General features: G+C 40.1%; 49 protein-coding genes, 1 tRNA gene and 1 pseudogene (2 of these 51 cut by a window edge). 23 read left to right on the top strand and 28 right to left on the bottom strand.

Annotated features, from left to right (window positions below; genetic code table 11):
• A protein-coding gene (locus ACL9RF_RS13325) for an START-like domain-containing protein (protein WP_422801125.1) crosses the window boundary here: on the bottom strand, window positions 1-321 show its 5' portion. Its footprint begins 57 nt before the window's first position; the window shows 321 of its 378 coding nt (coding positions 1-321); the start codon lies at window positions 319-321; its stop codon lies off the left edge, out of view.
• Window positions 322-567: 246 nt separating this feature from the next.
• Here ACL9RF_RS13325 and ACL9RF_RS13320 point away from each other — a divergent pair.
• The 4 genes from ACL9RF_RS13320 to ACL9RF_RS13305 all read left to right on the top strand — a co-directional run bounded on the left by ACL9RF_RS13320 (window position 568) and on the right by ACL9RF_RS13305 (window position 6054).
• Window positions 568-641, top strand: a tRNA-Met gene (locus ACL9RF_RS13320).
• 1082 nt (window positions 642-1723) lie between these two features.
• Complete coding sequence (locus ACL9RF_RS13315) at window positions 1724-2353, top strand: outer membrane beta-barrel protein (RefSeq protein WP_422801124.1); 630 nt, start codon at window positions 1724-1726, stop codon at window positions 2351-2353.
• Between the two features lie 182 nt (window positions 2354-2535).
• Entirely contained in the window at window positions 2536-4908 is a 2373-nt protein-coding gene (locus ACL9RF_RS13310) for a TonB-dependent receptor (protein WP_422801123.1), read from the top strand.
• 3 nt (window positions 4909-4911) lie between these two features.
• Window positions 4912-6054: a PepSY-associated TM helix domain-containing protein gene (locus tag ACL9RF_RS13305; protein ID WP_422801122.1), complete on the top strand. Its 1143-nt coding sequence runs from the start codon at window positions 4912-4914 to the stop codon at window positions 6052-6054.
• A 187-nt stretch (window positions 6055-6241) separates the two neighbouring features.
• Here the strand turns inward: ACL9RF_RS13305 and ACL9RF_RS13300 are convergent, their stop codons facing one another.
• The 8 genes from ACL9RF_RS13300 to fsa all read right to left on the bottom strand — a co-directional run bounded on the left by ACL9RF_RS13300 (window position 6242) and on the right by fsa (window position 14470).
• The gene (locus tag ACL9RF_RS13300; protein WP_422801121.1) at window positions 6242-6958 is read right to left on the bottom strand and encodes a 3-ketoacyl-ACP reductase; all 717 of its coding nucleotides are present in this window, start codon (window positions 6956-6958) and stop codon (window positions 6242-6244) included.
• Window positions 6959-7144: 186 nt separating this feature from the next.
• Entirely contained in the window at window positions 7145-7450 is a 306-nt protein-coding gene (rpsJ, locus tag ACL9RF_RS13295) for a 30S ribosomal protein S10 (RefSeq protein ID WP_013667229.1), read from the bottom strand.
• A gap of 78 nt (window positions 7451-7528) precedes the next feature.
• Window positions 7529-9652: an elongation factor G gene (gene fusA, locus ACL9RF_RS13290; RefSeq protein WP_422801120.1), complete on the bottom strand. Its 2124-nt coding sequence runs from the start codon at window positions 9650-9652 to the stop codon at window positions 7529-7531.
• 128 nt (window positions 9653-9780) lie between these two features.
• A complete protein-coding gene (gene rpsG, locus ACL9RF_RS13285; RefSeq protein WP_160367377.1) occupies window positions 9781-10248 on the bottom strand; it encodes a 30S ribosomal protein S7 in 468 nt (155 codons plus the stop codon).
• Between the two features lie 19 nt (window positions 10249-10267).
• Window positions 10268-10681: a 30S ribosomal protein S12 gene (gene rpsL, locus ACL9RF_RS13280; RefSeq protein WP_002993550.1), complete on the bottom strand. Its 414-nt coding sequence runs from the start codon at window positions 10679-10681 to the stop codon at window positions 10268-10270.
• Window positions 10682-10856: 175 nt separating this feature from the next.
• Complete coding sequence (gene rnr, locus ACL9RF_RS13275; RefSeq protein ID WP_422801119.1) at window positions 10857-12986, bottom strand: ribonuclease R; 2130 nt, start codon at window positions 12984-12986, stop codon at window positions 10857-10859.
• Between the two features lie 262 nt (window positions 12987-13248).
• A complete protein-coding gene (locus tag ACL9RF_RS13270; RefSeq protein ID WP_422801118.1) occupies window positions 13249-13704 on the bottom strand; it encodes a Fur family transcriptional regulator in 456 nt (151 codons plus the stop codon).
• A gap of 106 nt (window positions 13705-13810) precedes the next feature.
• Window positions 13811-14470, bottom strand: a complete 660-nt coding sequence (gene fsa / locus ACL9RF_RS13265) for a fructose-6-phosphate aldolase (protein ID WP_422801117.1) — start codon at window positions 14468-14470, stop codon at window positions 13811-13813.
• Window positions 14471-14592: 122 nt separating this feature from the next.
• Between fsa and ACL9RF_RS13260 the strand changes: the two genes are divergently transcribed.
• Window positions 14593-15813 carry an MFS transporter gene (locus ACL9RF_RS13260; RefSeq protein ID WP_422801116.1) on the top strand — a complete coding sequence of 407 codons (1221 nt, stop codon included), beginning with the start codon at window positions 14593-14595 and terminating at the stop codon, window positions 15811-15813.
• Between the two features lie 38 nt (window positions 15814-15851).
• On the opposite strand, the gene ispG is transcribed toward ACL9RF_RS13260, so the two are convergent.
• Together ispG and ACL9RF_RS13250 are read right to left on the bottom strand one after the other, a co-directional pair.
• Window positions 15852-17855, bottom strand: a complete 2004-nt coding sequence (gene ispG, locus ACL9RF_RS13255; protein WP_422801115.1) for a (E)-4-hydroxy-3-methylbut-2-enyl-diphosphate synthase — start codon at window positions 17853-17855, stop codon at window positions 15852-15854.
• Between the two features lie 30 nt (window positions 17856-17885).
• Window positions 17886-18794, bottom strand: coding sequence for a LiaF transmembrane domain-containing protein (locus ACL9RF_RS13250; protein WP_422801114.1), 909 nt, complete (start codon window positions 18792-18794; stop codon window positions 17886-17888).
• 228 nt (window positions 18795-19022) lie between these two features.
• Here ACL9RF_RS13250 and ACL9RF_RS13245 point away from each other — a divergent pair, with 228 nt between their 5' ends.
• The 3 genes from ACL9RF_RS13245 to ACL9RF_RS13235 all read left to right on the top strand — a co-directional run bounded on the left by ACL9RF_RS13245 (window position 19023) and on the right by ACL9RF_RS13235 (window position 21518).
• Window positions 19023-19757, top strand: coding sequence for an MlaE family ABC transporter permease (locus ACL9RF_RS13245; RefSeq protein ID WP_422801113.1), 735 nt, complete (start codon window positions 19023-19025; stop codon window positions 19755-19757).
• A 12-nt stretch (window positions 19758-19769) separates the two neighbouring features.
• Window positions 19770-20525 carry an ABC transporter ATP-binding protein gene (locus ACL9RF_RS13240; RefSeq protein ID WP_422801112.1) on the top strand — a complete coding sequence of 252 codons (756 nt, stop codon included), beginning with the start codon at window positions 19770-19772 and terminating at the stop codon, window positions 20523-20525.
• A 93-nt stretch (window positions 20526-20618) separates the two neighbouring features.
• Window positions 20619-21518, top strand: a complete 900-nt coding sequence (locus ACL9RF_RS13235) for a class I SAM-dependent methyltransferase (RefSeq protein WP_422801111.1) — start codon at window positions 20619-20621, stop codon at window positions 21516-21518.
• Window positions 21519-21616: 98 nt separating this feature from the next.
• Here the strand turns inward: ACL9RF_RS13235 and ACL9RF_RS13230 are convergent, their stop codons facing one another.
• From ACL9RF_RS13230 to ACL9RF_RS13215, 4 genes are all read right to left on the bottom strand, one after another.
• On the bottom strand, window positions 21617-23407 hold the full coding sequence (locus tag ACL9RF_RS13230; RefSeq protein WP_422801110.1) for a hypothetical protein: 1791 nt from the start codon (window positions 23405-23407) through the stop codon (window positions 21617-21619).
• Between the two features lie 85 nt (window positions 23408-23492).
• Complete coding sequence (gene purU, locus ACL9RF_RS13225) at window positions 23493-24338, bottom strand: formyltetrahydrofolate deformylase (protein WP_422801109.1); 846 nt, start codon at window positions 24336-24338, stop codon at window positions 23493-23495.
• A 91-nt stretch (window positions 24339-24429) separates the two neighbouring features.
• Window positions 24430-26283, bottom strand: a complete 1854-nt coding sequence (locus ACL9RF_RS13220; RefSeq protein WP_422801108.1) for a DNA topoisomerase IV subunit B — start codon at window positions 26281-26283, stop codon at window positions 24430-24432.
• A gap of 207 nt (window positions 26284-26490) precedes the next feature.
• A complete protein-coding gene (locus ACL9RF_RS13215) occupies window positions 26491-26991 on the bottom strand; it encodes a phosphoheptose isomerase (RefSeq protein WP_422801107.1) in 501 nt (166 codons plus the stop codon).
• A 209-nt stretch (window positions 26992-27200) separates the two neighbouring features.
• Here ACL9RF_RS13215 and ACL9RF_RS13210 point away from each other — a divergent pair, with 209 nt between their 5' ends.
• The 9 genes from ACL9RF_RS13210 to atpG all read left to right on the top strand — a co-directional run bounded on the left by ACL9RF_RS13210 (window position 27201) and on the right by atpG (window position 35249).
• A complete protein-coding gene (locus tag ACL9RF_RS13210) occupies window positions 27201-29408 on the top strand; it encodes a helix-turn-helix domain-containing protein (protein WP_422801106.1) in 2208 nt (735 codons plus the stop codon).
• Window positions 29409-29462: 54 nt separating this feature from the next.
• Window positions 29463-29690, top strand: a complete 228-nt coding sequence (locus tag ACL9RF_RS13205; protein WP_422801105.1) for an AtpZ/AtpI family protein — start codon at window positions 29463-29465, stop codon at window positions 29688-29690.
• Entirely contained in the window at window positions 29683-30087 is a 405-nt protein-coding gene (locus ACL9RF_RS13200; protein WP_422801104.1) for a hypothetical protein, read from the top strand. Before ACL9RF_RS13205 ends, ACL9RF_RS13200 begins: the two co-directional genes overlap by 8 nt.
• Before the next feature lie 91 nt (window positions 30088-30178).
• A complete protein-coding gene (gene atpB / locus ACL9RF_RS13195) occupies window positions 30179-31267 on the top strand; it encodes a F0F1 ATP synthase subunit A (protein ID WP_422801103.1) in 1089 nt (362 codons plus the stop codon).
• 36 nt (window positions 31268-31303) lie between these two features.
• Window positions 31304-31492 (top strand): ATP synthase F0 subunit C, encoded by a 189-nt coding sequence (gene atpE / locus ACL9RF_RS13190; RefSeq protein WP_028070619.1) that lies wholly within the window; start codon window positions 31304-31306, stop codon window positions 31490-31492.
• Between the two features lie 105 nt (window positions 31493-31597).
• The gene (locus tag ACL9RF_RS13185; protein ID WP_422801102.1) at window positions 31598-32098 is read left to right on the top strand and encodes a F0F1 ATP synthase subunit B; all 501 of its coding nucleotides are present in this window, start codon (window positions 31598-31600) and stop codon (window positions 32096-32098) included.
• Window positions 32099-32126: 28 nt separating this feature from the next.
• On the top strand, window positions 32127-32672 hold the full coding sequence (atpH, locus tag ACL9RF_RS13180) for an ATP synthase F1 subunit delta (protein ID WP_422801101.1): 546 nt from the start codon (window positions 32127-32129) through the stop codon (window positions 32670-32672).
• A 56-nt stretch (window positions 32673-32728) separates the two neighbouring features.
• Window positions 32729-34303 (top strand): F0F1 ATP synthase subunit alpha, encoded by a 1575-nt coding sequence (gene atpA / locus ACL9RF_RS13175; RefSeq protein ID WP_422801100.1) that lies wholly within the window; start codon window positions 32729-32731, stop codon window positions 34301-34303.
• A 67-nt stretch (window positions 34304-34370) separates the two neighbouring features.
• The gene (atpG, locus tag ACL9RF_RS13170; protein WP_422801099.1) at window positions 34371-35249 is read left to right on the top strand and encodes an ATP synthase F1 subunit gamma; all 879 of its coding nucleotides are present in this window, start codon (window positions 34371-34373) and stop codon (window positions 35247-35249) included.
• Between the two features lie 59 nt (window positions 35250-35308).
• On the opposite strand, the gene ACL9RF_RS13165 is transcribed toward atpG, so the two are convergent.
• The 3 genes and pseudogenes from ACL9RF_RS13165 to ACL9RF_RS13155 all read right to left on the bottom strand — a co-directional run bounded on the left by ACL9RF_RS13165 (window position 35309) and on the right by ACL9RF_RS13155 (window position 39102).
• Window positions 35309-38278 (bottom strand): prolyl oligopeptidase family serine peptidase, encoded by a 2970-nt coding sequence (locus tag ACL9RF_RS13165; protein ID WP_422801098.1) that lies wholly within the window; start codon window positions 38276-38278, stop codon window positions 35309-35311.
• A 77-nt stretch (window positions 38279-38355) separates the two neighbouring features.
• On the bottom strand, window positions 38356-38568 hold the full coding sequence (locus ACL9RF_RS13160) for a hypothetical protein (protein ID WP_422801097.1): 213 nt from the start codon (window positions 38566-38568) through the stop codon (window positions 38356-38358).
• Window positions 38522-39102 (bottom strand): annotated as a pseudogene (locus ACL9RF_RS13155) (DUF2167 domain-containing protein). The gene ACL9RF_RS13160 and the pseudogene ACL9RF_RS13155 overlap by 47 nt, the downstream one beginning before the upstream one ends.
• Window positions 39103-39410: 308 nt before the next feature.
• Here ACL9RF_RS13155 and argH point away from each other — a divergent pair.
• Both argH and ACL9RF_RS13145 read left to right on the top strand, forming a co-directional pair.
• Window positions 39411-40742: an argininosuccinate lyase gene (argH, locus tag ACL9RF_RS13150; RefSeq protein WP_422801096.1), complete on the top strand. Its 1332-nt coding sequence runs from the start codon at window positions 39411-39413 to the stop codon at window positions 40740-40742.
• 237 nt (window positions 40743-40979) lie between these two features.
• On the top strand, window positions 40980-41327 hold the full coding sequence (locus ACL9RF_RS13145) for a hypothetical protein (protein ID WP_422801095.1): 348 nt from the start codon (window positions 40980-40982) through the stop codon (window positions 41325-41327).
• A gap of 81 nt (window positions 41328-41408) precedes the next feature.
• Here ACL9RF_RS13145 and ACL9RF_RS13140 read toward each other — a convergent pair whose 3' ends face one another.
• Both ACL9RF_RS13140 and ACL9RF_RS13135 read right to left on the bottom strand, forming a co-directional pair.
• Window positions 41409-41894 carry a dihydrofolate reductase gene (locus ACL9RF_RS13140; RefSeq protein WP_422801094.1) on the bottom strand — a complete coding sequence of 162 codons (486 nt, stop codon included), beginning with the start codon at window positions 41892-41894 and terminating at the stop codon, window positions 41409-41411.
• A gap of 23 nt (window positions 41895-41917) precedes the next feature.
• On the bottom strand, window positions 41918-42739 hold the full coding sequence (locus ACL9RF_RS13135; RefSeq protein WP_422801093.1) for a thymidylate synthase: 822 nt from the start codon (window positions 42737-42739) through the stop codon (window positions 41918-41920).
• A gap of 155 nt (window positions 42740-42894) precedes the next feature.
• Between ACL9RF_RS13135 and mtaB the strand changes: the two genes are divergently transcribed.
• A complete protein-coding gene (mtaB, locus tag ACL9RF_RS13130; protein WP_422801092.1) occupies window positions 42895-44208 on the top strand; it encodes a tRNA (N(6)-L-threonylcarbamoyladenosine(37)-C(2))-methylthiotransferase MtaB in 1314 nt (437 codons plus the stop codon).
• 73 nt (window positions 44209-44281) lie between these two features.
• Here mtaB and ACL9RF_RS13125 read toward each other — a convergent pair whose 3' ends face one another.
• The 4 genes from ACL9RF_RS13125 to tyrS form a co-directional block, all read right to left on the bottom strand.
• The gene (locus tag ACL9RF_RS13125) at window positions 44282-45034 is read right to left on the bottom strand and encodes an SGNH/GDSL hydrolase family protein (protein ID WP_422801091.1); all 753 of its coding nucleotides are present in this window, start codon (window positions 45032-45034) and stop codon (window positions 44282-44284) included.
• Window positions 45035-45067: 33 nt separating this feature from the next.
• Complete coding sequence (locus tag ACL9RF_RS13120) at window positions 45068-46255, bottom strand: aspartate aminotransferase family protein (RefSeq protein WP_422801090.1); 1188 nt, start codon at window positions 46253-46255, stop codon at window positions 45068-45070.
• A 131-nt stretch (window positions 46256-46386) separates the two neighbouring features.
• Window positions 46387-47469: a hypothetical protein gene (locus ACL9RF_RS13115; RefSeq protein WP_422801089.1), complete on the bottom strand. Its 1083-nt coding sequence runs from the start codon at window positions 47467-47469 to the stop codon at window positions 46387-46389.
• A gap of 247 nt (window positions 47470-47716) precedes the next feature.
• A complete protein-coding gene (gene tyrS, locus ACL9RF_RS13110; protein WP_422801088.1) occupies window positions 47717-49000 on the bottom strand; it encodes a tyrosine--tRNA ligase in 1284 nt (427 codons plus the stop codon).
• Between the two features lie 86 nt (window positions 49001-49086).
• Here tyrS and ACL9RF_RS13105 point away from each other — a divergent pair, with 86 nt between their 5' ends.
• Together ACL9RF_RS13105 and ACL9RF_RS13100 are read left to right on the top strand one after the other, a co-directional pair.
• Window positions 49087-49761, top strand: a complete 675-nt coding sequence (locus ACL9RF_RS13105) for a hypothetical protein (RefSeq protein WP_422801087.1) — start codon at window positions 49087-49089, stop codon at window positions 49759-49761.
• A gap of 40 nt (window positions 49762-49801) precedes the next feature.
• Window positions 49802-51487 (top strand): amino acid permease, encoded by a 1686-nt coding sequence (locus ACL9RF_RS13100; protein ID WP_422801086.1) that lies wholly within the window; start codon window positions 49802-49804, stop codon window positions 51485-51487.
• A gap of 104 nt (window positions 51488-51591) precedes the next feature.
• Here the strand turns inward: ACL9RF_RS13100 and ACL9RF_RS13095 are convergent, their stop codons facing one another.
• Window positions 51592-53535: a KUP/HAK/KT family potassium transporter gene (locus ACL9RF_RS13095; protein ID WP_422801085.1), complete on the bottom strand. Its 1944-nt coding sequence runs from the start codon at window positions 53533-53535 to the stop codon at window positions 51592-51594.
• 218 nt (window positions 53536-53753) lie between these two features.
• On the opposite strand from ACL9RF_RS13095, the gene ACL9RF_RS13090 reads away from it, so the two are divergent.
• Window positions 53754-54167: a T9SS type A sorting domain-containing protein gene (locus ACL9RF_RS13090; protein ID WP_422801084.1), complete on the top strand. Its 414-nt coding sequence runs from the start codon at window positions 53754-53756 to the stop codon at window positions 54165-54167.
• Window positions 54168-54334: 167 nt separating this feature from the next.
• On the opposite strand, the gene ACL9RF_RS13085 is transcribed toward ACL9RF_RS13090, so the two are convergent.
• From ACL9RF_RS13085 to ACL9RF_RS13075, 3 genes are all read right to left on the bottom strand, one after another.
• On the bottom strand, window positions 54335-54775 hold the full coding sequence (locus tag ACL9RF_RS13085; RefSeq protein WP_422801083.1) for an aspartyl protease family protein: 441 nt from the start codon (window positions 54773-54775) through the stop codon (window positions 54335-54337).
• A 12-nt stretch (window positions 54776-54787) separates the two neighbouring features.
• The gene (locus ACL9RF_RS13080) at window positions 54788-55726 is read right to left on the bottom strand and encodes a malate dehydrogenase (protein WP_422801082.1); all 939 of its coding nucleotides are present in this window, start codon (window positions 55724-55726) and stop codon (window positions 54788-54790) included.
• Window positions 55727-55883: 157 nt separating this feature from the next.
• Window positions 55884-57671: the 3' portion of a BamA/TamA family outer membrane protein gene (locus ACL9RF_RS13075; protein ID WP_422801081.1), read on the bottom strand. 528 nt of this gene lie beyond the right edge of the window; only the last 1788 of its 2316 coding nucleotides appear in the window; its start codon lies off the right edge, out of view; the stop codon is at window positions 55884-55886.

The following is a 57671-nucleotide window of genomic DNA, read 5'->3' as shown; positions in this document are numbered from 1 at the left end:
GTCTTCGACATTTTCATCTTTAACATATTCTGTAATGGATAAAGCAACATCATTCGTCAGCTCATCTTGGATGATTTCTATCTCAAAGAAATGGGGCTCATCATCAATCCATTTAAACCGTACACTTTTATTTTCTTTGGATAGCGCTAGCTTAGCTTTATGCGATTCATTATCCCAAATAAATTCATAGATGCCATCATGATACATTACTTCATCAGCAAACCACTGGGAAAGCTCGTTGGGCTCTATAAGGTAAGGATATAAAATTCGTGGCGACGAATTAATAATGTATTCTAAGTGTATTTTGGTTCTCTCCGACATAGGGTAATTATCTAAATTAAGTTTCTTTTTGTTTTTATTGTCGACGTATGTAATAATACACTTTTTTGTTTTAAAAGTATAATATGAAAACAAAAAAAATATTAATGAATAATTTAATGACTATGCTATTTGTTTCATTTATAGTTTATTGGCCTTTAAACGCGGTTTTTTGGCTCTTTTTTTTTAGAAATTATAGAAAAAAAACTTTGAAAGTAATTTCTTATTCCTATATTTGCATACCGAAACGGCGGGGTAGCTCAGATGGTTAGAGCGCAGGATTCATAACCCTGAGGTCGGCAGTTCGATCCTGCTCCCCGCTACATACAAAGCCGATAGAAATATCGGCTTTTTTTATGCCTAATTAAATGGTTGATAGCCAATACTATCTTTACATGTTGCGCCTTATGCTATGCGCCATTCCCAAAATCTTTCCGTTGATCTAAACATTGGTTTTTTTGAAAATACAGGTTAGAAGGTCTATAAAAAGGTGCTAGGTTAGCGTAACGTTTCGTTAGTTCCAGTTAGTTTTAGCAAATTAACTAGTTGCTACCGGGCAAACTTTTAAGGTGTCAAATTATGCACCTGGCTAGAGGACACTGTTCTGTGGTCATTACCTTTACAAGAGTCAGGCAAGTAGTGTTTGCGTTTTGCTCTGCATAGCTGCATAATTATTTTTCACATTTGAAAGTTTATCCAAACCTGCAGCCTTTTATTAGGTAAACAATAGCGCTAAAATATGCCGCAATCTTCTAAAGCATATTGTTACTACCGTTTTTGTGGTCCTGTTGCATGTAATAAAAAATCATTGCCGTTAGGGATTTTGAGATAAGACGGACTTTAACTTTTTTAACTAAAACGCCCATTCCCGAATTTCTTCTCCATCTTATCAGCAGGCAAGTGATTATAAACAGTTAGAATAAATAGTTAGAGGCTACTGTTAGGTATTGTTTCTTGCAGTCGTATGCATTTTGTAGTAGATCTGACGTTATACATTTTTTAAATAACGAGACCATTGACCAGCTGTTTTCAATTTTAAAATCAAAATTTTTAAGTGGTCTTGGCCAACCTTAACAACAGCGTTTATAAAGTTTAAAAACTTTATGAATAAAAAAATCAAAAATTAGGAGCATTGAAAAAATAATTTCATTAAAAACTTTTAAAAAATTAACCTTTTAAATTAAAAAGTCAGTAAGTAAAAAGGTCAAAAACACGCTTTAATGCTATAAAAACCTAGTTTTTATAATGGTTTTTGCAAAAATAAACCCAGGTTTTACCGTAAAATACTGATTAGTAGATTGTTTTGATTTTCGTCGTGTTGTTATGACAATTAAAAGACTTTTAGCTGTTTTTTGAATAATTAAAAACTCTACATTTGTTGACATTAAATAAATATTAAAAGAATATGAAAAAATTATTACTTACATTAACTGCTGTTGCTGGTTTAACTGCAGCTTCACAAGCACAAGAGTTTGGTTTTGGAAAAGGCAATGTTATCGTAGAAGGTAATTTAGGTCTTAGCACAACGAACAACAAAGAATCAAAAACTAAACAGACTGACTTCAAATTCACTCCAAAAGTAGGTTACTTCTTAACTGATAAAGTTGCTGTGGGTATTAACTTGCATGCAAACACTGCAAACACAAAAAATACAGCTACATCTGTTGAGCAAAAAACTAACAAAAATGAATTAGGAGCTGGTGTATTCGGACGTTACTATTTCTTAGAATTAGGTAGCCGTTTTAAAGCTTATGGTGAATTAAATGCAGATTATACTTCATTGAAATCTGACGTTACAACAGGTGGTAACAAAGTTAAAAGTCCAAAAGTTAACAACATCGGTGTTAACGCTGGTATCGGTGCAAACTACTTCTTAACAGAAAAAATCGCTGTTAACTTTGCTTTCGCTAATGTAGTTGGTTTCAACTCATCTAAAGCTTCTGGCTCGAAAGCTACAACTAACTTTGGTGCAAACATCAACCAATACAACAACTTCTTTGATGCTGCAACATTTGGATTAACTTTCAAATTCTAAGCTTTAATTAAAGTTTTTCATTTATAGAAAAGGGCTGTCTACGTGTAGATAGCCCTTTTTTGTACAAGATTAGTTGTTATTGCAAAAATAAGTCTTAAAAATGTTTAGAATGAGTATAAATAACGGGCATTATATAATATATTTGTGCTGTTTATATTAATTCAATCTCAATAAAGACTTTTATGTCTGCGAATAAAGCGTATTTTAATTGGGTATGCCGGCCTGTACAGCAACCACAAAAAGTATATCTTTTCTTTCTCCTATTAATTTGTTCCCCTATAGGGTATGCACAAACCGTTGTTTTTCATATCCAAAATAGTGCAAAAGAACCTGTAGCGGAGGCTCAGGTATTGATAAATCAAAATAAAAAGGCTTACACAAATGCAGCAGGGCTGGTTGACGTAGATGTAACAGGATATAATCGTATTTATGTGGATGTGCTGGCGGATGGTTATAAATTATTTAATGCCTATTATCCGAAAGTAAAATTCAGGGATAGGGATACCATCCTTATAACCTTAAAACCAGCGGAGCTTGCCGAATTAAGCGAGGTTGTTGTAACCGCCGGACGTAAGATCGAGAGTATGAATACCATCCCATCATCGATCAGTGTTTTAAACCAAAAGGAGATACAGGCACAGATGGAAATTACAACGAATCTATCTGCTATTTTAGGAAATACCATACCGGGTTTAGGGACTGCAACAGGAAAAGCCAATAATGCTGGGCAGACTTTACGTGGTCGTCAGGCTTTGGTACTGGTCGATGGTATTCCGCAAACGACCCCCTTAATGAACAGTAGTCGTGATATCCGCAGTATAGATCCTGCCGCGATTGAACGTATCGAAGTTATAAAAGGAGCGACCTCAATCTATGGAAATGGCTCGGGTGGTGGTATTATAAATTACATAACTAAAATGTATAATGGCCCTCGGAAAGTTACCGGAAATACTTCCCTCGGTACCTCCTTCAACCCGATTCATGGCGATGAGACCTTGGGGTATCGTGTGTCGCAAACTTTCTCTGGCCGACTTAAACAGGTTACCTATACGGTTGGGGGTGCTATAGATTATACAGGGCTGCAGCGGGATGCGAAGGGTCTTGCTCTTGGGCAAACGGATGGTCTTTCGAATACTTATCAGAATAATGCCTTCGTTAAAGCCAACTGGAATATTAATGATAAACAGCATTTAAGTGTTTTTTATAACTTTTATGGTAGTACACAGCATGCCAAATATATCAGTAAGTTGGGGCGCTATGGTGAAACACCAACGGTGGGTGTTGTAGGAAAAGATCCTGGCGAACCTGCTGGAACACCCTATAACCATAATGCGATGCTAAAATATTCGCGTACGGGTTTATATTTAAATTCTACCCTGGATGTTACAGCTTATCTTACAGCTTTTAGGTCTATGAATAGGTATATCGAAAACGGTACTGCTTGGTATGGACCGGGGCAAACCAAGATTAATTCGAATAAAAAGGGGGTTCGCTTAGATTTAAATACACCCTTTCAGTTAAAACGTTTTAATGGTGAACTGTCTTATGGCTTGGATATTTTGAATGATATTACCAACCAGGATTTAACCGATGGTAGGGTGTATATTCCAAATATGAACATGGTGAATATTGCGCCTTTTGCACAGCTTAAATTAGATGTTTTGCAGAATCTTATTTTTAAAGGCGGTGTTCGCTTTGAAAATGCTACTGTACATGTTAAAGATTATAGAACCATCAGTATCGGGCCAAATGATGAGGGATCGGTGGCCGTAAAAGGCGGTAAAGTTCCCTATAATGCCGTTATGTTCAACGCCGGCTTGCGCTATAATCGGTGGAATATATTTAGTCCGTTTTTAAGTTACTCTCAGGGTTTTGCTATTAATGAACTCGGGCGTATTTTACGCCGTGCGGACATGGATAATATACAGAAGTTAGAAACCGACCCTATTATTACGAATAACTATGAAGTTGGTTTTTCATCTCATTATTCTATTTTTAACTTCTCTGCAGCATATTACCTGAGTACGTCAAACCTTGGTGTAAACCTGGTGGATAAGAATGGTTTTCTGTTTCCACAACGGGAACCTGAGGATGTGTGGGGATATGAGCTAGCGCTGGATGTTAAATTAAGTAAGCAGTTAACCTTAGGAGGAAATTACGCTTTCGTTGAGGGGAAGGCTAAATTTGATGACGGATCGAAAGTGTACCTCAATGGATCACGTATTGCACCGCCAAAAGCGACAGCATTCTTAGCCTACCAACCTACCGATAAATGGAACCTGCAGCTATTTTGGGTGCATACCGGTGGAAGAAATCGCTTTGAGCGGGCTGTAAATGGTAGGTACAAAAATAGTGAAGGCCCCGTAAAGAAGGTCGATGTTTTTAATTTCTCCGGCAGTTATGCAATTACCAAACAGCTCCGTCTGAGTGCAGGTATTGAGAATCTGTTTAATACAACTTATTATCCTGTGGTGAGCCAGTACCGTGCTTTGGAAGCCGAGTATTTTCGTGCTCCAGGGATAATGACTAACCTAAATATCCATTATACGTTTTAAGTGATGAAGGCATTGATGTTTTGGCTGCATAAATGGTTGGGGCTATTTTCAGGAATTGTGGTGTTCATAATCTGCTTAACAGGCGCTGTTTATGTTTTTTATGATGATATAAAGCTTGTCGTTTATGCCGATAGATACTACCTGACAGAAAGCCCTTCAACAAGTAGCGAAGCGATGGCGCTGAGTGTACTGGCGGCACATGCACAGGCTGTACTGCCTAAAGGTGAAAAGGTCTCTCGGGTGGATGTTTACCCCGCTCGTAATAGAACATGGGTGTTTAGGGCATCGAAAACAGACGATAGCAAAATTGGGTATTGGCAGTATAATGTATACCATAAAAGGGTTTATATAAACCCGTATTCCGGAAAGGTACAGTTTGTAGAAAACAGTAAAAATGAGTTTTTCCAAATTTTACTAGCCTTGCACAGGAATTTATTATTGGGTAAGAAAATTGGTCACCTGGTTATTGGTGTTACGATGGCAATTTTTATAACGCTATGTATTTCAGGTTTGTTGTTGTGGTTTCCGAAAAAGTGGAAACGTAAGCAACTAAAAAAGGGCCTGGTATTGGACCTTAAGGTAAAGTGGAAACGCTTTAACTATGACTTGCATAAAGTTTTGGGCTTTTACTTTTTATGGTTTGGGTTAATGTTTGCTATAACGGGATTGGTTTTTACTTTTCCAGGCTTCAAAAAAAGTTATGTTAGCTTTTTTAATACCCTAGGAAGTCCCTTTGAAACTGTAGCTGCCGAAAAGCTCCTGCCGAACATACCGGAGCATTTCCCAGATGTATTGGACAATGCCTTATATTTTACGTTGCAGCAGCATCCGGCTGCGGATATGATGTCTATACGGTTGAAGAATAAGGATAATGCCGGCCAAGATATACAGGTTCGCCTGCAGAAGAATAAAAGTAGCGTCTTTAATTGGTATTATTTCGATAAAACCGACGGACAGCTTATCAGGCTGGAGTCCTCGGATATGCAAACTTTAGGCGCAAGAATGGGGAGCTTAAATTATGATCTGCATGTTGGTGGAGTAGGGGGGCTGCCTACGAAAATACTTTATTTTTTCGTGGCTTTAATAGGAGCCTCTTTACCGATAACTGGCTTTATCCTGTGGCGAAATAAGTCTAAGAAACGTTAAGGTGGTCACATATTACTCCCGGACGGATAACTTCGAAATGCAGCAGCCTTTTGTGTGCGTTTATGGAGCTATTTTCTTCGGATTTGTGGCGTTGTTACCCAAGTCTTTGCTAAAGAAGGTTTAGGTCTAAGTCTAAGACTAAGTCTGTAGCGATCTAAACCTAAACCTAAACCTACTAAGGTTACCATTAAGGATTTGTCGACCATAAGGAAGCAGATTTCAACATCGCTCTTCTAGGTAATTTCAAATTGGCGACAATAAGCTCGGCAAAATCTTCCGGCTGTAATACCTTTTCCGGATCACCATCGGTAAGATTAAGGTCCCTCGACATGTCCGAAGCGATGGTACTTGGCATTAACGTACACACCCGAATATTATGCTTACGAACTTCACGCATTAAAGAATCCGAGAATCCAATTACAGCATGCTTCGATGCACTATATGCCGACCCTGTAGCGCTACCATTTAATCCTGCCGTAGACGATATATTGATAATATCACCTTGATTTTTTTCGATTAGCTGTGGTAATAAGGTTTTAGTAACGTAATAGGTGCCAAAAACATTAACATTAATAATCGCTGTCCATGTATCAGGATCCATTTCCAAAACGGAGCCAAATGCCGCAATTCCTGCATTGTTGATAACAATGTCAAATACACCAAATGTCGTATTTAATGTAGCAACAGCATCCTGTACCTCTGCCAAGTTGGCCACATCGAAAACTGCGTATGTTGCCGCTACACCCAATGCCTTTAACTCGGCTACCGTATCCTGCAGCAGGGCTTCATTGCGTCCTGTGATAGCAACATTTACCCCCTCCTTGGCTAGCGCCAGCGCCGCAGCCTTACCTAAGCCTCTACCACCCCCGGTGATTAATGCATATTTTCCTTGTAAATTTTCCATATTCGAAGGTCGTAAAATATTTTGTTATTGTGAAAAGAAGGGAAAGATGAAAATGAGGCATACCTTACGATAAATACCTGCTGCCGCTACCCGATATCGCAAAACGTTCGATCTAGAAGGAGGGGCAACGAAAAAAAAAAGCCCACTCTTTCGAGTAGGCTTTTCTGTTTTTTCAAAAGAAATCTATCACACTTTGATTTCAACTTCAACACCTGAAGGCAATTCTAACTTCATCAAAGCATCAACAGTTTTTGAGTTTGAAGAGTAGATATCCAAAAGTCTTTTGTAAGAACATAATTGGAACTGCTCACGTGCTTTTTTGTTAACGTGTGGTGAACGTAAAACGGTATAGATTTTTTTCTCAGTAGGCAATGGAATAGGACCACTAACAACTGCACCTGTAGGTTTTACTGTTTTTACGATTTTCTCAGCTGATTTATCAACTAAATTGTAATCGTAAGATTTCAATTTGATTCTGATTCTTTGGCTCATTTTGTTTTGTTTTAAAAATGACCGTCGGTTAGAGCTATTCGCAACCGACAGTCGGTTTATTGTTAAAAATCCTGAAGATTAGTCTTCGATAGATTTGATTTTACCTTTAGATTTTGAAATTACGTCTTCTTGAACGTTACGTGGAGCTTCTGCATAGTGATCAAACTCCATAGTAGAAGTAGCACGACCAGAAGTAATCGTACGTAATTGCGTTACGTAACCAAACATTTCTGAAAGCGGAACGTGTGCTTTGATAACTTGTGCACCATTACGTGTGTCAAGACCTTGCATCTGACCACGACGACGGTTTAAGTCACCCATTACATCACCCATATTTTCTTCTGGAGTTAATACCTCAACCTTCATGATAGGCTCCATTAATACTGGAGAACATTTAGGCAATGCCGAACGGTAAGCCATTTTAGCAGCCAACTCGAAAGACAATGAATCTGAATCGACAGCGTGGAATGAACCATCAATCAAACGTACTTTCATACCCGAAAGTGGGTAACCAGCCAATACACCATTGTTCAATGATGCTTCGAAACCTTTTTGTACCGAAGGAATGTATTCTTTTGGAATAGCACCACCCACAATTTCGTTTACAAACTGAAGCGCTGATTTAGAAGTATCGTAATCTTCGTCGATAGGAGAAACAACAACTTTGATATCCGCGAATTTACCACGACCACCGGATTGTTTTTTGTATACTTCACGGTGTTCTGTGCTACCATTGATAGACTCTTTGTACGCTACTTGAGGAGCACCTTGGTTTACCTCAACTTTAAATTCACGTCTTAAACGGTCGATCAAGATATCTAAGTGAAGCTCACCCATACCAGAGATTACAGTTTGACCTGTATCTTCGTCCGTTTTTACAACGAATGTTGGATCCTCTTCTGCCAATTTGCTTAATCCGATACCTAATTTATCAACGTCAGCTTGAGTTTTAGGCTCGATAGCTAAACCGATAACTGGCTCAGGGAATGTCATCGATTCCAATACAATAGGGTTTTTCTCATCACAAAGGGTATCACCCGTTTTGATGTCTTTGAAACCTACTACTGCACCGATATCACCGGCACCGATTCTTTCAATAGGGTTTTGTTTGTTCGCGTGCATCTGGAAGATACGAGAGATACGCTCTTTATTTCCTGAACGAGTGTTCAATACATAAGAACCAGCCTCTAATACACCTGAATAAGCACGTACGAAACATAAACGACCTACAAATGGATCCGTAGCGATTTTGAAACCTAAAGCTGCAAATGGCTCAGACTCTGAAGGCTTACGAGAGATCTCTTCACCTGTGTTAGGGTTCGTACCTTTTACTGCGTCGATATCCAATGGTGATGGCAATAATTCCATTACCAAGTCAAGCATAGTTTGTACCCCTTTATTTTTGAAAGAAGAACCACATACCATAGGAACGATAGCGTTATCTAAAACAGCTTTACGTAAAGCGTCTAAGATTTCACGTTCTGTCAATGAGTTAGGATCTTCGAAGAATTTCTCCATCAAAGATTCATCATAAGAAGCTACAGCTTCTAATAATTTCTCACGGTATTCAGCAACCTCATCCAACATATCCTCAGGAATTGGAACTTCGGTAAAAGTCATCCCTTTATCCGCTTCATTCCAAACCATACCACGGTTGTTGATCAAATCCACTACCCCTTCGAAACCATCTTCAGCACCAATAGGTAATTGAAGAGCTACCGCTTCAGAACCTAACATTTCTTTAACTTGTTTAACAACTTTCAAGAAATCAGCACCTGAACGGTCCATTTTGTTTACGAAACCAATACGTGGAACCTTGTATCCATCCGCTAAACGCCAGTTTGTCTCCGACTGAGGCTCAACACCATCAACCGCAGAAAACAAGAATACTAAACCATCTAATACACGTAATGAACGGTTTACCTCTACGGTAAAGTCCACGTGACCAGGGGTATCAATAACGTTAACTTGGTATTTTTTGTTACGGTAATTCCAGAATACTGTAACCGCAGCAGAAGTAATCGTGATACCACGCTCTTGCTCTTGCGCCATCCAGTCTGTAGTAGCCGAACCTTCGTGCGTTTCTCCTAACTTGTGGTTTACACCAGAGTAGAATAAGATACGCTCTGTCGTCGTAGTTTTACCCGCATCGATGTGAGCAGCGATACCGATATTTCTTACTAATTTTAAATCTTTTGCCATATTAATATTTGCAGTTTGCCTTAAGGCTTGTTGTTTTTGCAGTGTTTAAAATAAATACACCGACCCTGATAATACGATGCGCACTATCTAAAGTCGGTGTAATCATATTTGAATTCTTACGTTCAAAACTAGAATCTGAAGTGTGAGAACGCTTTGTTAGCTTCCGCCATTTTATGCGTGTCTTCTTTCTTCTTAACAGCAGCACCTTCACCTTTAGACGCTGAAATAATTTCACCTGCTAATTTCTCGAACATAGTTTTTTCACCACGTTTACGAGCATAAGAGATTAACCATTTCATCCCTAAAGCAATTTTACGCTCTGGACGAACCTCCATAGGAACTTGGAAGTTAGCACCACCAACACGACGAGATTTAACCTCTACAGCTGGCATAACGTTGTTTAAAGCTTTTTTCCAAGTCTCTAAACCGTTTTCTTGCGTTTTTTGTTCTACTAATTCTACTGCATCGTAAAAAATAGAGTACGCGATAGATTTTTTACCGTCGAACATCATGTTATTTACGAAACGTGTTACCTGAACGTCATTAAACTTCGGATCAGGTAGAATGATTCTCTTTTTTGGTTTTGATTTTCTCATTTCTCTTTCCTCCGTTTAATTATTTCTTTTTACCTTTTGCTGGAGCTGCAGCTGCTTGTCCTGGTTTAGGACGCTTAGTTCCATATTTCGAACGACGTTGGTTACGACCAGCTACACCAGAAGTATCCAAAGCACCACGAATGATGTGGTAACGAACACCTGGTAAGTCTTTTACACGACCACCACGGATTAACACGATAGAGTGCTCTTGTAAGTTGTGACCTTCACCAGGGATGTAGGCATTCACCTCTTTACCGTTTGTTAAACGTACACGAGCTACTTTACGCATTGCTGAGTTTGGTTTTTTAGGGGTAGTAGTATATACACGTGTACATACACCTCTTCGCTGTGGACATGAGTCCAACGCTGGTGATTTACTCTTATCAACCAGAGCTACTCTACCTTTTCTAACTAATTGTTGAATAGTAGGCATTTACCTGTTTTTGATTATTTAATTTGTAAAAATTAATTTTAAAGTCTGCAAAGATATAAAGAATATTCCATTCCTTAAATAGTTGTTAGTAAATTGTTTTGTTAAATTTTTGTGAACAGGATAGATACCCCCTATTCAGGTTACCTAAAAGCTATCGCTAAGGATAGCTTTTACGTTAACTTAACAAAGTAAAGTCAATTTGTCTTTTTTCCAGATCCACTTTTTTAACGCGTATCTGCACCTGGTCGCCCAGTTGATACACCTTTTTCTTACGCTGTCCGATAATAGCAAAGTTTTTCTCGTCCAGGGTATAAAAATCATCCGTAATATCACGCAAGCGCACCATGCCCTCACATTTATTTTCCTCGATTTCTACATACATACCCCATTCGGTGACGCCCGATACCAAACCCGTATATTCCACTCCGATTTGTTCCTGTAAAAATTCGGCCTGTTTATATTTTATGGAAGCACGTTCCGCCTCTGCGGCTTTTTTTTCCATCAAGGAAGAATGTTCAGACATTTTCTCATAGTGCTCCACATTAATTTTATGACCACCATCCAGGTAAAACTGTAAAAGTCGATGCACCATAACATCAGGGTAACGGCGTATTGGCGATGTGAAATGCGTGTAATAATCGAAGGCCAAACCATAGTGTGAAGTATGTTTTGTGGTGTAAATGGCCTTCGCCATAGAGCGTACAGCCAAAGAAGTTAGTAAATTCTGTTCTTTACTGCCCTCAATTTTCGTCATTAAGCTGTTTAAAGACTTTGCCGTTTCCTTATCCGATTTAATGCTCATTTTGTGACCAAAGCGCGCAGCAAATTGGGAGAAGTTGGTTAAAGCATCCGGCTTTGGTGTGTCGTGGAAGCGGTATACAAAACCAAGTTTATTTTTCCCTCTACCTTGTTTACCGACAAACTCAGCGACTTTACGGTTAGCCAGAAGCATAAAATCTTCGATTAATTTATGTGCATCCTTACGTATTTTAGTATACACACCAAGCGGTTTACCATTTTCATCCAAATGGAATTTTACCTCTTCCGACTCGAAGCTGATTGCACCATTTTTAAATTTTCGTTCCCGAAGGATATAAGCAAGTTCGTTAAGCTTTAATATCGCCTCTACACAATCGCCAGTCTTTGTTTCAATAACCTCCTGCGCTTCCTCGTAGGAGAATCTTCTATCCGAGTGAATGACCGTTCTACCAAACCACTGATCGACGACCATAGCCTTTTCATCCAACTCAAAAACAGCCGAAAAAGAAAGTTTATCTTCATGAGGTCGTAAGGAACACAAGTTGTTCGACAAGCGTTCAGGCAGCATAGGGATAACCCGATCTACCAGGTACACAGATGTTGCACGTTCGAACGCCTCTTTATCCAAAGCACTGTCGGGCAGTACATAGTGCGACACATCAGCGATGTGAACCCCAACTTCATAATTCCCATTTTCAAGTACCTGAAAGGATATCGCATCGTCAAAGTCTTTGGCATCAGCAGGGTCGATGGTAAACGTTAAAATATGCCTAAAATCCCTTCTTTTACTTATCTCATCACTTGTGATCGTATCCGGAATAGCATTTGCCGCATCCTCCACCTCCTTTGGAAACGATAAAGGGAAGCCAAAGTCGGCCAAGATAGCATTCATCTCCGTATTGTTGTCGCCCTTATCACCAAGCACCGCCTTTACCGTTCCGATTGGGTTTTTCGCCCCTTTCGGCCATTCAGTGATGCTAACCAAAGCCTTTTGTCCGTTTTTAGCGCCATTTAAATGATCCAGCGGTATAAAAATATCATGGAGCATCTTTCTATCGTCGGGCACAAAAAAGGCATAACTTGTCGATATATCTATGGTACCTGTAAAATCTGTTTTCGCGCGTTGCAAGATTTCAATAACCTCCCCCTCACGCTTACGTCCTTTTTTACGGTCGTAGATATGTACTTTTACCATATCGCCATGCAACGCCTGGCGTAATTTACGCGGCGCGACATAAATATCATTTTCCAGCTCATCTTCTGGAACAATATAGGCAGAACCATCTGCAGTCATATCCACCTTTCCGGTTATATAAACCTCCAGCTGTTTAAGTTTAAATTTGCCTCTTTCTGGTTGTAAAAATAAACCACTTTTGGACGCTTCGTTTAAAATATCTGCTACTGCAATCTTCGATTCTGTATCCTGAATATTTAGCTTTGCTGCTACTTGTTTATAGTTTAAAAGTTGGTTGCCCGATTTTTCGAATATTTCTGTAATTAATCGAGTTAAGACCTCTTTGTATGGGTTTTCTTTTTTTGTTCTCATGTATTGTTATATTACCCTATTTTAAATACAACAAAGCATGGCTTACGTACGGCAAAGCGGGTAACATACAGCCAACAAAGCCATGTGGTATTGTAATAATATAACTAAGGTACAAAAATGATGCTACAATTTTGAGGGCGAGCTAAAATAGGTTTCTAGCAGCCTGGCCGCTAGCATGGACCATATACCTTAACCTCTTTGGTTTAGGACATTTTTTTTGTGCCATTAAAATTTTAAGATATACCTAAACAGGGGAAACCATTTATTCCTGACACTTATCGCAGAGACCTACCACATTAATACCGATGGCATGTAGCGTAAAACGAGCGGGAAGATTAATTTTAGGGACTGCAATTTCGTCTAAACAGTACACCGAGTTGCATACCGAACAGATAAAATGCACATGCTGATCATGATGATGTTGAGCGGTACATTTCGGCGAACATATAGCATATGTTGCTGTACCATTAAGGTCGAAAACCTTATGTAAGATACCTTTTTCCTCAAAGCTTGCCAAGATGCGGTATAACGTTACCCGATCGATTTCTGTGCCTAAAATTTTTTCCAACTCGGGTTGAGAAATTGCAGAAGTCTTGGTTGATACAATATCCAATACACGTAAGCGAGGCTGGGTTATTTTAAGCCCATTTTTGCGCAGCAACGAATTAAAATCTTCGTTCGACACATCAATTTTTGCGGTATTTTCCTTCGTTTTCATAGCTACAAAAGTACTACTAATTAAATAAAGCTATACGCCAACAGCATACAACTATAAAAAACCTTAGGTATAGTTTTTTAACCTTTACCATACCTAAGGTTAATTTTTATTTTCCTGCTGCCTTAGCGTGATCTGCTAAGAACTGCGCTAAACCGCTATCTGTTAACGGGTGTTTTAATAAAGCAAGAATTGCAGAAAGAGGTCCAGTCATTACATCAGCACCAATTTTAGCACATCCTAAGATATGAGCGCTATTACGTACTGAAGCAGCTAAAATCTGTGTTGTAAAGCCATAGTTATCATAGATTAAACGAATTTCTTCGATTAAGCCCAATCCATCTACAGAAATATCATCTAAGCGGCCAATAAATGGAGATACATAAGTAGCACCAGCCTTAGCAGCCAATAAAGCCTGACCTGCAGAGAATACCAACGTACAGTTTGTACGGATACCTTTTTTGCTGAAGTATTTGATGGCTTTGATACCGTCTTTGATCATCGGAACTTTAACTACAATTTTGCTATCTAAAGCCGCTAAAGCTTCTCCTTCTTTAATGATGCTTTCGTAATCTGTAGATATTACTTCCGCACTTACATCACCGTCTACGATTTCGCAGATTGCTTTGTAGTGGTTGATTACTTGCTCATCGCCCGAGATTCCTTCCTTAGCCATTAAGCTAGGGTTTGTTGTTACACCATCTAAAACGCCCAAATCTTGAGCTTCTTTAATTTGAGCCAAATTGGCTGTGTCTATGAAAAATTTCATCTGTTTATTATTGATTGATTGTAATTTGCTAAGAAATAATAAAACCATCTTATATTTCGACTGTTACAAAAGTAGTTAATTCTTTACATTAAATTTGCCATCAAATATCGATATTACATTCTATGGATATATTTCGGTCCCTTCATTCCCCCAACTTTAGGCTACATACCATAGGGCAATCTATTTCATTATTAGGTACCTGGATGCAGCGAATAGCCATTAGCTGGCTGGTTTATAAATTAACAGATTCTGTATTTTGGTTGGGGTTTGTATCTTTTATTTCGCTATCGCCATCGTTGTTTTTATCGCCATTTATAGGCAGTTTTGTCGATGGCAGAAAAAAATATAAACTCGTCGTGGTTACCCAGATTCTTCTTATGCTTCAGGCAGGGGTACTCACGCTGGTGTTATATATGGGTTGGATTTCAGTATATTGGTTATGTGTTTTAGGCTTTGTTCAAGGCGTTATCAATGCCTTTGATGTGGTGTCGCGGCAAGCGCTATTGGTTTCTTTGGTAGACCATAAAAAAGACCTACCCAATGCAATTGCCTTAAACTCCTCGGTTTTTAATGCCGCACGTATGGTGGGCCCTGCAATAGGTGGGGTGCTGCTCAGTACCTACGGTGAACTGGCCTGTTTTGCATTAAATTTTTTAAGTTTTATTCCGGTATTATTTACGCTATCGCTGATGCGTGTAACAGAGAAAGCTCCGGAGCGCCTTACAGGAGCATCACCTATGCAAGGGCTGGTCGACGGGTTTAACTACCTCAAAAAATCGCCACATATAGCCTCCCTTATTATTATCATGACCTTCTCCAGCTTGTTTGTTATTCCCTACACCTCGCTGCTGCCCGCCGTGGCCAAGGATCTTTTTAAGGGCGATGAAACCACGTTTTCCTGGTTTGAAAGTGCAGCAGGTTTAGGTGCTATGATCGGTGCCATAAACATGGCCCGCCTGAAGGCGGGTGAAAATCTGCGCTACCGGGTAATGTTTGCCGCCTTTATTATGGGCCTGTCATTATTACTATTAGGCTTTGCACATTACCTGCTTTCGGCCTTATTATTCACCGTTGCCGTATCATTTTCGATGATGATGCAAAACTCCAGTATAAATACCTATATACAAACCCACGCGATGCCCGCGTATAGGGCACGAATTATGTCATACTATGTTATGGCCTTTCAAGGGGTTTTTCCGGTCGGGAGTTTATTGATTGGTTCGATCGCATCGGGTATTGGTGTACAATACACCTTGTATATTATGGGAGTCATCGGTATACTAATTGCCGTAGGTTTTTACATATACCTACGGCAACATATACACCGTCGACTGTTTGGTTGAAGGCTAAGGTTTAAGGGCTAAGGCTTAAGGCTTAAAGCTTAAAGGTCAGCCTCAATCCATCGACCATCAGTCTTAATAATATCGATCAGTTCATCAAGCGCGTTTACAGAGCTCACATTCTTTTTGACAACTTCTTTGCCCCTGTACAGGGTAATTTTATCCGGGCCTGCGCCTACATAACCGTAATCTGCATCGGCCATTTCTCCCGGGCCGTTTACAATACAACCCATAATACCAATCTTAAGCCCTTTGAGGTGGTTTGTACGGCTACGAATCATTTGTGTAGTATCTTGTAAATCAAATAACGTACGTCCGCAGCTTGGGCAAGAGATGTATTCGGTTTTGGAGATCCGCGAACGTGTTGCCTGAAGAATACCAAAAGAAATCGAGGTTAATTTATCCGTCGCAGTAGCGGGCGAATCAATCCATATGCCGCTGCCTAAACCGTCGACAAGTAAAGCCCCTAAATCGGTTGCTGCATAGAGTTGGATTTTGGATATCGGCTCTTCAGGGTTCATAATATCCCCTAAAGGCCCAGAAAAGTCCTCTTTTTTATAAGTCCTGCGTAGGATTACAGGATGGTCGATTCCCAGTTCCTGAAGGTTACCAAAAAACTGCCTTTGGTCGGCCATACCATGTACATGATCCGTTTCTAATAGAAAAACCACAGATGGAATAAGCTGCAGGTTATTGAAATCTTCTGTAGCAAGCTGATCGTTGCTGATACGCACCAGGTTCAGTACCGGGTCTTTGGTTGCTGCAGCATTGAATTCCGCTAATGTAAAAACAGGATGAATATTAGCCTTATGTATCAACGTAGCCCAAGTCGCATAGTTGTATAGCTGCTTTAAATTGCCGGGCATCGTAAAGGACGGCAAACTATCCCCTAGAAAGACAAAATCTACCGACTGCTCACCCATATGATATTTATCGTTTAAGGCATCGTACTTGTAACCTACGTCGGAGAGAACAAAAGGATCTTTTAAATTTCTGTGCGAGATATCTACGATAACACGTGGAACTAATGCACCGCCCACAAAGGTATTTACTTCTTTGGCATGATAGGCTGCGGTTGGCCCTTGCTGCTCCTGCAGTAGAAGAATAGATTCTTTCCGGTTTTCGCTGCTAATCTTCCGTTGGCTATACCGATTCACTAATGCTATAGCTACGGGCGCTTCCTTTTCAGGCTCTTCGGTAAGCGATACGCGTACGGTATCCCCCAAACCATCCTCCAAAAGGGTGCCGATACCTACGGCAGATTTTATACGACCATCTTCACCATCACCCGCTTCCGTTACCCCAAGGTGAAGCGGATAATTCATATTTTCGGCCTGCATACGCTCCACCAAAAGGCGGTAAGCCTGTACCATAACCTGAGGATTCGATGATTTCATGGACACCACGAGATTGTAGTAGCTCAAATCCTCACAAATACGAATAAACTCCATAGCCGACTCCACCATGCCCTCCGGCGTATCGCCATAGCGGCTCATAATACGGTCGGAAAGAGAGCCATGGTTGGTTCCGATACGCATGGCGGTACCATACTCTTTACATATATTTACCAGTGGGGCAAATTTCTTATAAATACGATCCAATTCTGCCTGGTAGGCAAGGTCTGTATAGTCAATCTGGTCAAATTTCTTTTTATCCGCATAGTTACCAGGGTTTATACGAACCTTTTCAATTAATCGGGCGGCAACTTCAGCAGCATTAGGCGTGAAATGAATATCGGCTACCAAAGGTACCTGATACCCTCTACTTCGTAGTTCCTTTTTTATATTCGCAAGGTTTTCCGCCTCTTTAATACTCGGTGCTGTGATACGTACATACGAACAACCCGCATCGACCATACGTATAGTTTGCTCTACCGAACCAATGGTATCCATGGTATCGACTGTGGTCATACTCTGAATACGTATGGGGTTATCGCCTCCCATAGGAATATCACCGATTTTTACCTCTCGGGTTTTAAATCTCGTATATTCCAGCTTCGAGTTGCAGTATACTCCGGGGAGTATATGTGTTTTATTTGCCTCCATAATTAGGGGCAAATTTAGGGATTTATACGATTAATATCTATTAATCTTAAATGAATTGGCAGCACCATCAATCTTGATCAGGTATTTCTGCGAGGCCGTATGGTAGTTTGCGGTTTGCTGTATTTTATCTTTTTTATTAAATCCTTCCAGATTTTTACTCGACAGAATCATATCGGTTTCAATTTGGCAGGCGGCATCTTTAGGGATGGCAATAACACAGCTCGATGCGGCACTATTTATTTCAATGGTCGACAGTGCTGCTTGTGGCATACCCAATTTCAGGTTTATGGATGCAGCACCGGCATTAATCTCCAGTTTATTAAATTTATGCTTCGATAGGTCGCCATTAAAACTTATTGCACCCATATTCATGGTCAGGGCCCATAATGGATTGCGGTTTAACGACAGAAGAACCTTGCTTTTTTTATCGTTATTATTTTTCGTTATGCCCGATAGCTCCAGCTGCGGCGAAATACTGTCGCCTTTAGATTCGAGTTTTAAACCCAAGCCCGGCGAATAGGAATGTCCTTCTAGGAGCTGATCGGTTGCTACAGAATCCAGCACAAAGGCCGTGCCCCCCATATTAATGGTTAAGGAAGCTTCTTTAATCGGGCTGGAATACGGTTTATTCACAAAAGATGCCGCATTTGTCGTGTCTTCGGCAATTCTCATCTGTATTACATTTTTGAAATTAAAGCGATCTTCTGTGGTTAATCCTTTAATAATGATAAACAGGCATAACACGATATTGATTACTCCCGTGATATAAAGACCATTTTTTCTATTTTGAAAAATGAAATTTACCCCCATCGATATAATCAAGAGTGGCCAGTAGGTTAGCAAAACCGAAAAATTGAAATCAATTACGTCAAAATTATGTAGTAGTGCTATTATACCGAAGGATATAAACCAAATTCCAGTTGCTATCTTGCTTTTCATATCGAATTAAATATAGTATATTCTTTTTAACATTGAGCCAAAGGTAGGATGGTTTTTGAAAATTGTACCTATTAAAAAGGCTATTCATGTATAAATTTCGGTAAACAATTCCCTTTCATCGGTGAAAGCCTGTAAGCATTTCGTAACTTAAGCAAACAAAAGCGTGTTTTTTGAGTTATTATTTTGTTTAAATATGTATTTTAGCGCAAACCGTATACATTTAATTATATGATATTTTATCATTTTGGAGAATATGTACTCTTATTAAAAAAAGTCTTTAAAAGACCAGAAAAGTGGAAAATCTACTGGCGGGAAACGGTGCATGAAATGACTGATATTGGCGTAGGTTCCTTAGGGCTTATTGTCATTATTTCAACCTTTATAGGTGCGGTTATGACCATGCAGATTGCCTTTCAGCTGGTATCCGACCTTATTCCCAGTTCTATTATTGGTCAAATTAACCGCGATTCAAATATTTTGGAGTTGGGACCTACCATATCTGCTTTGGTATTAATGGGGAAGGTAGGCTCATCAATTTCCTCTCAGATCGGTTCAATGCGGGTTACCGAGCAGATTGATGCCTTAGAAATCATGGGTATCAATGCCGCAGGATACTTGATTTTACCGAAGATAATCGCCGGTGTTATTATGGTGCCAGTCTTGGTAATTGTCGCCATATTTTGTGCCATAATTGGCGGATTAATTGGTGGTGCACTCTCGGGAGCGGTTACACCAAGCGATTATATTTTAGGTATACAGGATAGCTTTAATGGTTTTACAGTCACTGTGGCATTAGTGAAAGCTGTATTTTATGGTTTTATTATTACAACGGTGCCTGCACATAAAGGCTTTCATGTTCGTGGTGGTGCCTTGGAAGTAGGGCAGGCCGGTACACGGTCCGTTGTTATTGGCTGTATAGCCATCTTAGCCAGTGATTATGCCATTACTGCATTGATGCTTTAAGAAAAGAAATTCATGATTGAAATACAAAATATCCATAAATCATTCGGAGATAAAGATGTCTTAAAAGGCATTGATGCTATTTTTGAACCAGGTAAGGTTAGTTTGATTATCGGAGGTTCGGGATCGGGGAAAAGTACCTTGTTAAAATGTATCGTAGGCTTACATAATCCCAATCAAGGGCGTGTCTTTTTTAATAAAGAAGAATTTACGAAAATGGACTTTGAAGAAAAGGTGCCTATAAGAAAGGAAATAGGTATGCTTTTTCAAAATTCTGCTTTGTTTGATTCTATGACAGTTGAGCAGAATATTATTTTTACTTTAGATATGTTTTCGGATATGTCGGTAGAAGAAAAGAGAGATCGTGCTAACTTCTGTTTAGAACGTGTAAACCTCGTTAATACCAATAAATTATATCCTTCGGAATTATCCGGCGGAATGAAAAAAAGAGTAGGTATTGCACGCGCTATAAGCATGAGCCCGAAATATTTGTTCTGCGACGAACCGAATTCGGGTTTAGATCCAGCTACATCGATCCTCATCGACGAGCTTATTCAGGAGCTTACGGTGGAGTATCAATGTACTACCATTGTGGTAACACATGATATGAACTCCGTGATGGGTATAGGGGAATATATTATGTTTCTCTATCAAGGTGAAAAGTTCTGGGAGGGGTCTAACCAGGATATGTTACATTCCGATGTAAAAGAACTCAATGATTTTGTCTTTGCCAGTCCATTAATGCAGGCAGCAAAAAAAGTAATTAAATAGACTTATATCCTATACATTAGCTGCCTTGCAGGGCAGCTAATGTATTACCATATCCCATATTTTACGTACCTTTGCAAAAAAATTAAAGAAGCTTTGTCTACACAAACTAATATTCAACTATTAACGCCGCAACATTGGGAAGATTATGAACTAATCGATTGCGGTGACTTTGAAAAACTGGAACGTTTTGGCGATTTGATTTTAATGCGACCTGAGCCGCAGGCAGTTTGGCCTAAGGCATTAGGCGATGCAGAGTGGAATAAACGCCACCATATTAAATTCAAGGGGCGTTCGGCGACCAGCGGAGAGTGGGTTAAAAAAAATCCAAAAACGGCCGATCGTTGGTATATCAGCTATAAAAACAACGATGTTGCCATAAAATTTCGTTTGGGGTTAACATCCTTCAAACACGTTGGTATTTTTCCAGAACAAGCCGTAAACTGGGATTATATTTCTGAAAGTGTAAAATCGTTTAAAACGCCGAATCCTAAGGTATTGAATTTATTTGCTTATACGGGAGGAGCCTCTCTTATTGCACGTGCCTCGGGTGCCGACACCACACATGTAGACTCTATTAAGCAGGTGGTTACTTGGGCAAATGAAAACCAAGAGCTATCCGAAATTTCAAATATCCGCTGGATGGTGGAGGACGCGTTGAAGTTTGTAAAAAGAGAACTCAAGCGCGGTAATAAATATAACGGTATAATCTTAGATCCACCCGCTTACGGCCATGGTCCGAAAGGAGAGAAGTGGAAGCTGGAAGATCATATTATGGAGATGATGACCGATGTTGTACAGTTATTGGACCCTAAAGAGCACTTTTTAATCTTAAACACCTATTCTCTAGGCTTCTCGTCGGTTATTGTAGAAAACCTTATCCGCAGCGCTTTTCCACAGGTAGAAAACCTGGAAATTGGTGAACTATTTTTACAAGCAACAGCAGGGCCCAAACTGCCATTAGGCGTATTTGGGAAGTTTAGAAAATTCCAGTAGCAAGGCCTTATTAAATAAAACAAATAAAAGTACTTCCTATAAAATAAATAGCTGCTCGAAGGAGCAGCTATTTTCATTCCCTCTGTTTAGACAGGTTGTTAATCAATAGGTAGATAATTAGAAACAAGTTGCTGCTCGGCTTCGTCGAGCTGTTTTAAAAATATTTTTTCTTCAGCTTCCTCGCGGGCATATAAGGTGGGTGCCAGGTTTCTGTAATAGCCTATACCCTGTAACAAATGTGTCGTAAAACGATGCACGTATTTATCCTTCTTATCGTCCATTTGATGCCTGCTAATAGCTATAAATTTCTCTAAATGTTTTATATATAAGCGCAGCTCATTGATAAAGAGCGAGGGTCTTTCTACGTTATTTAATAAATCTGTACGCCCATAGATATGATCAACCATTTCTTGTAAGCTATATCTACGGTTAAAGAAAACAGTATTTGGACCCGGGCAGATGGCTACAGCGGGGTTTTCTTTAGGCTCCATAATTCCATATTTTAAATAGGCTGCGGTAGCCAAACCTTCACATAAGCAAGTTTTTTCAGTAACGGCATCAACCTGTTTTTGCTGCTCGGCAGCATCCAGTCCTAAGGCTTCAATCTCCTTAATTTTTTTATGCTGATATAAGCGGGATGCCGTACATATAGGTTCCCCGCCATATTCGGTATTTAAGATTAAGTATTTTTTTGTGCAGGGAGCTCCCGGCCGGCCGGCCTCAATGCGTGTTCGTCGGTGCTGCTCAGCTGTGCTTCCACTGAAATTATTAAAGGGTACGCCTAAAGGAGAAGATCCGCTGATATAAAAATCTTTAGCCTCGGCATTGGCCAGTGCATCTAAAGTGTTGTCGTCTACAGTTGTCGCTTCAGGAACCAGTAGAAACGGAGACCCCCAACCCGTTGCATCCAGCTGATAATAATCCAGCAAAAAAGAATGTTCATGATGGGTGCCAATACCGCCCTGAGCTGTAATTTTGATAGCAGGACAGTGTTTCAGTGTGATACCTTTTTGTTGTAAAGCTTGTCGATACAGGGTAAACAGCTCCTCCTTTAAGGCTGTCTTATGCTGTTTAAATTCTTCCAGGATGGGGCCGAGCAGAAAACCATCGGTAGCAAAAGCATGTCCACCACAGTTTAAACCCGATTCAATACGGTATTCGGCAATCCAGACCCCTTTCTTTGCTAAGTATTTTGCCTGTATTAATGCCGACCTATAATCGGAAACTTTTAATATGATCTGTTTGCTAAACTGGCCCTCCTCGTTCGGCAAAAATTGTGGCAGTTCACTTAGGTAATTGTACAGCCTTGGGTTCATGCCGGCAGATAATACCAAGGAAGCCTGAAGTTTGCTCTGTGCAAAACCACGTAAGGATGCCGAGGCATCTGAATAATTGTGTGCTAATGGGATCCCTTTACTGTCTGTATTTATTTTATCCACCTTGGACATAATATTTACATTGATATCGCCCGGTTGTATAAGTGTTCGTAATGTATTGGCCAGGCCAATCTTAATTTCCTTATTAGCTTCTTGTTTATAGGTATCATATACCGCCTTAATCTTCGATTGGTTGGGCAGTAAATCAAAAAACTTACGCCATTCTAAACAACGATCAAAATCTGCCGTCCGCAGTTTATGTACCTGTTCGCTAACAATATCATATACCAAATTTAAATAAGCCGTGATTCGGTTTGCACGGCTATCTAAATCCTTACTACTTATCGGGTTATATCCCTTATTGTATAAACTACTATAATACTTCCGGAGCCGCTCCATTAGCTCATCGTCGACCACGGAGATAACAGAAGATATGCCATATTGAGCCACTTTTAATGGGCTGTCTGCGGAGAAGGCTAAGCCTAAAACGGGAATGTGAAAGGTATGTATCATGCATTATTATTTCCACTGCAAATACCTTAATTTTTTCTGTTTAAAAAATAATGTGCCCTATCTAAATTAATGTTTTAAATCATATTTAAGCCTTGAAGACTATGGTCTTATTACCGTTCAGCATAACACGATCTTCCATCACCAACTGAATAGCTCGAATTAATACGGCTTTTTCAATTTCTTGTCCTGCGGTTTTCATTTTTAATACATCGTAACTATGGTCAACGTTTTTGGTGCTTTGCACAATAATAGGGCCTTCATCCAAATCGTTGGTTACAAAATGTGCCGTAGCACCAATGATTTTAACCCCTCTATCGTGTGCTTGTTTATAAGGGTTGGCACCGATAAATGCGGGTAAAAAAGAATGGTGTATATTGATAATTTTATGCTGAAACTGCTGTACGAAATTTGGCGATAGAATACGCATGAATTTGGCTAAAACAATATAGTCTGGCGCGTACTGGTTGATGCAATCGGTTAACTCCTGCTCAAACGTGGCTTTACTTTTATTTTCATGACTAATATAATGGTAAGGTATAGCAAACTTCGTTGTAAACTCCTTTAAGCCCTCATAATTACCAATTACAGTTACTACGTCAGCCGCTAAGGTACCGAAGTAATGGCGTACAAGAATGTCTGCCAGACAGTGGTGCTCTTTGGTCACTAGCACCGCAATACGTTTATTTCCCGATGGATTAAGGGCAATATGCGCCTGCGCAGGCAGGTTTATTTTTAGGTCATGAAATAAAGATTCAGCAGATTTCGGTTGGCCCGTGCACACCACGCGAACGAAGAATTTTTCATTTTCCTGATCTACATATTCGCGCATGGTAATAATATTCAATGCATGCTGAGCTACAACTTGAGAAATGCGGGAAACTAATCCTACTGCATCTTTACATTGGATAAGAATTAAAGTCTGTTGATTCATTTCAGATGGCTTAGGTGATGTATGTTTTTAAAGGTTTTTTTAGGTTATGAAGGTAGAAAAATGGTCTCTGGCATATACCAGAGACCATTTTTTATTTGTCAACCGTAGAAAGCTCTTCTTCGAGATCAATTTCTACCCGGAGATTATCTACGATATGTCGTTGCCTATCGGGGGTATTTTTGCCCATATAGTATTCTAACAGCTGTTTTAATTTGTTTTCTTTGGAAAGAAAAACAGGCTCCAGACGCATGTCTTCCCCGATAAAAAGACCAAACTCGGAAGGAGATATTTCTCCCAGTCCTTTAAATCGGGTTATTTCAGGTTTTGAACCTAATTTTGCTATAGCACGCTGACGTTCTTCGTCGGAATAACAATAGATGGTTTCCTTCTTATTACGAACCCGGAATAAAGGCGTTTGTAAAATGGAAACATGCCCAGCTTTTACCAAATCTGGAAAAAACTGTAAAAAGAAAGTCATTAGCAACAGGCGGATATGCATACCATCCACATCGGCATCCGTAGCGATTACAATATTGTTGTAGCGCAAGCCATCCAAACCATCTTCAATGTTTAAGGCATGCTGTAAGAGGTTAAATTCTTCATTTTCGTATACAATCTTTTTCGTTAACCCAAAACAGTTTAGGGGTTTACCTTTTAAACTGAATACCGCTTGTGTTTGCACATCCCGCGATTTGGTGATCGATCCGGATGCTGAATCTCCCTCGGTAATAAAAAGTGTTGTTTCCTGATTACGTTCATGCTTATCGCCAAAATGAACTTTACAATCGCGAAGCTTCCGGTTGTGTAAGGATGCCTTCTTCGCACGTTCATTGGCTAGTTTTTTTATTCCCGCAATATCTTTACGCTCACGTTCCGACTGCATAATTCGTTTTAACAACGCATCTGCTGTTGCCGAATCTTTATGCAGGTAGTCGTCGAGTGCTTTCTTTACAAAGTCGTTAATAAAGGTACGTATGGTAGGTCCTTCGGGGCCTACACTCTGCGATCCTAATTTAGTCTTTGTCTGGGATTCAAACACAGGCTCTTGAACTTTTATGGCTATAGCACCGATAATTGAAGCCCGTATATCCGAAGCTTCAAAATCTTTTTTGTAAAATTCACGCACCGTTTTTACTACAGCCTCGCGGAAGGTAGCCTGGTGGGTTCCCCCTTGCGTAGTATGTTGCCCGTTTACAAAGGAGTAGTACTCCTCGCCGTATTGCTGACCGTGGGTCATGGCAATCTCTATATCCTCTCCTTTAAGGTGAATAATAGGATAGCGCATGTTCTCGGTATCTATATTTCTTTCCAACAGGTCTTTTAGACCATTTTCCGAGATAAATTTCTGCCCGTTAAAGTTTATCGTTAAGCCCGAGTTTAGGAATACATAATTCCAGATCATTTTTTCAACGAACTCTATACGGTATTTATAATGCTTAAAGATGCTTTCGTCTGGGTAAAATGTGACGGCAGTACCGTTGCGTTGGGTGGTATCTTTCTGTTCGTCTGAGACCAGTTCGCCTTTACTAAACTGTGCGATACGTGTCGTACCTTGACGATACGATTGTACCATAAAATTTGTTGAAAGGGCGTTTACAGCTTTGGTACCAACACCATTTAAACCTACAGATTTTTGGAAGGCCTTGCTGTCGTATTTTCCGCCCGTATTAATTTTAGAAACCACATCAACTACCGAACCGATAGGGATACCACGGCCATAATCGCGAACAGCAACTTTGTTTTCATTAACCGTAATATCGATTGTTTTTCCTGCGCCCATGACAAACTCATCAATGGAGTTATCTACCACTTCTTTCAATAAGACGTAAATACCATCGTCATATGCTGAACCGTCGCCTAATTTACCGATATACATACCCGGACGCAGACGGATATGTTCTTTCCAATCGAGCGAGCGTATGCTATCTTCGTTATATGTAGTCATATATGCACTTAATATAAGGTTGACGCAAAAATATAAAATTTTTAATGAAATATGGAGCATCTCGGCGGCTAGTATTTTACGCCATAGCAGCCCTAAACGAATCCGTATCCGAATGGAGGCTCGTTTACGGTTGAATATATGGTTTTAGGTGCCACAAAACAAATAGGAGCTGCAGGTTTAAAACTGCAGCTCCTGTACAAGGTGTTTTTATCGACCAAAGTCGTCTTGAACACGTACAATATCATCTTCATCTGAAGGGTTGCTGGCGTCGGTATGCTGCCATATTTCGGCTACTACACCATAGTCGCCCAGGCCTATAAGACGGTGGCGCTCGCCTTGGATTAGCCGAATAGTATCGCCTTCTTTAAGGTTTTTAAGTTCGTGCTCTTCGTCGTTTGAGCTCGTTACAACACCGACCTCACCCTGAATTACGCGCCAAATCTCGGCACGGCGGTGGTGGTACTGCCAAGATAATCTTTTGTTGGGAGATACAACTAAAATTTTGGGACTTAATTTGCCGGATATTTTAAGATCCTGAACATTTAGTCCCTCAAAAAATTGATTGGCAAACTCTTGTGCCTGCTCTTCGTTAATCACAAAGAAACCTCCCCAAGGTCTATTTTGATCGGTAGCTTCAATAGTAAAACCTTTTTCGGTAATAAGCTTTTCTATTTCGCTGAATAAGGTGCTCTTATCAATATATGTCATAATGGTATTTAAATTTCAATATGAAGATAAGGCTTATCGATGAAATAACATAAGAAAAACAAATAATTATTGCGTTTAATGTCTACTAAAAGGATTTTTCTAGTTGCGGAGGGCCTCGTTATTTCGGAGTAAATAAGGAATTACCTTTTTGGTTTTAGGGTTGCACATATATCTTCTTATCTTTGTGGGATAGATAAAATAGATAAATAATGGTCGATAATTCCAACAGTGTTTTTTTGCAAGCATACTCTTTTATAAACCAAACCAATCAGAATCTTTTTCTAACCGGAAAGGCGGGGACAGGTAAAACTACCTTTTTGAAATATATAAAGGAGCATTGCTATAAAAAAATGGCCGTTACAGCACCCACAGGTGTGGCCGCCATGAATGCTGGTGGCACTACCTTACATGGTTTATTTTGGTTGCCCTTCGGTACCTTTATTGAAGACTACCCGCTGCGTTGGGACGAGACGGATACGCATATTTATAACAAAAGCAGGTTGTTTAGTACGATAAAGTTAACCAAGCAACGGCGGGCAATTCTGCAAGAGCTGGAACTTTTAATTATCGATGAGGTTTCTATGGTGCGGGCAGATACATTGGATGCTATCGATGTGATTTTGAAATCTGTACGTCGGGATATGCGACCTTTTGGGGGCTTGCAGGTACTTTTTATTGGCGATTTATACCAGCTGCCTCCGGTTGTACGCGACCATGAATGGCAGGTGCTGCGGCACCACTATTCAAGTCCGTTTTTCTTTGATGCCAAGGTGCTGCGGGAAACGGCGTTGGTAAAGTTAGAGTTACAACATATCTATCGGCAGAAAGATGAAAATTTTATCCATATTCTGAATAATATTCGTAACAATCAATGTACAAGTGCAGATTTAGCGGCATTAAATACTCACTATAAGCCTAATTTTGAACCCCCTGCCAATGAGCAGTATATTGTGCTTACCTCGCACAATAAACTTGCCGAACAGATCAATCAAGAGGAGTTGCAGAAGCTTAAAGGTAGCGTGCATAATGTGAAGGCTGTGGTGAAAGATGATTTTCAGCAGAGTTCATTTCCTACGGAAGAAACGTTGGCGATAAAGCTGGGGGCGCAGGTAATGTTTATTAAAAATGATGTCGGCGAGGATCGAAAGTACTTTAATGGAAAAATTGGTGTGGTAAAAGCTTTGAATCTCGATAAAAATCAGATTGTTGTGGGCTTTAAGGACGGTTCGGATGATGTGGTTGTAAAACGGGAAACTTGGGAGAATATAAAATACGATTATAATAAGGGCGAGGACAAGATTGAAGAGAAGGTATTGGGTACATTTTCGCAGTTTCCATTACGTTTGGCATGGGCCATTACCATTCATAAAAGTCAAGGTTTGACCTTTGATAAGGCTATTGTGGATGCAGGAACATCGTTTGCTGCCGGACAGGTGTATGTGGCGTTAAGTAGGCTTACCGGTTTAGAGGGCTTGGTGTTGCGGTCTATGGTGCCTCCACATGCTATACGTACGGATCAGCAGGTGGTTACCTTTATGCAGCAGATGATGGAAGATGAGGAAGCTATTGATGTTTTAAAACAATGCCAGCGTACTTTCCTGGGGCAGATATTATTACAGAGTTTTCGCTGGACAGCCTTGACGGATTCGGTGCAGGAAATTGCGCAGAGCTTACCGGATAGAAATATTGATAATAAGGTTGGTGTGGAAGTATTTTTTGCTCAACTGCAGCAGCGATGCAAACAACAGGAGGCTGTGGCGCATAAATTTGTAAGCCAGTTGTATCAAATGCTCGCAGATCCAAAACATGTGGATTACGAAAAAATCTGTGCGCGTACTGAATCGGCAGTAAATTGGTTTTTACCTAAAATGGAGCTGGAGCTTATTGCGGCTACAGAAGGCCATATTGCCGATTGGCAGGTGCGTAAACGTACCAAAAAGTATATTCAAGAAATGAAATCTCTGTTGTTGGATTTTAAGCGTAAGCTTGAAGCCTTAAAACATTGTCTTACCATTGCACAAGCGCTGACAAGTGATGAGAAATTGGAGCATATTGTGATACGAAATGCCCAGGTGAAGGATAACTCTATACAGCAAGCGTCTAGCGATGATGATAAAGAAAAAGATACCAAACAGGTGACCTTGGATATGTATCAGGATGGTTTGGATATTAAAACAATAGCCCAGAAGCGGGGGATGGTAGAGGGTACGATTTATGGCCACCTTATTCATTTTGTCGGTACCGAAGTGGAGGCGGATGAGTTGATAGATGCCCCGAAACTTCATCGTATTTTGGAGGTTTTAAGCCAGCATGAGGGTAAATCATCTTCTGAAATTAAAATGCTGCTGGGCGATGACTTCTCGTATCCCGATATTAAAATCGGCCAGAAAGTTTTAGAAACAAAGAAAGCGGATTAGTGTCATCGTAATCTCATTATAATCTGCTATATTTGCAGTCCTTAAAAATGTCGCTTGAAGGATAAGAAAACAAATAATAAGCTAAATAAATGGATTGTATTCACATCCATGCCCTTTCAAATGGGGGCAACTATTTATTTGTTTTTCTGGTTTGGATCTTGGATGGATCAAAAATTTGAGGTGGAGGAAGGCTGGTGGACGAAGGGGCTGACGATGTTGGGGGTGGTGGCTTCGCTTTATCAATTTATTCGACAGGCGAATCGAATTAGTAAAAATGAGTAATTATCTGAAGTATATTTTAATGCTAATTGTGGTAGCTGTAGCTTCGTTTGCTGCACATTACCTGCTGTCGAATGCCTTAGGACAGGAGAACCTCTGGGCGTTGTCTGGTTATACCTTATGGGGTTTGTATGGCTTTGGCTTTGCAGCATCTTTTGTGGTGCTGGTATTGATTCTTTTAGCACAATGGGCTATGCCTAAAAACTTAGGTTTGATATTTCTGGGTGTAATGACACTCAAGGCCATAGCCAGTTATATATTTATCCAAAATGGATTGGGTAAATTTGATACCAAATTTTTAGAATATAACTTTTTAGTGGTGTTTTTTATCTTCTTATTTTTTGATGTTTTTGTGGCTTTTAAGGCACTTAATCAGGAAGATACAAATGTTGGAAGCTAATTTTATAAAAAGTTTCCACAAAAGGATAATTAATGCCAAATAAAATTGTATTTTTGCGCAAAATTTTTACATTATTCAATAGTAATCTAAAATGGTGAATCTTAAGAGAGCACTTTTATTTCTTACAGTAATTTTCTTTGCTGTTAACCCTTTTAACTTGAAAGCTGCGGAAGAAGTGCATGAACATGCCGAAAAAACGCAAGCTGAAGAAATCAATGCGTATGCTGAACATCACTTACAGGATGATCATTATTTCTCGTTGTTTACAGATAAAAAAGCAGGTGTGCATTATGGTTTTCCATTGCCTGTTATTTTAATTGACGGTGGTTTGAAAGTTTTTTCTTCAGGCGAATTTCACCATGGTGAAGCTATCGTTGAAAAAGGTGGTACGTACTATAAATTGTACCACGGTAAAATTTATAAAACTGATGTTGCTGGAACGTTGACCTATGATGATCATGGGCATCCTACAAATGCGAAACCTCTGGATTTCTCTATCACAAAAAATGTGGTAGGTTTATTCTTAGCAACATTCTTGTTGTTCTGGGGTTTCTTATCGTTGGCTAAGACTTATAAAAAGGGAGCTAACAACCTACCTAAAGGTATGGGCCGCGTACTGGAACCATTGGTGCTGTATGTGCGCGATGAAATGGCTGTGCCGAATATTGGTCACCGTTACAAAGAGTTTATGCCGTACTTATTGTCGGTATTCTTCTTAATTTTTACATTAAACATTTTGGGTTTAACACCGCTAGGTTTTAACGTTACAGGAAATATCACAGTGACCTTATGTTTGGCCTTGTTTACCTTCGTTATTACCAATGTTAAAGGAAATAAAGACTATTGGAAACATATCTTCTGGATGCCGGGTGTGCCTGTGCCTTTCAAGTTTGTCTTGGCGCCAATCGAGGTGTTGGGAATGTTTACGAAGCCGTTCTCTTTAATGTTACGTTTGTTTGCCAACATTACGGCAGGTCACTCCGTAGTGATGGGTTTAATTGCTATTGTTTATTTGTTCCAACAGCAGTTAACGGTACCAGGTAGTATTGGTGTATCCATGGTGTTAACGTTAATCTTGTTCTTCTTGGAGTTATTGGTTGCTTTCTTACAGGCCTTTATCTTCACCATGTTGTCATCCCTATTTATCGGTATGGCAGTAGAGGAGCATACACATCACTAATCAGAATTTTTTGTTAAATTTTATAAATTAATTATTATGTACAACTTAATTGGAGCAGGTTTAATCGTAATCGGTGCAGGTTTAGGTTTAGGTAAAATCGGTGGTTCTGCAATGGAAGCTATCGCACGTCAGCCTGAAGCAGCATCTAAAATTCAAACTGCGATGATCATCATTGGTGCCCTAGTAGAAGGTTTAGCATTCGGTGCTTTAATCTTAGGTAAATAAGCCAAGTTGATTAAAAAGTACAAAACATAGACTTGCAACGGTTGGTTGCAAGTCATGTTTTAACAAAAAAAGAAATTTAAAATTAATACCTTATAACTTATATAAATGGAAGCATTAATTAATCAGTTCTCGTATGGTTTGTTCTTTTGGCAACTTATCATTTTATTGATTGTTATCTTAATCTTAGGAAAATTTGCCTGGAAACCTATTGTAAATGCTTTAGAAGAACGCGAGCAAGGTATCTCTGATGCGTTGGCTTCTGCAGAGAAAGCGAAATTGGAGATGGCACGTTTAACAAATGAAAACGAACATCTTTTAAAACAGGCCCGTGAAGAGCGTGATATTATCTTGAAAGAGGCGAAAGATTTGAAAGATAAAATCGTTGCTGAAGCAAAATCTGTAGCGCAAGCGGAAGGTGCGAAATTGATCGAAAATGCAAAACGTGAAATTGAAGACCAAAAGTTAAAAGCTTTAGCTGAGGTAAAAAACCAGGTTTCTTCTTTATCTTTAGATATTGCACGTAAAGTATTAACCAAAGAGTTTGAAGACCAAGGAAAACAAGAGGCTTTAGTGTCTGACTTGTTGAAAGACGTGAAATTAAACTAATTGGATCCTCAAATTTAAAGCATACTATATGTCAGTATTTAAAGTCGCTTCACGATATGCTAAATCTTTGCTGGATTTGGCTAATGAGCAAGGAAATTTGGAGGCAGTAAAAGAAGATATCGAGCAGGTTGCTGCCGTTATCAAAGCTAGCACTGAATTACAAGCTGTATTGCAAAACCCTATTATCAAAACAGATAAAAAACAAGCTATCTTGGCTGCATTATTTGGCGGTAAGGTAAGACCGGAAGTTATCGGTTTCTTTGATATTATGGTTCGCAAAGGACGTAGCGCGTTGGTATATGCTACCGCAGTCGAGTTTGTTCGTGAATACAATGAGTTAAAAGGTATTGTGAAAGCAGAGGTTATTTCTGCAAGCCCATTATCGGATAAAAACTTGCAAGAATTGGGCAATGCTATTGCACAACAGATTCAAGCGAGTATCTTGTTGACGAATAAAGTAGATAAGTCGCTTATCGGCGGTTTTGTAATCAAAGTTGGCGATAAACAATTAGACTCCAGTATTGCTGGTAAACTAAACAAGTTAGAAAGACATTTCGTAAACCAAGGTGTATAACCGAAGCGGTTTACTGTTAAAAATAATAGAATCTAAAACCCCTTATACAAAGTAAAATGATAGAGGTAAGACCAGATGAAGTTTCGGCAATTCTTAGAGAGCAATTGTCAGGCTTTAAGTCAGAAGCCGAATTAGAAGAAGTAGGTACCGTTCTACAAGTTGGTGACGGTATTGCTCGCGTTTACGGCTTAACAAAAGTTCAATCCGGTGAGTTGGTGGAGTTTGCCAATGGATTACAAGGTATCGTATTAAACTTAGAAGAAGACAACGTGGGTGTTGTACTTTTAGGCCCTTCTGATGAGATCAAAGAAGGGGATACCATTAAGCGTACAAACCGTATCGCATCTATTAAAGTAGGTGAAGGTATGTTGGGTCGTGTTGTTAATACTTTAGGCCAACCTATCGATGGTAAAGGACCTATCGCTGGCGAGACGTATGAGATGCCTATCGAGCGTAAAGCGCCGGGTGTTCTTTTCCGTCAACCTGTAAATGAACCATTACAAACAGGTATCAAAGCTATCGACGCTATGATTCCAGTGGGTCGTGGCCAACGTGAGTTAGTAATCGGTGACCGTCAGACTGGTAAAACAGCGGTTTGTATCGATACTATCATCAACCAAAAAGAATTCTACGATGCGGGACATCCCGTATTTTGTATCTATGTTGCTGTAGGTCAAAAGAACTCTACTGTAGCAAATATCGTTCGTGTATTGGAAGAAAATGGTGCTATGGCTTATACCGTTGTAGTTTCTGCTTCTGCTGCCGAACCTGCTCCACTTCAATTCTACGCGCCAATGGCGGGTGCTGCGATCGGAGAGTTTTTCCGCGATACAGGTCGTCCGGCATTGATCGTATACGATGACTTGTCTAAACAAGCGGTGGCATACCGTGAGGTGTCTTTATTATTAAAACGTCCTCCAGGCCGTGAGGCATACCCTGGTGACGTATTTTACTTGCACAGCCGTTTATTAGAGCGTGCAGCAAAAATCAACAGTTCAGATGATATCGCGCGCAACATGAACGATTTACCTGATTCTATCAAGCATTTGGTAAAAGGTGGTGGTTCATTAACGGCACTTCCTATTATCGAAACACAAGCAGGTGACGTTTCCGCGTATATCCCTACCAATGTAATTTCTATTACTGATGGTCAGATATTCTTAGAGTCGAACTTGTTTAACGCGGGTATCCGTCCAGCAATTAACGTAGGTATCTCGGTATCTCGTGTGGGTGGTAATGCGCAAATCAAATCGATGAAGAAAGTTGCGGGTACATTGAAATTAGATCAGGCACAGTACCGTGAACTGGAGGCTTTCGCCAAATTTGGTTCTGACTTAGATGCGGCTACAAAAGCAGTATTAGATAAAGGTGTTCGTAACGTTGAAATCTTGAAACAAGGTCAGTTCTCACCAGTGGCGGTAGAAAAGCAAGTTGCTATTATCTATATCGGTACAAAAGGATTGTTGCGCAATGTTCCAGTGAACCAGGTAAGACAGTTCGAAGAGGAGTACTTGACGCAGTTAGAGCAACGCCATCCGGAGGTATTATCAGCTTTAAAAGCGGGTAAATTCTCGGATGAGTTAACTGATGTTTTAGAAAAAGTAGCTAAAGAATTAGCTTCTAAATATTAATTAGACAAAGGATATGAGATGTAGACCTCGCGTCTACATCTCATAAACTATGTTCTAGAATTTCGTTATGGCAAATTTAAAAGAAGTAAGAAACCGGATTACATCGGTTACATCGACGCAGCAGATTACCAAAGCTATGAAAATGGTATCGGCAGCGAAATTAAAACGTGCAACCAATGCGATTGTGCAGTTGCGCCCTTATGCCAATAAATTAAGAGATATTCTAGCTCAAGTTTCTGCCTCTGTAGAAGGAAATGATTCACCATATACACAAGACCGTATTCCTACAAATGTATTGGTTGTTGTGATTACATCAAATAGAGGTTTGGCAGGGGCATTTAATGCCAATGCAATTAAGACCGCTAATAATTTGATTTTTAACAAATATGCTGAACAACATGCACGTGGTAACCTTAGTATTATTGCTATTGGTAAACGTGGTCAAGAGTTCTTCGCTAAGCGGAATTTTAACGTTATTGGTAATCATAATGAATTATTCAATAACCTAGACTTTGAAAATGTGTCTAAGGTTACCGAATATATTATGAATGAGTTTAAGGTTGGTAATATTGATCGTGTGGAAGTGGTATACAACCAATTCCGTAATGCGGCAGTTCAGATCTTAACTTCGGAGCAATTATTACCTCTATTGCCGGAAGAAAAAGACGAGAATGTGGCGGAGTTAGATTATATTATTGAACCTTCAAAAGAAAAGATTATTGAAGAGTTGATTCCTAAGGCAATCAAAATTCAATTGTATAAGGCCGTATTAGATTCTAATGCTTCTGAGCATGGCGCAAGGATGACAGCAATGGATAAAGCGACTGAAAACGCTGGGGATTTAATCCGTTCCTTAAAGCTATCGTACAACCAGGCGCGTCAAGCAGCAATTACAACCGAGCTTACCGAGATTGTATCCGGTGCAGCAGCGTTGTCCAATGGCTAAGTATAAAATATAAAAAAAGCGGCGTTCGTATTTCGAACGCCGCTTTTTTTATGCCTGCACTAGAAGGCTCTTTCTTCTAGGTGTTTTTCCATATCGATGTAATCAATTCCCTTCGACCACCAGCTAGGCGCGGGTTTACCTTTAAGATAATGGTCAAAATATTCCATCATACGTACGGCATAGTCTTTACGATTTACCTCCTTCATCAGGCCATGATTTTCGCCATTGTAGGTAAGCATTACTACAGGCTTGTTAAGCCTTCTAAGGCCATTAAAGTATTCTATACCCTGGGTATAATCTACAGCACCATCTTTGTCGTTATGCAATATGACAAGTGGTGTATTTACTTTTTTAATATGGTAAATTGGTGAGTTACGCACATAAGCGTCCCAGTTGTCCCAATATCCTGTTGTTAAACGGCCTTGGCTAGACTCGAAAATACTTTGGTTTGTAGAACCGGAATTCCAATAAATCAAGGAGTACATGGAAATCATATTCGTTAGTGGAGCCCCAGCAACGGCAGCTTTAAAAATATCCGTTTGCGTAATTAAAAAGGAGGTTTGATAGCCGCCCCATGAATGGCCATGAATGGCCACATTTTTAGCATCTACAATACCCGTGGCTATAGCGGCCTTCACCGCAGGCACCACACAGGCTACAGCCGATAAGCCGGGGTCATTTAATTTGTATTTAATGTCGGGCATTAACACGGCATAGCCATTGCTGGTATAAAGCGCACGGTTAAAACCTCCGCCCGGAAAAGCAGGCTGACTATAGCTGTTTTTGTCTTGTGTTAATCGTTCGTAGATATATGTTATGGTCGGGTAAGCCTGTCCTTCCACATAATTGGCTGGTAAATATAAAGTCGCCTGTAAGGTATCACCATGTGCGCTGACGTAGGTCAGTAATTTCACGCCTGCCGATAGCGTATACTTTTCGTTTTCCTGCTGTGCCGGTGTTAGCTTGCTTTCGTTTTTTAAAAACCGGTCTGTACTTATGTAATAGGCAGGTTCTTGTACGCTGCTCTCTTGTGTATAGAAAAAAGCAGCTGCATTTTTAACCTTATTTATCGGACTGATGTTTATATCATCCAGCTTAACAATCTGTAAGGTTTTGGCATTAGCCGGTAGAATGGCGACACCTTTTTGTTTGTTTTTATCGTTGAAGATCGTAAAGTATTGATCTTTTTTTAAGTCTATAAAATCGTCGTCTTCATAAATTTTATTAGGATACAAGGCCATAATCTGTTGATCTTTCCAGTTGCCGGTCAATGCCGAGAAAGACTTGCCATCTGTGGCAACTTTCCATAGGTCGTAGTTATCTTTTAACAGCACATACTTACCGTCGCTGGTGAAACCGAAATTTGGTATACCGGGCTTACTGACGTTGGTATCGGTATAAGGATGGATAAATGAACCGGGGATATTTTTGCTGATATTCGTAGTAACTAAAGTCTTGGTATCCAACACAAAATAGGCGCCATCGCTATAGTACAGTAAATTATCGCCATTTGGCGAAAAGGTAAGGCCGCTCGATAGGGCATTAAGGTACAACTTTTTTAACGCCAATGTACGTTTCCCAGTTTTCACATCCAGCAGGTAAACATCCGCATAACGCTGTCCGTCGAGGCTTGATTCATACTCATACGCGGTGAAGTCTAAGCCATAACCTATACTTTGGTCTGGCGACAAGGCAATGGATTTTATGCTGCTATCGGCGAGTGATGTAAATGTATTGGTCGACACATTCCATACGCTCATAACGTTAAAGTTTTTGTCGCGCTGTAATTGCGTGCGCTGCATCGATTGTAAACGTTTATCCTGCCAGTTCCAGATAATCATATCGGGTTTTTCTAAATCCTTTTTGTTTACGGCAGGGTTAGCTTTGATTGATGCATTATGGTTAGGTTTAGTGCCGGCAATACTATCGGTTGCGCTTCCGTTTTTGGCAGCAGCAATTTTTAATGTAACCGAATCGGGTAGGGAGGAAGTTTTGCGCAGCGTACTATCCTTGGCTAAATTATCAATTTTCTTCTCCGCATTTACTGGAGTTTCATTTTTTTCGATTTTCGCCACTCCAAAAAAGATATGGTTTAAATCTTTGCTCCAGTAAGGGTTTGAAAACTCACTGATACCGTAGCCTGCAGTTATCTGATTTTCATCTAAACCGCTATACACAAAAACATCTGCCGTACTACCTTGGATATTTTTAACAGCAATTAAAGTAAATACCGGGCTTTTAAACTGCTTATCTTTTTTTGATTTTACCAAGGCAAAAGCATTGCCCTCTTTATTCCAAGTTATCTTGGCAAAAGTAGCCTTATCATTTTGTAAAGCCGTGGTAAGGCCCGTTTTAAGGTCCATCAGAAAAACGCCATTGCCATTAGCACCGTTTGCATCCACAGTATACGCTAAATACTGTCCGCTTTTATTAAACTTATAATCACTTACATTGCCCAGGTTAAAGCTTTTTTTGCTGTACATGTTATAAAGCAATAAATCTGTACCCTTACCGGCATCCTCCGGCCGTGGCAGCATGGGCGATGCGGGTAAGGCATCAAAGCGGATGGCCAGCCATTGGCTGTTGTCGTTAGAGAAATCGAAAGACTGCACCTTATCGAAGGTCACCGAAGCCGTATCTTTAAGGGCTACAAGGCGCAATTTTTTACTGCTCGGGCGTCTTGCTTTTTCATTTGCCTTCACATCTTTAAATGCTGGTGACTCGAAAAAACCAATATACTTGCTATCGTTATTAAATTTTATCAGGCTTACCTGGCCACCAATTTTATAGGTATAATGTAAGCTGTCTGCTGTTTTTTTTAAGGTTAAGCTAAGATCTCCCTCTGTAGGTCCGGAGATATAGGCAAACCACTTTCCATCCGCAGAAGGCTGCGCGGTATTCATTCGGTTGAAATGCCAGGAAGGGATATCTTGCCAGCTTAACGGCTGTGTGTTTTTTACTGCATCCTGCGCCTGTGGCATAAGCCAAGCCAGTTGTAACGCTAAAAATAAAAAAGTTTTTCTTTGCATGCGATAAATTAGATTATGCTATAATTGTAAGTTAAAAGTGTTAGTTAAAAGTTTTAAAAAGCCTTGTTCTAGCTATTTTATGTATCCGCATTCGTGCTTGCTGCGACGTCTTTTACGGTTTTTTCATCGTCCTTTCTACGGCCTAATTTTTTCCATATGAAACTTACTGCACCGGTAAATGCAAGGGCAATAAACTTCCAAAATTTCAATAACGCTGCGAAGAACCCAGCTTTTGCCAATACCTTAACAGCCATTCCCCCCAACTTTCCAGCTTGCAATTTGATCGCCATGGTTATAATCCGAATAACGATAGCCTTCATCAAATTTTAAAGATGCGGCAAGATGCTCAATATTTTTATGCACAGCAGTTAGAGCATATATGGAGGCTACTGCATTGACAAGCTAAACACCTTCGCAATCAAGAATACGTAGGTTATAGTTTAATGTATTGCTGCTATCTCCTTCGAAATTTAATTCTTTCGCCCAATGTAATATTTTATTATTATAATCGTAGTACGGCTGTGCGGCCCAGCCTAGCAGTTCAATGGTTACATAGCCCTTTTTTTACGTTCAGGATTCTGTTCATGTACATCATCTTTGCTGCTGGAAAGTAATTCCTTATAATTTATGCTTTCCGCCTCGACGTCATTTACATAGCCCATTTTATCAAAGCTAATGGTGAACCCCCATGTTTTGGGGTCCAATACCCTCATATTTACCGGAAATAACATGCCTAAAATGCTGGGGTCCTCGGGGTTTTCCCAAAGGTCTGAAAGCACATATCGACTTTGTTCTTTATCTAAAAAGTGGAAGCCCTCGGGCACGACTAATGTCCCATGCCCCTCCGGCAATTTCAGGGTCCCCGTTTGGAAATTAAGGTTCTGTTCATCCGCTTTAATAAAAATTTCTAATGGGTCTTTTTTTGTGCAAACGAAATTATGCTGCTGCTAACCATTATGATTAGTAAAAAAATATTTTCATAATTAATAATTGTGCTTTTTATGATGCAATATACAATAAAATTAGTAAAATACGGCTTTTACGGCCCATAATCTGGCATTGTGCAGCTATTTCATAATTATAAAACATTGTTTAAAAATTATGGTACTTTTGTGCAATCAATTCGATTTTAATGAAAATTTGGCAAAAAAATATAGATGTAGATTCTTTTGTTGAATCTTTTACGGTAGGTAAAGACCGTGAGATGGATATGCAATTGGCCGCAGCAGATGTGTTGGGGTCCTTGGCGCATACACAGATGTTAAACAAAATAGGTTTAATGACAGATGCCGATTTGGCTGATGTGCAGCAAGAGCTTAAGAAGATATATGCAGAAGTACAAGCGGGAACATTTCAGATAGATGACAGCGTGGAGGATGTACACTCGCAGGTAGAAATGATGCTTACACAGCGTATAGGTGAAGCTGGCAAGAAAATCCATTCCGGTCGCTCGCGTAATGATCAGGTTTTAGTAGACTTAAAACTGTATTTCCGTTCAGAGATTGAAGACATATTCCAACATACAGAATTGTTATTTACGCAGTTTTTAAAACTTAGTGAGCAGCATAAGAATGTATTAATGCCGGGGTACACACACTTGCAAATTGCCATGCCTTCTTCCTTTGGATTGTGGTTCGGTGCATATGCTGAAAGCCTTGTCGATGACCTGCATTTGCTGCAGGCTGCCTGGAAAATATGCAACAAAAACCCCTTAGGTTCCGCTGCAGGTTATGGTTCTTCTTTTCCGTTGGATCGTACTTTAACTACACAGCTTTTGGGTTTCGATGATTTAAATTATAATGTAGTTTATGCGCAGATGGGAAGAGGGAAAACCGAACGTATCTTGGCACAGGCTATGAGTTCCATTGCAGCGACCTTGGCGAAATTTGCCATGGATGTTACCTTATTTATCAATCAAAACTTTGGTTTTATCTCCTTTCCGGCACATCTTACCACAGGATCTAGTATTATGCCGCATAAGAAAAATCCGGATGTATTTGAGCTTATACGGGCTCGCTGTAATAAAATTCAAGCTTTGCCGAATGAGATTGCGTTAATGACGACCAATCTTCCTGTAGGCTACCACCGGGATTTACAGCTGTTAAAAGAAAATCTATTTCCGGCATTCCAATCGCTGAAAGACTGTCTAGAAATTGCAACCTTTATGTTGGAAAATATCAGTATTAAGGATAATATTTTGGACGATCCGAAATATGATTACCTCTTTAGCGTTGAAGTCGTAAACAATGAAGTTTTACGCGGTATACCCTTTAGAGAGGCCTATAAGAATATAGGTTTGGCCATAGAGGAGGGAACTTTTCAGCCTGCAAAAGAAGTAAACCATACCCATGAAGGAAGTATCGGTAATCTTGGAAACGATCATATTGAACGTATGTTCGTTTCGGTTAAACAGGATTTCGGCTTCGAAAAGGTTAAACAAGCTATATCTGCTTTGGTGGGGTAACTGTTTCCAACACAAAACAACGTGTAAAGGTGATCTTTTTAAGATTGCCTTTTTTTGTAGATGATGATATTCTTGAAGTATTTTAAGTGTTTGGTTATAAGAATTTTAACATAGTATTAACCCTGCATAGGGGCTAAGGTTAAAACTATGTTAAAAGGAAGCCCTTAAGCATTATATTTTGGTTTTGGCATTTGCTTTGAATAACTACTAGCAATGATTTAAATAATTTTAGTGGTTATGAAAACCTTAAATTCTTTCAAAAAAATCGCAGCATTAGCTGCCCTGATAGCAACCTTTGGAATTGGTGCTACACAAGCTCAAACTGTTAAAAAAGAAACAGCAACAAAAAAAACAGAAGCAAAAACTACAGCCGTTAAACCTGTGGCAACAGCAAAACCAGAAAAAGAAAAAAAAGAACATGCTGCTCCGGTAAAAGGTACCGAGACTCCGAAAAAAGAAAACAAAAAAATGGACCACAAGCCTGCAAAAGAGACACCTAAAGGTGCAAATGCTGAAGCGCCAAAAGTAAAAGGTAATACGGTAGAAGGTAAAACAACCGCTGCAAAACCTGTTACAAAAAAATAAGTTTTAAACCGTTAATAGACAAAAACCGCTAGCTTTTCAAGGTTAGCGGTTTTTGTTTTTATAGCGATATAGATACCTGGATTATATCTTTTCCCATGTTTCAAAAGTATAGTCAAAGGCATGTTTATCATCCTTGCTATGGTCCACTTTACTCACTAGTTTCCATTCGTTTTCGTCTAGTGACGGAAAAAAGGCATCTGCTTCTATCGTACTATGTACGCGCGTTAATAGTACGCGCTGCGCTAGTGGAAGCGTTTGTTTATAAATATCGGCACCGCCGATAATAAATATTTCTCTTTCATCACGGCAGTAGGTTAAAACCTCCTGTAGGCTGTTGGCTACATCAACGTCAGGATGTGTATACCTGAGGTCGCGTGTTAAAACAATATTGCGGCGCTCAGGTAAGGCTTTACCTATAGATTCAAAGGTCTTACGCCCCATTACCACCGAATGGTCGATCGTATTTTTTTTAAAGTATTTAAAGTCGTTGGGCAGGTGCCATGGCATCTGATTGTTTTTGCCAATGCCATTATTTTCCGCTGCCGCTACGATGAGTGTAATTTTCATATGTTGTATTGCCTGGTTATGATTTAAACCGCCACTGCAGCTTTTATATGTGGATGAGAATCGTAGTTTACCAGCTCAAAGTCCTCAAATTTAAAATCAAAGATATCCCGTACAGCAGGGTTAATTTTTAGCTGAGGCAGGGCTTTAGGCTCGCGTGTCAACTGTAATTCGGTTTGCGCAAAATGATTTTTATAGATATGTGCATCTCCTAGGGTATGGATAAACTCGGCAGCTTCCATATCACAAACCTGCGCCACCATCTTTGTTAACAATGCATACGACGCAATATTAAAAGGTACGCCCAAGAAAATATCGGCACTACGTTGGTACAGCTGGCAAGATAACTGAGGCTTTAAAATCCCTTTTTCAGGTTGTGCCGGAGCCACATAAAATTGGAAAAAGGCATGGCATGGAGGTAAGGCCATATTTTCAATCTCCGCCACATTCCAGGCCGAGACAATAATACGTCGGGAGTCTGGCGATTTTTTCAGTTGATCAATAACCTGTGCAATCTGATCGATATGTCGGCCATCCGGCGTAGGCCAGGAGCGCCACTGCGATCCATATACTGGTCCAAGATTTCCATTTTCATCGGCCCATTCGTCCCAGATACTTACCCCATTTTCTTTGAGGTACTGAATGTTAGTTTCACCTTTCAAAAACCAAATCAACTCGTGGATGATTGAGCGTAAATGCAGCTTTTTGGTGGTAACCATGGGGAAGCCTTCTTTAAGGTCGAAACGCATCTGATAGCCAAAAACACTACGTGTACCCGTTCCCGTTCGATCTGTCTTGTCTACACCATGGGTATAAACATGTGTTAATAAATCTAAGTATTGTTTCATGATGGGGTTATCCTCTAAAGCATTAAAATTGTATCAAAACTAAGGAAATAAATGCTGTTGGCAAAGGGGATATGTTTGTAAAATGTAAACATCAGGCTCTACGTTTTTAATAATCCTTTATGCTGCAACTTTTTTGTGTACTTTTGCAATTCGTTATGAATAAAAAAGTTGCTTTTTATACGCTGGGATGTAAACTGAATTTTTCGGAAACATCTTCTATAGGTCGTATTTTCAAGGATGCAGGATATGAAACAACGCCGTTTAATTCGCAGGCGGATGTTTACGTGATTAATACATGTTCGGTTACTGACCATGCAGATAAGAAGTGTCGCAAGGTCGTGAAGGAGGCTTTAAAGCATTCTCCAAATGCTTATATCACCATTGTAGGCTGTTATGCACAGCTAAAGCCAAAAGAAATCTCCGAAATACCGGGGGTAGATATGGTATTGGGGGCGGCAGAGAAGTTTAATATTATTGAACATATCAATGATTTAACCAAACAGGAGAAAGCAATTGTTCATAATGCACCCATTGATGAAACCAATCAGTTTGTGCCTGCCTTTTCCATTGGCGACCGTACCCGTACCTTTTTAAAAGTACAAGACGGCTGTGATTATTCCTGTACATTTTGTACTATCCCGTTGGCACGTGGTGCCAGCCGATCGGGGAAAATTGAAGATATTGTTCAGCAGGCGCATGATATTGCAGCCTCAGGTGTTAAGGAGATTGTCCTTACGGGTGTCAATATCGGTGATTTTGGTATCCGTGATGGGAAACGTCAAGATAAGTTTTTAGATTTGGTAAAAGCTCTAGACGAGGTCGAAGGTATCGACCGCATCCGCATTTCCTCTATTGAACCCAACCTTTTGGCCAATGAGGTAATCGAATTTGTTGCACAGTCTAAACGTTTTGTTCCGCATTTTCATATGCCACTGCAATCGGGCAATAACAAGGTATTGGCAAAAATGCGCCGTCGATATAAGCGTGAATTATATGCCGAGCGTGTAGCGAAAATTAAATCGTTAATGCCAAATTGTTGTATTGGTGTGGATGTCATTGTAGGATTCCCAGGTGAAACACGTGAGGATTTTATTGATACCTATAATTTCTTAAATGAAATGGACATCTCGTACCTGCATGTGTTTACCTATTCCGAGCGCGAAAACACCATAGCAGCGCAGATGGAAGGTGCAGTACCGGGGGCGCAACGTTCAGATCGTAGCAAGATGTTACATATTCTGTCGGAGAAAAAACGTCGTGCTTTCTATGAACAGAATCTGGGCGAAGAAGGCGAGGTGCTTTTTGAGTCGGATGTTAAAGATGGTTTTATGCATGGCTTTGCAAAAAACTACGTTAAGGTACGTACAGCATACGACCCATTATTGGTTAATGAAATTGTTCCGGTGCGATTTCTTTCTATATCGGAACAGGGTGATGTTGATATCGAAGAGTTGGCCGTATTTAGATAAATAAAATAAAACTAAATAAATTAAAAGAGGCTGTCTGTATACCTTTAAAGTATATATGGACAGCCTCTTTTACTTATTTTATGCTTTTCAACCAGCCTTCGGCCATTAAATTCGCTCCGGCAAGGCTTGTATGTACACCATCCGTTGTCCAGAAACTTCCAGGGGCTTTTTTTTCTGCAGCATCAAAGATGGCCTGATACGGCACAAGTACGGCATTGTATTCTTTCGCAATATCGCGGGCAATCTCCTGATAACGGGCAAATTCCGGAAACCATTTATCCGTTACATGTTTAACATTTTTAACGCCAAAAGGTTCGCAAATAATAAGCTTAAGCTCAGGCAAAGCGGCCAGCGTCTGGTCCATTAACCTGCGGTATTGTGCTTGATACAATTCTGCTGTACCCTGATATTCGCCATTCTTACGATGCCAATAGTCGTTTACGCCAATCATTATACTTAAGATTGTCGGTTTGATATCCAGGCAATCCGTCTGCCATCTTTCCGCTAATTGCGGAACTTTATTCCCACTTATCCCTCTGTTATAGATTTTAATCTGCTTATCTGCATATTTCTGCAGTACATAACTTCCAGCAATAAGGGCATAACCATTGCCCATAGCCTCCGTATCATTGGCATTCAGGTTGCTGCGATTACGACCGGCATCGGTAATGGAATCACCTTGGAATAAGATAATATCATTTGCTTGAATTTCGATTTTATTGTTGTGCGTAGCCATCGTTGTTTCCGCCTGTAAAAGATTACTGCCAGCAAGGGATGCACCCAGGGTTAAGGCAGACTGTTTCAGGAAAGTTCTTCTGTCGGACATGTTAAAATAGGTTTAACCCTAAAGGTATTTAAATTAACAGAATTTATCAATAGCCGTACGAATCGTTTCACAGGCAGAACGTATCTCCGCTTCCGATATGGTTAAAGGCGGAGCAACACGCAATGCGGTTTCACAATGTAGGTACCAGTCGATCATTACTCCCTGCTCGGCACAGTATTTACTGACCTGATATACCTGATCGAAACTTTCCAACTGTAGGCACATCATTAAGCCCAATCCTCTAATCTCCTTGATTTTTGGGTGCTGCAGCTCTTTTCGGAATAACGCCGCTTTTGCGGCCACGCCCTCAATTAATTGTTCCTCCAAAATTACTTGTAGCGACGCCAGTGCAGCTGCGCAGGAAACAGGGTGCCCCCCAAAGGTTGTAATATGGCCCAACATGGGGTTGTCTTTAATCACATCCATCACCTCCTTGGCCGCAACAAAGGCGCCCAATGGCATGCCACCACCAATACCTTTGGCTAGCATAAGAATATCAGGAACAATATCGAAATGCGCAAAAGCAAACATTTTCCCTGTTCTACCAAAACCCGTCTGTATCTCGTCGAATATCAATAAAGCCCCAACCTCCGTACAACGTTGGCGTAAGGCCTGCATGTATTCCTTGCTCGGCACACGAACCCCAGCTTCGCCTTGAATAGCTTCAATAACAACGGCGGCGGTTTTATCGGTAATGTGGGAAAGATCAGTAAGGCTATTGAAGGAAATAAAATCAATCTCCGGCAATAAGGGGGCATAAGCCTCCTGGTATGCCGGGTTTCCAATAAGACTCAAAGCTCCCTGTGTGCTGCCGTGGTATGCCTTTTTTGCCGCGATAATTTGCCTACGTCCCGTAAAGCGTTTTGCAATTTTCATGGATCCTTCTACCGCTTCAGCACCGGAATTTGTTAAGTAAACCGATTCAAAATTTTTGGGTAGCTGCGCCAGCAACTGCGTCGCAAACTGTACCTGTGGCGCCTGGATAAACTCACCATAAACGGTAACATGAAGGTACTTTTCCAATTGAGCCTGAATAGCTGCAATAACCTTAGGATGGCGGTGACCAATATTGCTAACATTAAATCCGGATACTAAATCCAAGTAAGCCTGCCCTTCGGGGCCATATAAATAACTACCTTCTGCTTTCTCAATCTCAACAAGTCGTGGTGAGTCGGAGGTTTGTGCCGTATTTTTTAGGAATAGTGCTCTGTTATTAATCATGCTCAAAATTAAAAAGTAATTATCATATTGAAGGGTATAGGGGGGAAGATTTATTTTAAATTACAAAAAAGGGATGCTCTCGGTTTTTATACCGCGCATCCCATTACCTTAGAAATTAGAATAAAAAAAAATTAGTATCGCGTAATGGCCGCAAAGCCATTAAATTTTTCAAGCTCACCCTGTGGTAGAAAAACAACATCTCCGCCAAAGGAGAGGCTATTTTCAATAAGTTCATCGTAAATATCTTCAATGTAAGCCCCTTCAATATTTTCGGTTTGTTCGGTTGCATCAATCAATTCAATACCCTCAGGGGTAATATGCGCGGCCTGTACTAAACCCTCTTCAATAAACAAAGTATGTACGCGACCTTCCTGAATAGCATTGTTTATTTCATTTACATCTACTAAAAATTTATTGGCACTCACTGCCGTGCGCAAGGCCTCCTTACGGCTGTTGTTGTTGTGCTCCTGTATTTTTTCAATGATTTCCCAGGCGTCGCTTACAATGGCATGATCTTTTTCCGTTTGCCGGCTGCGGTTAAGAAACTCGCTCAGTATACTATCTTTTTGATCTGCAATTTTCAGATACTCGTGGTAATTTTCCTCTTCGGTACATAATAAAACCGGAAGGGGGTGGTCCTTGCGTACAAAATTTACAGCCTTATCTACGCGGTTGAAAAATTCAGCTGTTAAGTTGCGAACGCGTGTAGCGTTTGCAGCTTCAGCAGGACTGCTGCTACTAAGGTCGGTATTTTGTATTGGAAATGGAGCCCCTACCTCCTGTATTACCTTATCGTTTTGTGCTTCAATGAAGCGGGCTTCATCCCGTCCTAATACTAAAACGTAATAGTTGGCTTCGGCATGCATGGCACGCACTAAATCACGCGTCGCAAAACTGCTATCTACAATTGTTCTATTAACCACAGGAATACTCAAGCGTTGATAATCTGCCAGCTCCTCATTTACAAATAATAGTAAAGCCTCTTTATTCAGGCGATGGTCAATACTATCGGCAAGTGTATTCAACCGTTCCAACAAGTTAGCAACGGCAGCTTTGGATAAATCCGGTGCCAATTTACTTTCGACCTCTTTGATAAGATTTTTTAGTAAAATTGGGTCTTGATCACTATCGGGAAAGGTACGGTGGGTGTTCAAGATAATGGTAATGCAGTTATTTGTTTTTTTTGCGGCTAGTTCTTTTAGTTTGCTGTTCATGTACATTTTAGTTTTGGATGATACAAATGGTTTATAATCACTTAAGTAGCCTTTAAGTGCGCCTGTTCTATAGAAACAGTTAACGAGCAGAATAGTTTGATGTAAATGTAATTTGTTGCTTGCATGCGCTTTAGCAAAGCTAAAATTTGCTGCGGGTAACGTAGGAAGGGGGCTGGGTTTTATTGCTAAAAAAAAGGCTATTTCCACGATAGGAAATAGCCTTTGCAATGCGGTTATATAAAACCTTTTATTCTGCAATTAGCAAGAAATAGTTCTTTTTACCTTTTTGGGCTACAATATAGGTATCCTGAATAAGGCTGCTGCTGTTAACAACAAGATCTATATCGGTCACTTTTTCTTTGTTCAACGACACCCCGCCACCCTGCAACATCTTTTTCGCTTCGCCTTTGGACGAGAATACCTGAGACTGTACAGCTAAAAGATCGGCAATATGTATACCTTCTGCAAGGTCAGTTTTAGAAATTTTAAAATTAGGGACGCCATCAAAAACCTCCAATACTCCTTCGTGGTCCAATTGGTTTAAAAACGATAAGGAACCATTTCCAAAAAGGAACTCCGAAGTTTTTAATGCGGTTTCATAATCTTTTTCACTATGGGTACGGATAGTAATATCCTGCGCCAATGCTTTTTGAACAAGACGGAGATGTGGTGCTTGTTCATGCGCTTCTATAAGGGCCTCCAGTTCGGCTTGACTTTTTAAAGTGAAAATTTTGATCCATGTTTTAGCATCGTCATCTGTAGCATTCAACCAGAACTGGTAATATTTAAAAGGCGATGTTTTTTTAGGGTCCAACCAAACGGCACCCGACTCGGTTTTACCGAATTTCTGACCATCGGATTTTTTTATTAACTGCGTTGTAACTGCATAAGCTGTTCCCTGATCTTGACGACGAATCATTTCAGATCCGGTAACGATATTTCCCCACTGATCTGAACCTCCCATTTGTACTTTACAATTGTGATGTTTCCATAGGTAATAGAAATCATACCCTTGAATAAGCTGGTAAGTAAATTCTGTAAAGGATAATCCGTTATCACCTTCTAAGCGTTTCTTTACCGAATCTTTGGACATCATGTAGTTGACCGTAATCAACTTCCCTACATCACGGATAAAATCCAAAAAGCTGAAATCTTTAAACCAATCGTAATTGTTCACCATTTTCGCGTCGTTATCACCGTCGCCAAAGTTTAAGAACTTCGCCAATTGTTTTTTTAAGCTTTCCACATTATGCTGTAGTGTAGCCTCATCTAAAAGATTTCTTTCTGCCGATTTGAACGAAGGGTCTCCGATCATTCCTGTAGCACCACCAACAAGTGCTACAGGCTTATGGCCTGCATTTTGAAAATGAATCAGTGTCATGATCTGGGTCAGGTGACCAACATGTAAAGAATCGCCGGTAGGGTCAAAACCGATATATCCAGCGACTTTCTCTTTGTTTAGTAAGTCTTCAGTGCCGGGCATAATATCTTGAAGCATGCCTCTCCAACGTAGTTCTTCAACAAAATTCATAACGATATGATTAATATTTTAAATTAAGATTGCAAAGATAAGAGATTAAGCTGTATATTACGGTATTTAATATATAATACAGCGCTTTGAATTTTTTATCGCATTATTATTTTGAGAGGTATGCTGCCAACGCTGAGCAGGTGTTAGGCGGTCTCTTGCCTGATTTATTGAAGAATATCGATAAGGGATATGGTTTTCACCTTCATAAGTATGCGGATAAATTGGGTACCAGCCCAACAGCAGCGGCTATTACCGAAGGCTGGAACCGCCATGTTGCTGTAGATAAGATTTTTCATAACTGCGATTTCTTTTATAAACATACCCACGCCTTACGTAAGGACCTTGAAACGGTCGTCGCCGATTTACCCATACGCCCCACCTTTTTGGCGCATATCTCTTTGGAATTGCTATTGGACCATAAACTTATTGTCCACAATATGTTAAGTGTAGCACGGTTGTATGAACACCTAAACCATGTAAATAGAAATGCTTTAAGTAACTATTTGAAGAATTTTGAAACCATAGATCTGGAAGGTTTTTATTATTTTTATGATAGATTTTTAGAATCAAAATATATCTTTGAATATGCAAAACTGGAAAAAGTGTCGTACGCATTGTTTAATATCTGCAAAAGAATATGGAGTTTTGAGCCTTCAGAGGCACATTATGCTGCGTTAACTGCACGTTTACAGGCCTATCAACAGGAAAAACTAACGGATTATTTTGATGTTTTTAACTACATTAATCAACAGTTAGATTAAAAGCGTGAACCTAATTATTTAACCTTAAATAAATAAAAGTATGAAGAAACAACTTTTCAGGAAGAAAAGTGTAGATCAGATATTGTCTGATTCAGCCACCCATGGGTCTGGATTAGCTAAAGTTTTGGGTGTTCGCGATTTGGTATCCTTAGGAATTGCTGCTATTGTTGGCGCAGGAATTTTTAGTACCATAGGCTTAGCATCTTTTAACGGAGGCCCTGCAGTATCGCTACTCTTTTTATTTGTCGCCTTTGCTTGTGTGTTTACCGCATTGTCGTATGCGCAGTTTGCCAGTACCGTTCCCGTTTCAGGGTCGGCATATACTTATGCTTATGTAGCCTTTGGCGAGCTCTTTGCCTGGATAATCGGATGGGCACTGGTGCTTGAATATGCCGTATCAAATATGGTCGTCGCCATCTCCTGGTCGCAGTATTTCGTATCTATGTGTGCCGGCTTCGGTATTCTGATTCCGAAGTGGCTTACCATGGCGCCGAGTTATGCCCTAGAAGCGCAGGAGAAGATGCTATCTGTTGGAGTCGATAAACTGGAGGGAATTGATAAAATCGCCATCCAAGCCTATGAAACAGCACCCAGAATTGCCGGTGTTCCTATTATATTTGACTTGCCAGCAGGATTAATCACTGTATTGGTTACGGCATTGGTATATATCGGTATTAAAGAATCGCAACGTGCCAGCAATATTATGGTGCTCATAAAGATCGGAATTATCGTGGCTGTAATCGTGGGAGGGGCATTTTTTATAAAACCCGAAAACTGGACCCCTTTTGCACCAAACGGTGTGCGTGGCGTTATGAGTGGTATTGCTGCCGTATTTTTTGCATTTATAGGTTTCGATTCTATTTCCACAACGGCGGAGGAGTGTAAGAACCCACAGCGCGACTTGCCTCGTGCTATGATATACTGCTTGGTTATTTGTGCGGTTTTATATGTTTTAATAAGTTTGGTCTTAACCGGTATGGTAAATTATACCTCTCTAAATGTTAAAGACCCATTGGCCTATGTCTTTGAATATGTAGGATTCGATTATATGGCAGGTATTGTCTCGGTTACCTCGGTTATCGCCATTACGAGTGCTTTACTGGTTTACCAGTTGGCGCAGCCTAGAATTTGGATGACCATGAGCCGGGATGGCTTGTTGTGGAAACGTTTTTCTACGATACATCCGAAATATAAAACACCATCTTTCGCTACTATTGTAACCGGTATAGTTGTTGCTGTTCCGGCCTTGTTTTTTAAGATGGACTTCTTCGTAGACCTTACTTCGGTGGGTACATTCTTTGCTTTTATATTGGTGTGTGGCGGGGTGTTGTATATGGATAAAACCGGGATATCGGCACGGTCAAAATTTAGGGTGCCTTATATCAATGGTAAATACCTTGTTGGTTTAGGTTTTATCGTTGCATTGGTCCTGGTATTTCTATACGGTCGGGATAGTCTTAACGAGTGGAAAACCTTAGGTACCAAAGATGTGCTCCTGCATAAATCATTGATTGTCGTTTTTTGGGGTACATGGGCCGTAATGAGTGTACTTACTTTTAAGCATAACTTCTCCCTCTTACCGGTTATCGGGATATTGATAAATTTGTATCTGATGAGCCAATTGGGCGCCAGTAACTGGATTATATTTGTGTTATGGCTGCTTGTCGGTTTGGCGATTTATTTTATCTATGGCTATAAGCATTCTAAGTTAAGAACACAGGATTAGGAGGCCTTCTTCAATACCTATACATTATTTCAAAAAAAGTTTCCAAGGACCATGGTCCTTGGAAACTTTTTAGTAAACCAGGTATGTATGTGCTGGTTGTTGTACTATTTAACTCGCCTTAACTGAAGATTTCCTGTATTGGGGATATTGAGTGGCACACGTTCCAATGTTACAAAACTGCTGTCCAGACCGAATCCTTTCTCCTCACTTAAGCTGAAGTTTTTCAATATTTTATACAATTCCATTACAATACGTTCCGGCCAGTTAAGCTCGGAAGTTTTGGTGAATACTTTCTCTAATACCACGAAATTGAAATCGCCGGGGATATGATATTTCTTCAATGTTTTATATTGACTTGTAATATCGATTTCGCCTTTAGAGACCATATCCTCAATTACCTTACGGAGCAGCAAACTAATCTTTTGCTCCTCGCGGAAGCCCAGCTTAAAGTCTATTCGGATAAGCTTGCCGGGGATAAGTTGGTTAACGGTATAATCGCGAGCATGTGGCGTATCCATAACATCTACGTGTACAATCCAGTACACATCTGCACGTTTGGGCTTTTTGTTTAGTATGGAATAGATAACCTTCGTTTCAATTTCTTCTTTGTTATTTGCGCTGGTTAGGTATACCAGTTGTGAGGCGAATGTGGGTACTGTTTCGTCTTCACTGAGTTCCGAAATAATAGGGTAATACTTTTTAATATCGTCGAATTTAACGTGCCTATTTTTAATTTTTCGTGCGGTATACCAAGCATACATTACAATAAATATGGTTAATGCCAATAATAGGGTTAACCAGCCACCATGGCCAATCTTAACGCCATTGCCGACAAGGAAGGTTATTTCTACCGTGAAATAGATTAGGGCAAATAAAACTATCCATAATTTATGGATGCGTTTACGCAACATAAAGTAGATAACGAGTATCGTGGTGGATAGGAATGTTAAATTGATCGCCAACCCATAAGCGGCTTCCATGTTACTCGACTTCCGGAACACAAAAATAATTAGCATACAACCGATAAATAAGATCAGGTTGATGGATGGAACATACAGCTGTCCCTTCTGGTCGCTGGGGTAACGAATCGTAACCTTAGGCCAGATATTCAAACGCACAGCCTCGGATATCAGGGTGTAGGAGCCGGAAATCATGGCCTGACTGGCAATAATGGCGGCAACAGTAGCGATAATAATTCCATAGAATAAAAACCAATCGGGCATAATAGCATAAAAAGGATTGTTTTCTCCCAAAACATTGCCTTGGTGGGTAATAAGCCAGGCTCCTTGACCAAAGTAGTTTAATATTAAGCACAGTTTTACAAAAATCCAGCTGACACGGATATTCGATTTACCACAGTGCCCCATGTCGGAATAGAGTGCTTCAGCTCCGGTGGTACATAAAAAGATGGCCCCAATAATAAACAAAGCATTTGGGTAATGCACAATGGTATGTATCGCGTAGTAAGGGTTTAGGGCTTTGATAACTTCTGGTGCCTTGTCGATATATGCAAAGCCCAGAATACCAATGGTGCTAAACCATACTAACATTAAAGGGCCAAAAACTCGCCCTACAATGGATGTGCCGAAGCGTTGAATAACAAACAGTAGGGAAATAATAAGAACCACCACAGGAACGGTTGGAAACGCTGGATTGTGGATTGCTAATCCTTCCACGGCCGAAGATATGGTGATTGCTGGTGTTATCATGCCATCTGCAAGAAGGGTAGAGGCTCCAACTATGGCCGGAATTATAAGCCATTTTGCTCTACGTCGAACTAAAGAGTATAGCGATAGAATCCCGCCTTCGCCTTTGTTGTCGGCATTTAGTGTGATTAATACATATTTAATCGTCGTCTGTAGGGTTAAGGTCCAAAAAACACAGGATATGGCGCCAATTACTAAGTCGGGAGTGACCGTGCCTTGATTAAAAATAGCCTTAAAAACGTATAAGGGTGATGTTCCGATATCTCCGAAGATAATTCCTAAGGAGATTAATAAACCGCCAGCACTCAGGCGATTTAAGCTATTGTTATGGACAGTTGCCATAGTATTTTATGAGATGTTTTTATTAAATTATGGTGCCAATATAGGGCAAAATATTTATGTAACGAATTTTCCTGTTAAAAATTGTTAAAAGCTGTTACTATTTATTTAATATCCGACTGTTGTGGATAAAATAAATTAAATTTGTATTGTATTTATTAACATGGTTGATTAGCTTTGAGATACCAAAATTATTAAATCTTTATTCGTAAAAATCTGAAATGCAAAACGTAATCCTTAAAAGTACACGATATATCCTTTCTAGCATGCTGATGCTGGGACTTGTACTTTCTGCCGTTGCAGGAGGAAAAGTTTCTGCTACGCCACATTTTACGACAGCTATTGCTGATGCAAAAGCCGAGGATGTGGAGAAGATTATTAATAATGTGAAGGCGATGTATAATCCGGTAGCCTCACAAATTACGGTTTCATTTAAATTGTCTAAACAAAGCCCTGTATCGATTAAATTGATGGATGCGCTAGGCAATGAGGTATTGAACCTCAGCAATTCTACCATCGATGCTGGTGTGCAGAATTTATCTTTTGATACCGACGGAAAAGTTTCACCGGGTTTTTATTTTGTTCGCGTTTCATCGGGGTCAGAGACTGTTGTGAAAAGAGTTTCTATCCGATAAGGATTTTTTGTTTCTCCCGGCCACCGGTCCCCGGTCCCCGGCCTTGGATCTCTAAATACTCCAGAACCACTGCACTATAGAGACATCAGCCCGCGTTCCTGTCTCCGTTCCGGTAGCTGTAGCACTATTACCTGTTTACAGGGGTTCCACTTTCATTTCTTAGCTTGTTACCTCTTCAGTTTGCGTGTACGAAGTTTCATTTGTTGCTTCCTGTAATCGATAAGGGCAGCATATTGCATTAAGATATCGCCACCCAGAACGCCGACTACAGGTTCTAAATCCATCTGCTGGTAGGCATAGTTTATAGAAGAAAGATCCAGTACCGCAACGCTAAGTTTTTTGCAGCTCCAGCTGTGTATTTGGAAATTGATAAGTTCAAACATAAAACTTTCCATACTATTGGTACCCAGTCCGGTAGATAGAATATTCGTATTTACAAAACTATCTTCAGGAATTCCCGAAGATAGTAAGGTTTGTTTGTCGAGTACAGTCTTTGAAGCGCCGGTATCGACTACCATTTTAAAGGGCTTACCTAAGATTATAACGTCGACAAGAATATGGTATCCATGCCCTTCCAATGCCAAGGGTTCTAAGGGGATAATGTGCATATAAAAAAATAGTTAAAAACGATTGTCTTCCTGGAGCACAGCATTCATAGCCCGCACCGCCTTGGCGCTTTCCCGGAATAATTGTGCCTCCTCTTCAGTTAACTCCAAAGGTACAATTTTATCCCACCCATTTTTATTTATTACTACAGGAACACCTATATGAATATCCTCTTCACCAAATTCACCTTCCAGGTATACCGAAGCTGTAAACACCTTATTCTGGTTTAGTACTATGCTTTTTACCATCGCTGCCGCCGCCGCTCCTGGCGCATACCATGCGGATGTACCAATCAATGCCGTTAGGGTAGCTCCTCCTACCATGGTTTTCTTTACGATATCTTCCTGCTCTGCAGCAGAAAGAAAGTTGCCTACCGGAATACTATTCCATGTTGCTTTTCCAATAAGGGGAATCATAGTGGTATCGCCATGCCCGCCGATGACAATAGCATGGAGATCGGCAGCCGAAGCATTTAAAGCCGTTGCAAGCTGATATTTAAAGCGCGCCGAATCTAAGGCGCCCCCCATGCCTATGATACGGTTTTTTGGCAGGCCACTGGCTTTAAAGGCTAGGTAGGTCATGGTGTCCATTGGGTTGGATACCACCAGGATAATAATATCCGGGGAATGTTGTATAAGGTTTTCAACGACATTTTTTACAATGGCAGCGTTAGTACCTATTAATTCTTCACGTGTCATTCCCGGCTTGCGGGGTATGCCTGAGGTAATAACAGCTACCGTAGACCCAGCCGTTTCCACATAATTGTTGGTTACGCCCTTAACCTTGGTGTCGAAACCAAGTAATGCTGCGGTCTGCTGTATATCCTGGGCTTTCCCTTCAGCAACGCCCTCCTTAATATCCAGCAAAACAATTTCGTCCACAAAATTGGCTCTAGCCATATTGTCTGCTGTTGTTGCCCCTACTGCACCGGCTCCGATAACTGATATTTTCATAGCATTTTTTTTAATTGGTGAATAAGCTAAATTTAACCAATTTAAAGTACATCCTAAAGAAAAAATCGGCTTTTTACTGGGCGTTATAATTTCAGCATTAGGCGGCAAGGGGCGACGTATTAAAACAACAAAGCCGTCGTAGACGGCTTTGTATGTATTAGAAGGGATAGCCAATGGCTAAGTTAAATACGAGGTTATCTTTGCGCCAGGTGGAGCTACCGAAATCAATTTTGTTAAATACCCAACGTTCTGATTTTGGATAATAAGGAATCCGAAAAGGAATCGCAAAATCGGTACGAATTATCAGGAACGTAAAATCAAAACGTAGACCTGCACCACCCCCCACAGCAAGTTCTGAAAGGAAGTTTTTATTTATTTGCCCGCCCGCTTTGCTAGGGTCGTTATTTTGTGTCCATATATTTCCTGCGTCAATAAAAGCTGCCCAGTTTAGGAAGCCTGCAATTTTGGCTCTATACTCTGTATTCAGTTCCAGCTTATAGTCGCCAGTTTGGTCGGCGAAGTAGTTGTTTTTACCCAAATTTTGGGGTTGCGATGTCCCCGGACCTACCGAACGTACGCGAAAGGCCCTTAACCCGTTTGGACCTCCGCTATAGTACTGTTTTAAGTAAGGCAAGGCATAGGAGTTGCCATAGGAGTAACTGGCACCGACCATAATCCGGGAGGCTAATTGCGAATTGTCTGACAGCCTAAGGTAATGCCTGAAATCGCCTTCGGCTTTAATAAACTGGCTATATACAGTACCAAATAGTGTTTTTACCTCATCCTTTTTATACGAAGCCCCCTGAATTAATCCCAGCACATTTCCCGAAAGGTTTACCCCACCTTTAAAATAAAAAGTATTGGTGCGGTACTGTTCCATCGTATTGGTATACGTATACGTATAATTTGGACCGAAGGAGAACTGCGGATCGACAATACGTTTTAATGTAGGCACAGTATCCATCTGAGCTTTGTAGCTGTCGGAAATATTTCTAGGCTGAACATAGATAATCTCGGCTACCGTAAGATCATGCTGCTTCTGTTCATTCTCTTTCCACGTGTACCCATAGTTTAAGGTTGATGAGTTTAACACATAAGCCGTTCTACGATTCAAAAACTCGTACCCCAGACGTAAGTAGGTTTTAGGAATAAACCGCTTTGATGGTGTCCATTTATACGGCGATAATAGGCGGGGCCAATTAAAAGAAAGCTCCGTACCATAGCGGTAATAGGCTGAGTTTAAGTTTACATTACCTCCCGTTTGGGTTTCATAGCCTCCAAAAACATTGATACTCACTGTTTCAGCACCCTTAAATGCATTCCGTAACGTCCAGGTAACATTGGCTTCCGAGCCATTGTAAATCGTCGCCGTTTTACCTAATATTTCGAAACGCAATGACTTCTTGGGCAATGGTGTTAGGTAGTAATACACATCCAAAGTGTTAGGATCGTTCGGATTGGGCTCGAAGTTATTTTTTACAAACTTAAAGGTATTTAAATTCACCAAATGGTTGATGGTCTGATTATGGTCGTAACGGTTATACAGCTGTCCTCTTTTAAAGAAAATATGGTTTGCCAATACTCTTTTTCTAAAGGTATTCTGTGGATCAATAAAATAGTACTGATCCTGATATAAATCCAAATCTTGGTTTCTTCTGCGGGTCGTATATCCATTTGCGGATAGCACATAATTCGGGTAGATATAGATATCACCAATCTTCTGTGGCTCTTTAGCTTGCGCTGTCGTTTCCGGTTTGATGGTCATATACATATTCACTTTATGATTGCCGATGGTGCTATCAACCTCTAGTAATAAGTTGTCAGGATTAAAGTAATAATACCCTTTATTCTTAAGCTCATTATCAATACGCTCTCTTTCGTTGATAATGACATCTAAATTATAATTTGACCCCACCTTTAACAGCGATTTATCCCTATGCTCCAA

The sequence above is a fragment of the Sphingobacterium sp. Mn56C genome (assembly GCF_049319645.1).
Classification (GTDB): Bacteria; Bacteroidota; Bacteroidia; order Sphingobacteriales; family Sphingobacteriaceae; genus Sphingobacterium.
This window is presented reverse-complemented; position numbering and strand designations above follow the sequence as displayed.

Bases quoted from the DNA above. Each gene is read 5' to 3' on its own strand.
- ACL9RF_RS13220 (WP_422801108.1), bottom strand. From the start codon at position 26,283: ATGACTACATATAACGAAGATAGCATACGCTCGCTCGATTGGAAAGAA.
- mtaB (WP_422801092.1), top strand. From the start codon at position 42,895: ATGAATAAAAAAGTTGCTTTTTATACGCTGGGATGTAAACTGAATTTT.
- atpE (WP_028070619.1), top strand. From the start codon at position 31,304: ATGTACAACTTAATTGGAGCAGGTTTAATCGTAATCGGTGCAGGTTTA.
- ACL9RF_RS13115 (WP_422801089.1), bottom strand. From the start codon at position 47,469: ATGAACAGCAAACTAAAAGAACTAGCCGCAAAAAAAACAAATAACTGC.
- ACL9RF_RS13090 (WP_422801084.1), top strand. From the start codon at position 53,754: ATGCAAAACGTAATCCTTAAAAGTACACGATATATCCTTTCTAGCATG.
- ACL9RF_RS13200 (WP_422801104.1), top strand. From the start codon at position 29,683: ATGAGTAATTATCTGAAGTATATTTTAATGCTAATTGTGGTAGCTGTA.
- ACL9RF_RS13085 (WP_422801083.1), bottom strand. From the start codon at position 54,775: ATGCACATTATCCCCTTAGAACCCTTGGCATTGGAAGGGCATGGATAC.
- ACL9RF_RS13215 (WP_422801107.1), bottom strand. From the start codon at position 26,991: ATGACATATATTGATAAGAGCACCTTATTCAGCGAAATAGAAAAGCTT.
- ispG (WP_422801115.1), bottom strand. From the start codon at position 17,855: ATGGAGGCAAATAAAACACATATACTCCCCGGAGTATACTGCAACTCG.
- argH (WP_422801096.1), top strand. From the start codon at position 39,411: ATGAAAATTTGGCAAAAAAATATAGATGTAGATTCTTTTGTTGAATCT.
- ACL9RF_RS13140 (WP_422801094.1), bottom strand. From the start codon at position 41,894: ATGAAAATTACACTCATCGTAGCGGCAGCGGAAAATAATGGCATTGGC.
- ACL9RF_RS13080 (WP_422801082.1), bottom strand. From the start codon at position 55,726: ATGAAAATATCAGTTATCGGAGCCGGTGCAGTAGGGGCAACAACAGCA.
- rnr (WP_422801119.1), bottom strand. From the start codon at position 12,986: ATGAGAACAAAAAAAGAAAACCCATACAAAGAGGTCTTAACTCGATTA.
- atpA (WP_422801100.1), top strand. From the start codon at position 32,729: ATGATAGAGGTAAGACCAGATGAAGTTTCGGCAATTCTTAGAGAGCAA.
- ACL9RF_RS13260 (WP_422801116.1), top strand. From the start codon at position 14,593: ATGGATATATTTCGGTCCCTTCATTCCCCCAACTTTAGGCTACATACC.
- tyrS (WP_422801088.1), bottom strand. From the start codon at position 49,000: ATGAATTTTGTTGAAGAACTACGTTGGAGAGGCATGCTTCAAGATATT.
- ACL9RF_RS13230 (WP_422801110.1), bottom strand. From the start codon at position 23,407: ATGATACATACCTTTCACATTCCCGTTTTAGGCTTAGCCTTCTCCGCA.
- fusA (WP_422801120.1), bottom strand. From the start codon at position 9,652: ATGGCAAAAGATTTAAAATTAGTAAGAAATATCGGTATCGCTGCTCAC.
- ACL9RF_RS13125 (WP_422801091.1), bottom strand. From the start codon at position 45,034: ATGTCCGACAGAAGAACTTTCCTGAAACAGTCTGCCTTAACCCTGGGT.
- rpsG (WP_160367377.1), bottom strand. From the start codon at position 10,248: ATGAGAAAATCAAAACCAAAAAAGAGAATCATTCTACCTGATCCGAAG.
- ACL9RF_RS13245 (WP_422801113.1), top strand. From the start codon at position 19,023: ATGATATTTTATCATTTTGGAGAATATGTACTCTTATTAAAAAAAGTC.
- ACL9RF_RS13160 (WP_422801097.1), bottom strand. From the start codon at position 38,568: ATGGCGATCAAATTGCAAGCTGGAAAGTTGGGGGGAATGGCTGTTAAG.
- ACL9RF_RS13185 (WP_422801102.1), top strand. From the start codon at position 31,598: ATGGAAGCATTAATTAATCAGTTCTCGTATGGTTTGTTCTTTTGGCAA.
- atpH (WP_422801101.1), top strand. From the start codon at position 32,127: ATGTCAGTATTTAAAGTCGCTTCACGATATGCTAAATCTTTGCTGGAT.
- ACL9RF_RS13300 (WP_422801121.1), bottom strand. From the start codon at position 6,958: ATGGAAAATTTACAAGGAAAATATGCATTAATCACCGGGGGTGGTAGA.
- purU (WP_422801109.1), bottom strand. From the start codon at position 24,338: ATGAATCAACAGACTTTAATTCTTATCCAATGTAAAGATGCAGTAGGA.
- ACL9RF_RS13100 (WP_422801086.1), top strand. From the start codon at position 49,802: ATGAAGAAACAACTTTTCAGGAAGAAAAGTGTAGATCAGATATTGTCT.
- ACL9RF_RS13315 (WP_422801124.1), top strand. From the start codon at position 1,724: ATGAAAAAATTATTACTTACATTAACTGCTGTTGCTGGTTTAACTGCA.
- atpB (WP_422801103.1), top strand. From the start codon at position 30,179: ATGGTGAATCTTAAGAGAGCACTTTTATTTCTTACAGTAATTTTCTTT.
- ACL9RF_RS13310 (WP_422801123.1), top strand. From the start codon at position 2,536: ATGTCTGCGAATAAAGCGTATTTTAATTGGGTATGCCGGCCTGTACAG.
- ACL9RF_RS13145 (WP_422801095.1), top strand. From the start codon at position 40,980: ATGAAAACCTTAAATTCTTTCAAAAAAATCGCAGCATTAGCTGCCCTG.
- ACL9RF_RS13250 (WP_422801114.1), bottom strand. From the start codon at position 18,794: ATGAAAAGCAAGATAGCAACTGGAATTTGGTTTATATCCTTCGGTATA.
- ACL9RF_RS13095 (WP_422801085.1), bottom strand. From the start codon at position 53,535: ATGGCAACTGTCCATAACAATAGCTTAAATCGCCTGAGTGCTGGCGGT.
- ACL9RF_RS13240 (WP_422801112.1), top strand. From the start codon at position 19,770: ATGATTGAAATACAAAATATCCATAAATCATTCGGAGATAAAGATGTC.
- ACL9RF_RS13210 (WP_422801106.1), top strand. From the start codon at position 27,201: ATGGTCGATAATTCCAACAGTGTTTTTTTGCAAGCATACTCTTTTATA.
- rpsL (WP_002993550.1), bottom strand. From the start codon at position 10,681: ATGCCTACTATTCAACAATTAGTTAGAAAAGGTAGAGTAGCTCTGGTT.
- rpsJ (WP_013667229.1), bottom strand. From the start codon at position 7,450: ATGAGCCAAAGAATCAGAATCAAATTGAAATCTTACGATTACAATTTA.
- ACL9RF_RS13165 (WP_422801098.1), bottom strand. From the start codon at position 38,278: ATGCAAAGAAAAACTTTTTTATTTTTAGCGTTACAACTGGCTTGGCTT.
- ACL9RF_RS13305 (WP_422801122.1), top strand. From the start codon at position 4,912: ATGAAGGCATTGATGTTTTGGCTGCATAAATGGTTGGGGCTATTTTCA.
- ACL9RF_RS13270 (WP_422801118.1), bottom strand. From the start codon at position 13,704: ATGAAAACGAAGGAAAATACCGCAAAAATTGATGTGTCGAACGAAGAT.
- ACL9RF_RS13120 (WP_422801090.1), bottom strand. From the start codon at position 46,255: ATGATTAATAACAGAGCACTATTCCTAAAAAATACGGCACAAACCTCC.
- fsa (WP_422801117.1), bottom strand. From the start codon at position 14,470: ATGAAATTTTTCATAGACACAGCCAATTTGGCTCAAATTAAAGAAGCT.
- ACL9RF_RS13135 (WP_422801093.1), bottom strand. From the start codon at position 42,739: ATGAAACAATACTTAGATTTATTAACACATGTTTATACCCATGGTGTA.
- atpG (WP_422801099.1), top strand. From the start codon at position 34,371: ATGGCAAATTTAAAAGAAGTAAGAAACCGGATTACATCGGTTACATCG.